The organism is Sphingomonas sp. Sphisp66 (assembly GCF_047324325.1).
Taxonomy (GTDB): Bacteria; Pseudomonadota; Alphaproteobacteria; order Sphingomonadales; family Sphingomonadaceae; genus Sphingomonas.
This window is the reverse complement of record NZ_CP168508.1, coordinates 668453-721185: the sequence shown is the minus strand read 5'-3', so window position 1 is coordinate 721185 and position 52733 is coordinate 668453. Positions and strand designations below refer to the sequence as shown.

Genomic DNA, 52733 nt, shown 5'->3' with positions numbered 1-52733 from the left:
ACGGCGGGCACCAGTTCATCCACTGTTCAAACCTCGGTCGTACATAACCAACGCGAAATGCCGAATCCGTTTGCCGTCACCTCCAGCCTGCTGCTCCTCGCCGCCGCGCCAGCCGCGGCGCCTGTCGGCGCGCCCGACTGGACTGGGGCGAGCTTCACGCTGCAGCAGGGACAGCAGCAGCGCGTGACGATCCAGGTGCCGCGCGTCACCATCACCAGCAGCGCCACCATCGTGGTGCGCCGCGCGCCGCGCGTGGTCGAGAAGAAGGCCAAGGACTGCGTGAAGGTCCAGGACATTTCCGGCTTCGCGGGCGTCAACACCCAGGACAGCGTCGATCTGGTGCTGCGCGACGGCTCGCTGCTGCGCGCCAAGCTGGGCCGCAAATGCCAGGCGCTGGGCTTCTACAACGGCTTCTACGTGAAGACGAACAAGGACCAGAAGATCTGCGCCGGACGCGATTCGATCCGCACGCGCGCAGGGCGCTCCTGCGACGTCGAGAACTTCAGGACGCTCTCGCTGGAGCGCTGACGCATTCACTGAAATGCGCGAAACGCGTATTTCGAGGCGGTGCGGACCCGCTCCGCCATATCCAGAAACGCCTCTGTGCTTGACTTTGGCGGATAAATCCGCAAGCGCGTGCAGACTTCGCGTGTGGGTTTTGCCACGCCGATTTTCCGGAAAATTGCATGAGCTTTGCCGATCTCGGCCTTTCTGACGAACTTCTGCGCGCAGTGACCGATGCGGGCTATACCGAGCCCACGCCGATCCAGCAGCAGTCGATCCCCCCGGTCCTCATGGGTAAGGACCTTATCGGCATCGCACAGACGGGCACGGGCAAGACCGCTGCCTTCGTGCTCCCGATGATCGACATCCTCGGCGAAGGGCGCACCCGCGCGCTGATGCCGCGCTCGCTCATCCTCGAGCCGACGCGCGAGCTGGCCGCCCAGGTCGCGGAGAATTTCGAGAAGTACGGCACCCACCACAAGCTCTCCATGGCGCTGCTGATCGGCGGCGTGCAGATGGGCGACCAGGTGAAGGCGCTGGAAAAGGGCGTCGACGTGCTGATCGCCACGCCGGGCCGGCTGATGGACCTGTTCGGCCGCGGCAAGATCCTGCTCAACGGCTGCAGCCTGCTCGTCATCGACGAGGCGGACCGGATGCTCGACATGGGGTTCATCCCCGACATCGAGGAAATCTGCACCAAGCTGCCCAAGGAGCGGCAGACGCTGCTCTTCTCGGCGACGATGCCGCCGGTGATCAAGAAGCTGGCGGACAAGTTCCTCAATGATCCCAAGCGCGTGGAAGTCGCCCGCCCGGCGACGACCAACACCAACATCAAGCAGTTCCTCGTCGAGACCACGACGATGAAGAAGCGCGAGACGCTGCGCGGGCTGCTCGAGGCCGAGAACGTCCAGACCGGCATCATCTTCTGCAACCGCAAGACCACGGTGCGCGAGCTCAACAAGAGCCTGCAGCGCCACGGCTTCCGCTCGGCCGAGATCCATGGTGACATGGATCAGCCGGCGCGCCTCGCCGAGCTGGAGCGGTTCAAGAAGGGCGACGTCAACATCCTCGTCGCCTCGGACGTTGCCGCACGCGGGCTCGACATCAAGGGCGTCAGCCACGTCTATAATTTCGACGCCCCCTGGCATCCGGACGACTATGTCCACCGGATCGGCCGCACCGGCCGCGCCGGGGCGAAGGGCACCGCCTATACGCTGGTGACCAAGGAAGACGCCGAGAATATCGAGAATATCGAGAAGCTCACCGGCCAGAAGATCAACCGCGTGAAGCTGAAGACGTCGGCCTCCGCCCCGTCCGAGGACGAGCGCGAGGAAGCGCCGCGCAGCCGCCGGCGCAAGGCCGACGAGGACAAGGGCACCGAGCGCGGTGCTCGCGGCAAGGCGAAGAAGGCCGAGCCGAAGCCGCGTGACGAGGATCGCCGCGAGGAGCCGCTGTTCCGCGAGACCCGCAGCCGCGACGAGCAGCCGCGCCGCGAGCGTGGCGGTCGCCGCCGCGACGAGCGCGACGATGGTCCGGACGTGGGCTGGAACGGCCCGATCCCGGACTTCCTGAACTACACGCTCGCCGCCGAATGATCCGGCGCGCCGGGTTGGCGGTTGCGCTGGCGGCATCGATGCTGCCCGGCGCGGCGCTGGCCCAGCAGTCCGCACCGCGGCTCAAGGCGCGCACGCTCGCCCAGCTGCCGCTCCCCCTGCCCGCGCCCTATGACGCGACCCGCGACGCCCGCAAGGATATCGACGCGGCGCTTGCCCGGGCGAAGAAGTCGGGCAAGCTGCTGCTGATCGATCTCGGCGCCAATTGGTGCGTCGATTGCCGGGTGCTGGCGGGCGTGCTCGAGCTGCCCGAGATGCGCGGCTGGCTGGCGCGCAACTTCGAGCTGGTCCAGGTCGATATCGGCATTTTCGACCGCAATCTCGACCTGCCCCGCCGCTTCGGCGGTGCCCCGCTCGAAGCGGTGCCGGCGATCCTGGTGGTCGACCCGCGCACCGGCAGGCTGTGCAACCGCGACGACATTCTCGGCCTGGGCGATGCCCGGCTGCTGCAGCCCCAGCAAATGGCCGACTGGCTCGCGCGCTGGACGCGATGATCGAATATGTCCCCATCGTCGAGAGCCCCTGCGTCAGCATCTGCGTGATGGACGAGGCGACCGGCTGGTGCATCGGCTGCGGCCGCACCCTCGACGAGATCGCCCGCTGGTGCAGCACCGACCAGGCCGACCGCGATGCGGTGATGGCGGAGCTGCCGGCACGGATGGAGATGCTCGCTTCGTAAGCGCGCAATTGTGACGAACGCGCCGCCGGCGGGACCAGCGACATGGACAGCGACCCGCCCGGATTGCGATCCCGAAGGCGGCTCCGGCGCATACGGAGCGCTCAGGGAGGATCCGTCATGCGTATCGGCCGCAGGGAATTCATCAAGCTCGGCGGGGCCAGCGCTGCCTATGCGCTGGCGGGTGGCGCCATCGCCGCACCGACCGGGCGGGCGATCATCGATGTCCATATGCACGCCTATCCGGCGACGATGCAGCTCCCCAACCCGGTCACCAATCCGATCACGGGCGCGGTGAGCCCGATCCGCACCGGCGCGGACCATCTCGCCGCCTGCATCGCCGAAATGAAGAAGCGCAACGTCGTGAAGGGCGTGGTCAGCGGCGGCGACGGCGACCGGATCCAGGCTGCGATCGACTGGCACGACCGCGATCCCGGCCGGTTCGTCGCAGGCGCCGGCATTCGCGGCTCGGCGGACACGCCGCTGCCGCCGCTCGACCAGCTCCGCAAGGCATTCGCCGACGGCAAGCTCAAGGTGCTCGGCGAAGTGACTTCGCAATATGCCGGCTTCTCGCTCAGCGATCCTCGATACGATCCCTATCTGGCGCTGGCCGAGGAGTTCGGCGTGCCGGTCGCGCTCCACACCGGCACGATGCCTGCCGGAACGAGCTTCGATCCCTGCTGCACCACCGCGCGGGCACGGCTCGGCAATCCCGAGCTGATCGAGGAGGCGCTGAACCGCCACCCCAAGCTGCGGCTCAACATCATGCATGGCGGCTGGCCGTATCTCGACGACACGATCGCGATGCTGATGCTCTATCCCAACGTGAACATCGATACCGGCGCGGTCGACTGGCTGCTGCCGCGCCCCGCCTTCCATGCCTGGCTGCGTACCCTGGTCGAGTCAGGCTTCTCGAAGCGCATCATGTTCGGATCGGACCATATGTACTGGCCCGATGCGATCGGCCTTGCCATCGACGGGATCGAGAGCGCCGACTTCCTGACCGAAGCGCAGAAGCAGGACATCCTGCACGACAATGCCATGCGCTTCTACAAGCTGGCACCCGCCAGGTAGAAGCGATCAGGCTGGCGCCTTGGCCGCTTCCAGCTCCGCCGCCAGCGTATCGTCCTTCGCGCCCGCGCGCTGGAACGCTTCGCGGCTGCTCAGCCGGGCGAAATAGTCGAGGAACGGCTGCCGCTTCGGCAGCGTGCCGAACATCGTGCCCCAGCCGATCGCCGAGCCGACATAGATGTCCGCCGCGGTGAAGCGGTCGCCGGCGATATAGGGACGCACCGAGACGGCCTTTTCCAGCACGTCGACGGCCAGCTCGTAATTGCCATAGCCGAACATCCGCCCCTGATCGGCCGAGGGTTCGAACTTGGCGAAATTGTTGGTCACCGCCTGCTCGACCGGGCCGGCGGCGAAGAACAGCCAGCGATAATAGTCGGCGCGCTCCTCCGCGGTGGGCGCGAGATCGGCCTCGGGGAACGCCTCGGCGAGATAGGCGCAGATCGCCGCGCATTCGGTGACGACCCGGCCGTCATGGACGATTGCCGGCACCTTTCCCATCGGGTTGATGCCGAGATAGTCCTCGCCCTTCATCGTCGTGCCGTACTCGACGACCCGCGTTTCATAGGATGCACCCACCTCTTCCAGCGCCCAGCGGGCGATCCGCCCGCGCGACTGGGGATGGGTGTAGAAGATCAGTTCGTTTGCCATGGCCTGCCTCCGAATCGATGGAACATAAGGTGAACTCAATGACTCGCACGGTCAAGCTCCCGCCAATCGTCATCCCGACGAAAGCCGGGATCTCGCGCGGCTCTTTTCCCGCCATCGCCTGAGATCCCGCCCCGGATCGGGTCCGGGGCGGGATGACGGCCATGGGTCAGAGCGTCTTGAACGTCTCCAGCAACCGGTCCCACGCCTTGTTCGCCTGGTCGGCGTTGTAGACCTGGCTGTCCGGCGGGCACCAGCCGTGCATCGTGCCCTTGTAGACTTCGATCTCGGCGGGGAGCTTGGCGGCATCGAACGCCGCGCGCAGCTTGTCCTTGTCGGCCGGCGCGCGGCCATCGTCATTCTCGGCGATGGCGATCAGGAAGCGCGCCTTCATCGTCGGCACCAGCGCCAGCAGGCCCTCCGCGGCGAGCCCGCCGCCATGGAAGGTCGCCGCGCCGCGCACCCGTGCGGGCGATGTCGCGGCAGTGAGCATAACCAGCGGCCCGCCCATGCAATAGCCGGTGGTGCCGATGCCGCGTTTGGTATCCACCTCCGGCTGCTTGTCGACGAAGCCGATAAAGGCCGCGGCGTCGCGCCGGGTCGCCTCTGGCGTGAGCAGTGCGCGCCACGGCGTGACCTTCGCCCGCAGTGCATCGTCGAAGCCCTGGCCGGGCGTCACGAAGGGCGACCTGGTCGAGCGGTAGAAGGGATTGACGGTGAGTACCGCATAGCCCGACTGGGCGAGCCGGTCGGCCATCTGGCGGAAGGCGGGGCGCAGGCCGAAAATGTCCGGCCAGACGATGACGGCGGGATGCCTGCCCTTGGCCGGCGCGACGAAATAGGCGTCGCAGCTGCCATCGGGCGTGGTGATGGTGACGTCGCGCCCCTTGATCTCGGCGGCATTGGCCGGGACCGGGAGCAGCGCCAGCGCACCCGCCGCGGCGGCGCCCGCCCCGAACTCGCGCCGGGTGATCAGGAAGCGTTCGTTGTCGGCGGCGGTCAGCTCGTCACACATGGGATCCCTCCTTTGTCCGGATGGCGCCCGGTGCCCCGAGTCGCGCCGGGCGAGGCTACACGCCCCGCCCCGTCCTGCCGAGGCTCGACATCCGCTCCCCGCCCCCGCATGCGTCGCCCCGGACAAGGGGGAGCGGCGCATGGATCTCGAAGCCTATTTCGCACGGACCGGCCAGGCGCAGCCCGGCACCACCGATCGCGTAACGCTGACCATGCTGATCCGCGCGCATCTGGCGACCTTCCCCTTCGAGAATCTCGACGTGCAGCTCGGCCGGCCGGTCTCGCTCGATCCCGAGGCGATCTTCGACAAGCTGGTGACCCGGCGCCGCGGCGGCTGGTGCTATGAGCAGAACGGGCTGTTCGGCCGGGTGCTCACCACGCTCGGCTATGACGTGCGACGCCTCTCCTGCGGGGTGATGCGGCACGTGCACGGCGACGTATCGATGGGCAACCACCTTGCGCTCATGGTGACGCTGGAGGACCGGCCCTGGCTGGTCGATGTCGGCTTTGGCGGCATCCTGACCGGGCCGCTGCCGATCGCGCCGGGCGAAGAAAGCCACCCGCCCTACCGCGTCGGCCTGCGCGAGGTCGATGGCCATTGGCGCTTCGAGGAGCGCTATGCCGAGGCCGATCCGTTCAGCTACGACTTCACCGCCGCGCCCGCCGACGAGGCGCTGTTCGCCCGGCGCTGCAGCGATCTGCAGATCAGCCCCGAATCGCCTTTCGTCCAGAATCTCGTCGTCCAGCAGCGCCGCGGCGACCGCCATCTCAACCTGCGCGGCCGCGTGTTCATCGAGCGCGGGCCCGAAGGCGAGACGCGCGAGCGGCTCCAGAACGCAGAAGCGCTGGTCGAGCGGCTCGACCAGCGCTTCGGATTGCAGGTGCCGGAGGCGGCAGGGCTATGGGACGCGATCTGCGCCCGCCACGCCGCCCTGTTCCCCGACGACGCTTAGTTGTTGCTGCTGCTGCGGAACAGCGTCTCGGCAGTGTGCTCGATCGGGGCTGCCGGCGCGTCCTCGCCTGCGCCCTCGGCCTCACGGGCCGCCGCGGTGCGTTCGGCGCGGAGCTGCTCGATCAGCGCCTCGCGGTCACCTTCCAGGCGCGTGTCGGTCGGCGCCTCGATGCCGGCGGCCTTGGCGGCCTTGGCGACGAGCGCATCGAGCTCGCGCTGCGAAGTGAGGCCCAGCGTGACCGGGTCCTTCGGCACGATGTTGGCGATGTTCCAGTGGCTGCGGTCGCGGATCGCGGCGATCGTGGTGCGGGTGGTGCCGATCAGCTTGCCGATCGCGCCGTCCGAGATCTCCGGATGGTTACGCAGGATCCAGGCGATGCCGTCCGGCTTGTCCTGGCGCTTCGAGACCGGCGTGTAGCGCGGGCCCTTGGTGCGGCGGACCTGCTCCGGCCCCTTCAGCATCTTGAGGACGTAGTTCGGGTCCTTCTGGCCCTTCTCGATCTCGTCCATCGTCAGCTCGTGCGCACGGACCGGATCGCGGCCGGTGAGCTTGGTCGCGGCGGTATCGTCGGCGATCGCCTGGACCTCGAGGATGTGCAGGCCGCAGAACTCGGCGATCTGGTCGAACGAGAGCGACGTGTTGTCGACCAGCCAGGAAGCGGTCGCGTGCGGCATCAGCGGCTGGGCCACTTGGAGTCTCCAGAAATAGAAAGGGCCGCCCTTCACGGGCGGCCTGTAACGGGCCTGACTTAATGCGGGAACGCGCCGGGGGCAAGAAAGAAGCGCGCCCATGATCTGGTCGTGCCGATCAGGATCCGATAGGTTGAGGTGAATATCGCGGGAACATGATGCTGGGCCTTGTCACCGCGACCGCGCTTTTTCTCGGCTCGATCCAGAACCAGCCGGCGCCATTGCCGGCAAATGCCGCCCAACTCGATGCCATGTTGGCCGCCGGCGACCTTTCGGGAGTCAGCAAGGCGCTTTCGGCGCCCAAAGATCTCGATGCGCTATATCGCAATATGAACTGGGAACGGGACTGGACGATCCGCGGCGCGCCACTCGCCATCACCTTCCTCTACATCCGCGACCTTCGCACCATGGCATCACAAATGCCCGAGCAGGGGCGGACGCAGATGCTGGAAAGCGCGAGCATGATGGCACTCATTGCCTATGCCGTGATCACCGTCGACGGCGCCTATTGCGCCGATGCCAGCGCCCCCGCGCACCAGATGGATCAATTGGGGCAGATCGCGGGAGACACCCTTGTCGGCGCCGACAAGTTCCCGATCGAGACGCGCAAGATCCTGTTCGAGATCGTAACCGAGATGGAAGTGCGTACAGCCACCAGTCGGCTCCGCGATGGCTACAACCCCACCGTCTGTCGCGGCGGCATGGCCGAGATGACCGCCGGCCTTCAGGCCGGCGTGCCGCGAGAGGTGCCAACGCCCAAGGGCCAGTTCGGCCGCACCTTCAACGTCGAACCGGCTCCCGGCTACAAGCCCGGACTTACCGACCCCGCGGTCGCAGCGAAAACCGTAGCGGAGCGACGGGCGCAGATACCCGAGATGATCAGGAAAATACTAAAGCTGTAACCCGGCTCAGGCCGCAGCCCGGTCCCCGTACAGCGGATAGAGCGCATTGAGGAACTGGCGCGCGCTCGCTTCCCAGGTGAAGGTGCGGCCATAGGCGGCGCAGGCCGCGCGGTCCCTGGTCAGCGCCGCGCCGATCGCCTTGGTCAGGTCCTCGTCGGTGGCGCCGGTCTCGGGCGTCAGCACGTCGATCGGGCCGGTAACCGGATAGCCGGCGACGGGCACGCCGCAGGCCAGCGCCTCGATCATCACCAGCCCGAACGTGTCGGTCTTGCTCGGGAAGACGAAGACATCCGCCGCGGCATAGGCGGAGGCGAGTTCGGGTCCGAACATCGGGCCGAGGAACTTCGCCTCGGGGAAGCGTGCCTGGAGCGAGGCGCGGGCCGGGCCGTCGCCCACCACCACCTTGGTGCCCGGATGCGACGACTTCAGGAACGCCTCGATGTTCTTCTCGATCGCGACGCGTCCGACATAGAGCTGCACCGGCCCTTCCAGGCCCTGCATCGCCGGATGCGGCGCGATGCCGGGGTGGAAATTGGCCAGGTCCACGCCGCGGCCCCAATGCTTAACATGGGCAAGCCCATGCTCGATCAGCGACTGGCGGATCGACGGGGTCGAGGCGAGGATCGCCTGGCTCGGTGCGTGGAACCACTTGATGTAACGCCAGATCCACTCGGCCGGCACGCCCGAGCGCGCCGAGACATAGTCCGGGAACTGGGTGTGATAGGCGGTGGTGAAGGGCATCTCGTTGCGGATGCACCAGCGCCGTGCAGCGACGCAGAGCGGTCCCTCGGTGGCAAGGTGGATCGCGGTCGGCCCGAACTCCTCGAGCATCGCGCCGACGCTGGCGACCCGGGCGAGCGCCAGCCGGATCTCCGGATAGGTCGGGCATGGCAGCGAATAGAAGAGGTCGGGCGAGATCACCTTGACCAGGTGGCCCTGTTTCTCGAGCACGCTGCGCACCGATTGCAGCGTGCGCACGACTCCATTCACCTGGGGCTCCCAGGCGTCCGTCACGATAGCTATCCGCACCGGTCCGACCTCCGTTGCTGTCACGCAGCCGCCAGTCTGACCCCGGACGCTGCTTCGCTTTCGCGCTTCGCCATCTCTTCGGCCCAATGGAGTATTTCCATGGTACCGTCGTAATGCTCCACGAGCGCGGTGCAACCCTCCACCCAATCGCCGTCATTGTAATAGGCGATGCCTTCGATGCTGCGCATCTCGGCGGTGTGGATGTGTCCGGCGATCACGCCGTCGACTCCCCGCGCACCGGCTTCGTGCGCGACGATCTCTTCGAATTTCGAGATGAACTCGACGGCGTTCTTCACCTTGGCCTTGGCGTATTTGCTCAGCGACCAATAGGGCAGGTCCATCCAGCGGCGGACGCGGTTCACCAGCCGGTTGAGGCCCATCATCATCTCGTAGGCGGCGTCGCCCAGATGGGCGAGCCAGCGGTGCGACATGGTGATCGCGTCGAACTCGTCGCCGTGCAGCACCAGCAGGCGGCGGCCATCGGCGGTGGTGTGGATCGCCTGGCGGCGGATGTGCACGCCACCGAAGTTCAGGCCGGAGAACTGGCGGAACATCTCGTCATGGTTGCCCGGGATATAGATGATCTCGGTGCCGCGCTTGGCGCGCTTGAGGAAGCGCCAGACGATGTCGTTGTGCGAATCGGGCCAGTAGAAGCGCTTCTTGAGCGCCCAGCCGTCGAGGATGTCGCCGACCAGGTACATCAGGTCGCAATCGACATGGTCGAGGAAGTCGATCAGCATCTCGGCATTGCAGCCGCGCGTGCCGAGATGGATGTCGGAGATCCACACCGTGCGATAGCGCTTGCGCTCCGTGACCGCCTTTTCGGGGATCGACGGGGTCGATGCGTGAAAGTCCGCGACGTGCTGCGCGTCGAACGGAAGCCTCGTGATCGTGGCCATGTAACCAGCCCTGCAACTGCCCTTGCCTGGCTCGGCTAAATGGCCGCGTAATGTGACATTTCGAATCGTTTCCGCTTCACGCGGATGTCACAGAAATATGCATAATGGAGCGCTTCCCCCTGACGAATCAGGGGGTTAGAGTTCATGCAGTGATCGGAATATGTCCAGGCTGGGCCGCCACCCGGTCGATCCAGGCGCGAACCGCCGGATAGGGCTGGAGGCTGAACCCGCCATCCTCGGCGACATGGGTATAGGCGTAGAGCGCGATGTCGGCGAGCGTCAGCCGGTCGATCACGAACCAGTCGCGCTTGCTCAGATGCTCGTCCATCAGCGCCAGCGCCGCCTCGCCCGCCGCCTGCTTGGCCGGCAGGTTGGCGCGCTGGACGTCGCTCAGATGATCGAAGCCGATCCACTTCGCCCAGAAGCGCAGCGTCGCGACATTGGGCTCGTGGTTATACTGTTCCCAGAACAGCCAGCGCAGCATGTCCGCCCGCTCGAACCTGTCGTGCGGGATCAGATCGCTGCCATCGGCCAGGTAGAAGCAGGCCGCGTTGCTCTCGGGCAGGAAGTCGTCGCTGCCGACCTGCAGCGTCGGGATCCGGCCATTGGCATTGACCTGCGAGAGGAACGCCGGCGTGCGCGTCTCGCCCTTCATGATGTCGTACTCGCGCCGCTCGATCGGAAGCCCGAGATGCGCGGCGGTCAGCCGGATCTTGTAGCAATTGCCCGAGGCGGCATATTCGTGAAGCACCAGCGCGGCCATCAGTCCCTCCCTTGTCCGGACGCCCCCTTCAGGCGCAGGCCCACACGACGTCCAACAAAACGGGCCGGGCAAATCATAAGCCGAGCTTATGCTCAGAGATAGCCATTCTCCGCCCGCCAGCGCACCGTGCGGCGATGCCAGAGCCAGATCGCGAACGCCAGGCCGGCGAGGAACAGCCAGCCCCAGAGATGCTTCCACCAGGGGATAATGCCGGCGCGCAGGTCGCGGCCATTGGCCTTGTCGAGCGCGGCCTGGCCGACAGCGTTGAGCGGCGCGGCGACCACGCCCCAGTCCGAGCTGAAGAACAGCACATGGCCATATTCGGTGCTGTACCAGAAGGGCATGCCGAGAAAGGTCGTCTCGCGCACCGAATAACCGAACTTGGGCGCGCTCATATTGGCATAGGAGGGCGCCGCTTCCCCCAGCCCGTATTGCGCGCGCTTGATCGCGACATATTGCTCGGCCTTGCTGTGCACGCGCTGGATGTGGACGCCATAGGCATCGATCGCCGCGATCATGTCGCCCAGCTCGGGCGGCACCTTGACCTCGGCCAGCTCGTCCACGGTCGGCCGGCTCGCGGCCACCCAGTAGCGATCCGAGAACCCCAAAGCGCCGAGCAGCACCAGCGCGAGCACGCCGCACACCAGGCTGAGCGCCCATTCCTTCCGCAGAACTTCCATTTGCCCCCCTTCGCGCCTGCCCCAGCCCGCCGCGCGGACGGGGAAACAGCACTCGAATCCCCCGATTCGAAGGGGCGATGCTAGATGCGCGGCAGGCCCTCCACTAGCGAAATCGGAACCGTTGGAGGGGCTCGCTCACTCGATCGCCAGCACGATCTTCCCGACATGCTCGCCCGATTCCATCCGGGCATGCGCACTGGCCGCATCGGCGAGCGGGAAGACCGCGTCGATCACCGGCTTGAGCCTGCCCTCGGCCACGAACGGCCAGACGATGCGGTGCAGCTCGTCGGCGAGGAGGCTCTTGAACTCCACCGAGCGCGGGCGGAGCGTCGAGCCGGTCAGGACCAGCCGCTTGCGCATGATCTCGAAGATCGGGATCGTCGCCTGCATGCCGCGCTGCACGGCGATCGAGACATGCCGCCCCTCCTCGGCCAGGCACTGGAGATTTCGCGGCACATAGTCGCCGCCGACCATGTCGAGCACGATGTTGACGCCCTTGCCGGCGGTGATCTCCATCACCCGCGCGGCGAAATCCTCGGTCTTGTAGTTGATCGCGTGATCCGCACCGATCCGCTTTGCAGCTTCGCACTTCTCGTCCGACCCCGCGGTCACGATGACCGTCAGGCCGAACAGATTGGCGAGATGGATCGCCATCGTGCCGATGCCGCTGGTGCCGCCATGGACGAGGATCCACTCCCCTTCGGTCGCATAGGCACGCTCGAACACGTTGCTCCACACGGTGAACAAAGTCTCGGGGATCGCCGCCGCCTCGATCATCGTGATCGCCGGCGGCACCGGCAGGCACTGGCCCTGGGGCGCCACCGCATATTCGGCATAGGCCCCGCCCGCGATCAGCGCGCAGACCGGCGTGCCCAGCATCTCGCGCGGCACGTCCTCACCCACCGCGACGACCTTGCCGGCGATCTCCATGCCGAGGATCGAGGGCGCGCCGGGGGGCGGCGGATACTGGCCCTTGCGCTGCATCACCTCGGGCCGGTTCACGCCGGCGGCGGCGACCTTGACCAGCACCTCGCCGCGCCCCGGCTTCGGCACCGGGCGCGACACCGGCACCAGCACCTCGGGCCCGCCGGGCGCCTCGGGATCGATTGCCAGCATCGTTTCCGGGAGAGCCATCACCATGTCGCTTTCGAACGCAGGAGAAACCGGGCGTCTTATTGACATCGGCCCTGCCAGGGTCAACGCTGCCCCGATGGACGCCGACGAAAATCTTCCGCGTCGCAAGGACGACCTTGTCGCCCAGCTGGCGAAGCAGGACCTCGATCCCCTTTCGGTTGAGGAACTTACCGAGCGAATCGCATTGCTCGAGGCCGAGATAGATCGGACTCGAAGCAAAATTTCACGGTCCATTAATCACCGCGCAAGCGCAGACGCTCTATTTAAGAAATGAGCGTTACGGCACCGGAGATGGAGCGAAACGCCATTCAACTCCGGTGCGGGGCCGCGGCGCTTGATGCGGGGCCCATGCCTCCCGACATAAGGGGAGACAGGGGCCGTGTATCCTTTCCGGCCCACAGGAGTTGTACCTGAATGCCTAGTTTCGCCTCCGCCCTGGAATCGACGCTGCACAAGGCTCTCGAAGCAGCAAGCTCGCGTCGCCACGAATATGCCACCCTCGAGCATCTGCTGCTCGCACTCGTCGATGACGAGCATGCCAGCAAGGTGATGAGCGCGTGCGGCGTGGATCTGGGCGAACTCAAGAATACCGTGGCCCATTATCTCGACACCGAGCTCGAGGCGCTGAAGGTCGAGCAGGCCACTGATCCCTCGCCGACCAGCGGCTTCCAGCGCGTCGTCCAGCGCGCCATCCTCCACGTCCAGTCCTCGGGCCGCGACGAAGTGACCGGCGCGAACGTGCTCGTCGCCCTGTTCAGCGAGCGCGAGAGCTATGCCGTCTATTTCCTGCAGCAGCAGGACATGAGCCGCCTCGACGCGGTGAGCTACATCTCGCACGGCGTCGGCAAGGGGAGCACCGGCAGCACCGAATCGACCACGCCCAAGGGCGCGGCCGACGAGGACAAGGCCGCCAAGCAGGAGCCCAAGTCCGGCAAGGGCGAAAGCGCGCTCAAGCAGTTCACCGTCGACCTCAACGAGAAGGCCAAGGCTGGCAAGGTCGATCCGCTGATCGGCCGCGCCGCCGAAGTCGATCGCACGATCCAGATCCTGTGCCGCCGCTCGAAGAACAACCCGCTCTATGTGGGCGATCCGGGCGTGGGCAAGACCGCCATCGCCGAGGGCCTGGCGCGCAAGATAGTCGAGGGCGAAGTGCCCGACGTGCTCAAGGAAGCGGTGATCTATTCGCTCGACATGGGCGCGCTGCTCGCCGGTACGCGTTACCGGGGTGACTTCGAGGAGCGCCTCAAGCAGGTCGTCACCGAGCTCGAGAAGCTGCCCCACGCGGTCCTCTTCATCGACGAGATCCACACCGTGATCGGTGCCGGTGCCACCAGCGGCGGCGCGATGGACGCGTCGAACCTGCTCAAGCCGGCGCTGTCGGGCGGCTCGATCCGCTGCATCGGCTCGACCACCTACAAGGAGTTCCGCAACCACTTCGAGAAGGACCGGGCGCTGCTCCGTCGCTTCCAGAAGATCGACGTGAACGAGCCGACGGTCGAGGACACGATCAAGATCATCACCGGCCTGCGCACCGCGTTCGAGGAGCACCACCACCTCAAATACACCCCCGACGCGATCAAGTCGGCGGTGGAGCTGAGCGCGCGCTACATCAACGACCGCAAGCTGCCGGACAAGGCGATCGACGTGATCGACGAGGCCGGTGCGATGCAGATGCTGGTGCCGCCGTCGAAGCGGAAGAAGACGATCACGGTCAAGGAGATCGAGGCGGTCATCGCGACGATGGCGCGCATCCCGCCGAAGAGCGTGTCGACCGACGACACCAAGACGCTTGCCAACCTGGAAACCGATCTCAAGCGGGTCGTGTTCGGCCAGGACAAGGCGATCGAGGTGCTCAGCTCGGCGATCAAGCTCAGCCGTGCGGGCCTGCGCGATCCGGACAAGCCGATCGGCAATTACCTGTTCTCGGGCCCGACCGGCGTCGGCAAAACCGAGGTGGCGAAGCAGCTTTCCGAGCTGCTCGGCATCCCGCTCCAGCGCTTCGACATGTCCGAATACATGGAGCGTCACTCGGTCAGCCGCCTGATCGGTGCCCCTCCGGGCTATGTCGGCTATGATCAGGGCGGGCTCCTGACGGACGCGGTCGACCAGCAGCCGCACTCGGTGCTCCTGCTCGACGAGATCGAGAAGGCGCATCCGGACCTGTTCAACATCCTCCTGCAGGTGATGGACAACGGCAAGCTGACCGACCACCACGGCAAGACGGTCGATTTCAGGAACGTGATCCTGATCATGACCACCAATGCCGGCGCGTCGGACATGACCCGCGAGTCGATCGGCTTTGGCGAGATCAGCCGCGACGACGTCCAGGAAGAGGCGGTGAAGAAGCTCTTCACCCCCGAATTCCGCAACCGTCTCGATGCGATCGTGCCGTTCGATTACCTGCCGACCGCGGTGGTCAGCCGGGTGGTGGACAAGTTCATCCTCCAGCTCGAGCTGCAGCTGGCGGATCGCGGCGTCCATATCCAGCTCGACGAGGCGGCCAAGGCGTGGCTCACCGAGAAGGGCTATGACAAGCTCTATGGCGCGCGTCCGATGGGCCGCCTGATCCAGGAGAAGGTCAAGCAGCCGCTCGCCGAGGAGCTGCTGTTCGGCAAGCTCGTCCATGGCGGCGAAGTGAATGTGAAGCTCAAGGACAACGCCCTGAACTTCCAGATCACGCCCGCGGCGCCCAAGCCCAAAAAGGGCAAGAAGACCGAGGCCGCCAAGGCGACCAAGTAAGGCTTCTGACCTTTGAGAACCGATCGGGCCGGGAGGAAACTCCCGGCCCGTTTCGTTTGCGTCCGGCCCCTCCCGTCGCCGCGGGATTCGGCTTGGTCGCCGCCGCGGCGGGCTTCGTCGAGCCGTGGATGACCGCGCTTCGCCACCCGCATAGCGCGTCCCTGCCGCTATGCCGGCCGGTCGGGCCAGCCGAGCGGAGGCATAGCCGGCGGCCATGGTTTAAGTGTTATATACAAATAACACACCCTTGCAATTTCGTTCCGATGTCGTAAGGGAGCGCTCGCTTCGGGTCGCAACCATGGTTTTCCAGGGAGAATCCGAATGCGACCGATGAAGAAGATACTGGGTGCGGGAACGGCGCTGGCGGGCATGCTCGCAGCCGGCCTGGTCGTCGCGCAGACCAGCAACGATACTGCGCCCGAGGCGCGCTATGTGATGGACGTCGGCACCCATGCCGGCATGATGGGCCAGGGCGACCGGCGCGAGGTGATGCTGCGGCTCGGCTCGCGGCTGCCGGCGACCGGCGGCGCCCCCAAGGCCGATCACTTCCTGCCCGAGGGCATGCGCATGGGCGCTTCGGTGCCGCTGATCACGCCCGAGGCGAGCAAGGGCGTCACCGACACCCAACCGTTCGAGCGGCCCAAGGGCCGGCTGCTGATCTTCTGGGGCTGCGGCGCGCATGCCGGCCCGGGCCAGCCGGTGATCATCGACTTCGCCAAGGTCGCCAAGGGCCAGGTGCCGCCCGACCTGTTCTCGGCGAGCATCGCGTCCGAGGTCGGCCCGCGCCAGGCCAACAGCCGCACCTATGGCGACTGGCCGAACGGCAAGTCGAACGCGCAGGTCCGCGGCAATTCCTCGCTGATCGGCCAGCACCGGATCGCCGGCAACTACAGCCCGGAGATCAGCTTCGCGGTCAACCAGGACTTCATGGCCGCGCCGCGGGTGAAGTCGGGCAGCGCCGGCGACGGCTCGATCCCGCTCAACTGGGGCGCAGTGCCGGCGGCGACCGGCTATTATGCCTGGGCGATGGGCACCGGCGACCGCGCGAAGAATGGCGACATCGTATGGTGGGCCTCCTCCGCCTCGCGCCAGTTCGGCGGCGACCTGTGGAACTGGCTCTCGCCGGGCACGGTCAACCGGCTGATCGGGCAGAAGGTGGTGATGCCGCCGAGCCAGACCAGCTGCACCATCCCGGCCGAGGCGAAGGCCGCCGCGGGCGAGATGATGATGGGCTTCCTCACCGCCTATGGCCCCGAGGCGAACTATGCCTTCCCCGAGCGGCCCAAGGATCCGAAGGTCGCCTGGCACCCGAAATGGACCGCGAAGGTCCGCTACCGGGCGCAGGGCACCTTCATGCCCGGCATGCCCGACATGGGCGATGCGATGCTCGGCCGGACCGATAACGACGAGGATGGCCGCCCCGAGCAGCCCAAGCCCAAGCCCTGCAAGCCCAAGCTGGGCGGCTTGCTGAAGCGCGCCGCAGGCCTGGGCAGCGGCTGCTGAACCTGGACACGTGCCGAGGGGGCGGCGGCGTTCTTGCCGCCCCTTCATTTCGCGCGGCAAGCCGCTGGCGCGCTTCATAAACATGGCCCGGGACCGGTTATCTTTACGGGTTGTTTGTCATGTTGGGCGTAGGCGTTCGGGATGCTGGCGTTGCGTCTCCTGCGGCTGTCCGTCCTTGTCGGCGCGTTGATCGCGCTGCTGGGCATCGCCGTGCCCGCAAATGCCCAGGGCAATGTCGGCCGGGCGCTCGACATCTGCGTGCTGCGCGACACCGGTGGGATGAACCCCGCCGAGCTGATCCAGCATCCCGAGCGCTTCGATTGCACCACCCGGCAGTACAAGCTCGGCCCCGGCAGTTTCTGGGTGATCTCGGGCGATATCGACCAGAGCTCGCGCCCCGGCGCCCGGCTGTTCGCGCGCTTCGCCAGCCTGTGGCAGCAGGGCATGGCGATGCACACCCTTTATGCAGATGGGCGGATGTTCAGCCAGCGCACCGATGCGCGCGGCATCACGCCCTGGATCCAGCTCGGTGCGGTCGGCGAGATCCAGATCGAGCGGCGCGAGGCCAAGGTCGTCCGCCTGCTCTGGCATGTCGAAGGTTCGGCGAACATGCGCGGCATCATGCTCGGTACCCGCCTGGTGACCGGCACCGAGAGCCAGCGCGCCACCATCGCCCTCACCGCGCTCTATGCCGGGTTCGGCGGCCTCTGCCTCGGGCTGCTCGTCTACAATCTCGCGCTGTGGGGCGCGCTCAGGCACCGGTTCCAGCTCTATTACTGCGTGATGGCGCTGGGGCTGCTCGGCTATGTCTTCTCGTCCTCGGGCGCGCTTGCCTGGGCCTTTCCGGACATCGTCAACAACGACCGGCTGCGGCTCAACTACCTCCTGCTCGGCTTCACCGGCGCCAGCGCGCTGATCTTCGCGCGCAGCTTCTTCGAGGAGGCGGTGTTCACCGGCTGGCTCGGCCGCTTCGTCTATGTCGTGGCGGGCGCGCTGCTGGGCGTCGGGCTGCTGGTCTTCTGCTTCGCCCCGCTCAACGTACAGATCGTCGACGCCGCCTTCACCACCACCTTCCTGCTGCTCGGCGCGGTGGTCGGGCCGACCCTGTGGCGCGCCTGGCGGGTGCGCTCCAACTATCTCTGGCTGTTCGCGATCGGCTGGGGCGCGCCGATCCTCACCTCGCTGCTGCGCACGCTCGCCAATTTCCACCTCATCGAGTGGAACTTCTGGCTCGACAACTCGACCCTGCTGTCGATGGCGCTCGAGGCGCTGATGTCGAGCCTAGCGATCGCCTATCGCATCAAGCTGCTGCGCGACGAGCGCGACGACGCCATCGCCAGCGAGGTGATGGCCCGCCGCCTGGCCGATACCGATCCGCTCACCGGCCTGCTCAACCGCCGCGCCTTCCTTGCCCAGGCGATCGGCCGGCCGGGCGAGCAGCAGCTGCTCATCGCCGACATCGATCATTTCAAGCGCGTCAACGAGACGCTCGGCCATGACGGCGGCGACGAGGTGCTGCGCCTGTTCGCCCGCACGCTGCGCCACGCCGCCCCCGCCGGCACGCTGGTCGCCCGGATGGGCGGCGAGGAATTCGCCATCCTGTCTTCGGTCGATGCGCGAATCGAGCCCGAGCAGCTGCTCGCCCGGCTGCGCGCCACCCGCATGCCCTTCGACCTCAAGGTCACCGCCAGCATCGGCGGCTGCACCGGCCCGCTGACCGGCGAGATCGACTGGAAGACGCTCTATCGCGGCGCCGACATCGCGCTGTTCGAAGCCAAGTCCGCCGGCCGCGACCGCGCACGCTCGGCGCATCGCGAAGCCGCCTGATCCGCTTGCCCGGCGCCGCTGCCCGGCGTATGGGATTCACCATGTCGGGACGAGCCAGGAAGATCGCCTTCGGGGCGCTTGCCGCGCTTGCGCTGCTTGCCTTCGCGTCCCCCGATCGCCGCGCCGACATCGCCATCCACATGCACCGCGTGGACGACCTCGCGCCGCAACGGGTCGAGGCGGTCGTCGACATCGGCATCTTCGCGATTTCCGTGCTCGTCACTTGGAGCAAGCGGCTTACGACTTGACCCCCGAAAAGGCTTGCTTACACCAGTGTCAATGACTGACCCCGAACAGATCTGGCGTACCGCGTACAACCATCCCGGTGCCTGGGACACGCCCTTCCCGCCCCAGTCCATGGTCGATCTGTTCGAGGCGAGCGCCCGCGCCCACCCCCAGGCCCCGCTGCTCGATTTCATGGGCCGCCACTACAGCTATGGCGAGACGCTGGACGGCGCCAACCGCGTCGCCTGCGGCCTCAAGGCCTTGGGCTATGGCCCGGGCGACCGGATCGGGCTCTTCCTGCCCAACGTGCCGCACTATGTCGCCGCCTATTACGGCATCCTCAAGCTCGGCGCGACCGTGGTCAATTTCTCGCCGCTCTACACGGTCGAGGAGCTGAGCCACCAGGTCGCCGATTCGGGCACCCGGCTGCTCTTCACCATCTCCGCCTCGGCGCTGCTGCCGACCGCGCTCAAGGTGCTCGAGCAGAGCGATCTCGAGCGGCTGGTGGTCGGATCGGTCGCCGGCGCGCTGCCCGCGGCCAAGTCGCTCTTCTACCGGCTGTTCCGCGGTGCCGAAGTGGCGCAGCGCCCGCATGACGAACGCATCCTCGCCTTCTCCAAGCTGATCGCCAACAACGGCATCTGCGACGCGCCGAAGATCGATCCCGAGAAGGACGTCGCGCTGATTCAATATACCGGCGGCACCACCGGCACCCCCAAGGGCGCGGTGCTGACCCACCAGAACCTCTCGGCCAATGCCCGCCAGGTCGCCCGGCTCGATCCCGAGATGGGCACGGCCAAGGACAAGGTGCTCGGTGTCCTCCCCTTCTTCCACGTCTTCGCCAATACCTGCGTGCTCAACCGCACCGTGGTGACCGGCGGCGAGATCGCGATGCTGCCGCGCTTCAACGCCAAGCAGGCACTGGCCGAGCTCCGCCGCACCCAGCCGCGCGCGCTGCCCGGCGTGCCGACCATGTACCAGGCGCTGCTCGACGCGCCGGGCATGAAGCCGTCCGACTTCGCCTCGCTGCGCTACTGCATCTCGGGCGGCGCGCCGCTTCCCGCGCAGCTCAAGGAGGAATGGGAGAAGGTCACCGGCGCCCGCGTGATCGAAGGCTATGGCCTGTCGGAAAGCTCGGGCGTGGTCTGCACCAATCCCTATGTCGGCCTCAACAAGCCCGGCACGATCGGCCAGCCACTCCAGGGCACCCGCGTCCGCCTCGTCGACAAGGAAGACCCGACTCGCCCGCCGCCCGAGGGCGAGCCCGGCGAGATCGTCGTCCATGGCCCGCAGATCATGCAGGGCTATTGGAACCGCCCCGACGCCGATGCCGAGGTGTTCGTCACCGTCGATGGCGAGCCGCACTGGCTGCGCACCGGCGATGTCGGGCTGATCGACGAGGACGGCTATATCAAGATCGTCGATCGGCTGAAGGACATGATCGCGGTCGGCGGCTTCAAGGTCTTCCCCAGCCAGATCGAGGCGGTGCTCTACCAGCATCCGGCAGTGAAGGAGGCCCTCGTGATCGGCCTGCCCGACGCCTATCATGGCGAGCTGCCCCACGCCTATGTCACGCTCGACGAAGGCTCGGACGTGAGCGGACCCGAGATCTGCGCCTGGCTCAACGGCAAGCTCGGCAAGCACGAGCGCGTGTCCGAGGTGGTGGTCCGCCTCAACCTGCCCAAGACGATGATCGGCAAGCTCAGCCGCAAGGACCTGCTGAAGGAAGTGCAGGGAGAGCAGGCATGAAGACGCTGCTAGCCGTGCTGGCATTGACCCTCGCGGCCCCGGCCCCCGAGCAGCGGATCGACGTCGCGCTGTCCAACTTCAAGTTCACGCCCGCGACGATCGCGCTGGTCCATGGCCAGAGCTATGTCCTGCACCTGACCAGCAGCGGCGGCCACAGCTTCGCGGCAAGGGACTTCTTCGCCGCCGCGACGATGCCCGCCGCGGACCGCGCCAAGCTGAAGGACGGCAAGATCGAGCTGGACAGCGACCGCGCCGTCGATCTCCACTTCACCGCGCCGAAAGCGGGCAGCTACCCGATCAAATGCACCCACCTGCTCCATGCGAGCTTCGGCATGACGGGGAAGTTCGTGGTGAGCTAATTCCTAAGCCCCTCCCCTTCAGGGGAGGGGCTATTGCTACTCAATCCCCCGCCTGCACGTCCTTGCCGAACATCACCGCCTTCAGGTTCATGAACTCGTGCATCCCCCACGGCCCCAGCTCGCGGCCATGGCCCGACAGCTTCACCCCGCCGAACGGCGCCTCCGGCGTCGAGGCGAGCAGCGAATTGACCGCGGTCATGCCCGACTGGATGTCGCGGGCGAACCGCTCGATCTCCGCCTCGTCCGTCGTCCACACCGCCGAGCCGAGCCCGTACGGCACGTCATTGGCCAGCGCGATCGCCGCATCGATGTCGGCGACCTTGTAGACCGCCGCTACGGGTCCGAAGACTTCCTCCTTCGCCACGTCGCTCTCCGGATCCATGTCGGTCAGCACGCCCGGCGTCATCCAGGCGCCTTCCTTCTCGATCTTCTCTGCGCCGAAGCGCAGCGTCGCGCCTTCGCTGACGGCGCGCGCCACCTGCTCCAGCACCGTATCGCGCTGGGCGACGCTGGAGAGCGGGCCCATGCCGGTATCCTTCTCCATCGGGTCGCCGATCTTCACGGCCTTCATCCCCGCCTCGAACTTGTCGAGGAACGCGTCATGGACATCGGCGTGGACGATCATCCGCTTAGCGCAGATGCAGCTCTGCCCGGCATTCTGCACGCGCGCCGTGACGGCAGTCTTCGCCGCCAGGTCGAGATCGGCCGAGGGCATCACGATCAGCGGGTCCGATCCGCCCAGCTCCAGCACCACCTTCTTCAGCGCCCGGCCCGCCGCCTGGGCGACCTGCGCGCCAGCGCCTTCGCTGCCGGTCAGCGTCACCGCCACCACCCGCTTGTCGGCGATGATCGCGGCGACCTTGTCCGACTTGATGGCGAGGTTCTGGAACAGCCCGTCCGGCGCGCCCGCCGCACCCATCATCTGCTGGATCAGCGCGGCGCAGCCCTGCACGTTCGAGGCATGCTTCAGCAGCGCGACATTGCCCGCCATGATCGTCGGCGCGAGGAAGCGGATCACCTGCCAATAAGGGAAGTTCCACGGCATCACCGCCAGCACCGGCCCCATCGGCAGCCAGCGCGCCACGGCATGGCCGCTCGCGGTCTGCACGGTCGTCGGCTCCAGATAGGATGGGCCGGTCTTGGCATAGTGGCGGAAGCCGCTGATGCACTTCTCCACCTCGGCGATCGCGCTCGCCAGCGTCTTGCCCATCTCCTTGGTCGCGGTCTCGGCGAGGTGCTGCTTGTTGGCCTCCCAGGCGTCGGCGATCTTGGTCAGCAGCTCGGTGCGGCGTTCCAGCGGCGAATCGCGCCACGAGCGGAAACAGGCATCGGCACGGGCCAGCGCCATCTCGATCCCGTCCGCATCGAGCGCCTCATGGGTATCGACCGTCTCTCCGGTGGCGGGATTGATGCTGGTGAACATGCGCGCGTCTCCTTCAGCCGAGGTAACGTGGAGCTAGGGCGGCGGATGCATGGTTGCAATCATACCATGGCAGGTTGCCTTCCGGCCCAAGCCCGGCGCATAGCGTCGCCATGGCAGAAGAAGCGGACGTCACCGCGCTTTCGTTCGAGGAAGCGCTGAAGGAACTGGAGCGCATCGTCGCGCGGCTGGAGAGCGGCGAGGCCCAGCTCCAGGAAGCGATCGACCTGTACGAGCGCGGCGACCGGCTGCGCCGGCAATGCGCCGCGCGGCTCGATGCGGCGCAGGCGCGGATCGAGGCGATCCGCACCGATGCCGAGGGCCGCGCCGCCGGCACCGCCCCCTTCGCCGCCGGCTGATCCCGGACATGGCGCAGGCATCCCTCGCGCTGCAGGCGGCGCTCAAGCAGGTCTCGGCGGAGATGGACCGCCAGTTCGACCTGTTGCTCGCCGTGCCCGGCGATCCGCGCAAGGGACTGTACGAGGCGATGCGCCATGCCGCGATCGGCGGGGGCAAGCGCCTGCGGCCGCTGCTCGTCTCGGCCACGGCGCAGCTGTTCGGGGTCGATCGCAATTGCATCGCCCGCACCGCGCTCGCGCTCGAATGCATCCATGTCTATTCGCTGATCCACGACGACCTGCCGGCGATGGACGATGACGACATCCGCCGCGGCAAGCCGACGGTGCACAGGGCATTCGACGAGGCGACCGCAATCCTGGCCGGCGACTGCCTGCACGCGCTCGCCTTCGAAGTGATCGCCGACGAGCGGACCCATCCGGATCCGTTCGTGCGGATCGAGCTGTCGGGCACGCTCGCCCAGGCCGCCGGCCCCGCCGGCATGGCGGGCGGACAGATGATGGACCTAGAGGCCGAGAAGGCCAGCTTCGACCTCGCCACCGTCACGCGGCTCCAGGCGATGAAGACCGGCGCGCTGATCAGCTGCGCGGTGGAGAGCGGCGCGATCCTCGGCCGCATCCCCATCGAGGGCCGCACCGGCCTGCGCGGCTATGCCCGCGACGTCGGCCTCGCCTTCCAGATCGCCGACGACATCCTCGATGCCGAGGGCGACGAGGCGCTGGTCGGCAAGAAGCTCCACAAGGACGGCGAAGCGGGCAAGGAGACCTTCCTCTCGCTGCTCGGGCTCGACCGGGCGAAGGAACAGGCCCGGATGCTCGTCGAGCAGGCGATCACCCACCTCAAGCCCTATGGTGTAGAAGCCGACCTGCTGCGCGACATCGCGCGCTACACGCTGGAACGCGATCGCTGAGTCTCCGGGCGGCGCGCGGACAGCGAGCGCCAACCGTCATCCCGCCCCGTATCGTCATCCCGACGAAAGTCGGGATCTCATGCGGCTCCTTCCCCGCGCCTTCGCCTGAGATCCCGGCTTTCGCCGGGATGACGGTGGGTGTGAAGAGGACGAGGGAGTTGCAAAATAGGATTCCCCCTGCTTGCCTCCCCCGGCCGGGCACCACCCGGCCGCTCCTTGACACCGTAGGAAAATAGGACCCCGCCCACGCAAGGATATTGCGCGGCTGCCCGTAGCCAACCCGTCACTAGTGCGAACTTAGTGAACTTCCGCGCGCAAAAACCCGCTCTGGGCGTGAACTTCGTGGACTTTGCCGAGTCGGCGCAGCAACGGAAATAGGGAGCGGCGGCACCCGCACGAGGTAACCATCCCCTCCCCTGGCCCCTCCCGCAAGCGGAAGGGGAACGAGGAAGGAAAGCGCCTGCCCCAATCGCTCACCCTCCGCTTGCGGGAGGGGTCGGGGAGGGGCTGACACAAGCTACCCCCTCACCGCTCCACCCGCCGCACCCGGAACGCCGTCGGATTGCCACCCTCGCGCACGATCACGCCCGAGGCCATGTAGCTCCCCGCCTCCGCCAGCTTCTCCATCGCCACGCCGCCCTCGGCGACCGGCAGCATCACGCCCTGGAACCCGGCCGGGCGCGCATACCAGGCGCCGGCGATGTTGAGCAGGGTCGCGCTGGTCTCCTCCGGCGCGGGCAGGCTCGCCTTGGCCTCCGCAGCCTGCTCCACCTGGGTGACGAACCCGCCCCCGCCCCGCACCCGCCGCGGCGCGTCGAACAGCTGGTCGATCCGCTCGGCATGCAGGTTCTCGATATAGATGATCATGTTGTTGTCGCCCTGCACCGACAGCTTGGCGTGCGAGGCCTGTTTCCGCACGATCGGCCCGGCGAGCGAGACGAGGAAGCTGCGTACCGAGGCGGAGATCTGCCCGACATTGCCGCCGCTGGCGTTCATCACCGTCTCCAGCGCCACCGCCACGGTCTGCAGGAACCCGCTCAGCAGCGCGCGCTGCTCGTACAGGTCGAGCATCGTCTTGCCGAGGTCGAACCAGGCATGGAGGCTGGCGATCTCGACCCGGACCAGCTCCAGCCCATAGCGGCTCTGCCCCGCCCGGGTCTCCTGGGCAAAGGCATTGGCCAGCCGCTCGATCGCGGTGCCGGAGGTCCGCGCATCGGCTGCGTCGTAATAGCCGATCTCGAGCACCAGCACCGCGTTGTTACGCACATCGTCGATCATGGCCGCAGGCTGGCGGAAAGCCGGTCGCGCCGCAAGCGCGTACCGCCCGCCCTTGACTCGGCTTCGCACCCGCAGCACGTCCGGGAGGTTCCTGAGACGAGGTACAGCATGACCACTCGCACCGGCGTCTATCCCGGCACCTTCGATCCCATCACGCTTGGCCATATGGACATCATCCGCCGCGGCGCGAAGCTGGTCGACCGGCTGGTGATCGGCGTGACCACCAATCCGTCCAAGAACCCGATGTTCACCGTCGAGGAGCGGATGGAGATGGTGAAGCGCGAGGTCGAGGGGATCGCCGGCGAGATCCATGTCGTCAGCTTCGATTCGCTGCTGATGGACTTTGCCGAGCGCGAGGGCGCCAGCATGATCGTCCGCGGCCTGCGCGCCGTCGCCGACTTCGAGTACGAATATCAGATGGCAGGGATGAACCAGCAGCTGAACGACCGGATCGAGACGGTCTTCCTGATGGCCGATGTCTCGCTCCAGCCGATCGCCAGCCGGCTGGTAAAGGAGATCGCGCTCTATGGCGGCGACATCCGCAAGTTCGTCTCCCCGGCGGTCAACGACGAGATGGTTACCCGGATCGCGGCGATCGGTCGCAAAGGGAGTGGTTGAGCCCACGCTATTGGGCTAGACGGTCCGATCGAGGGTGTATTCCGAGTGGGGAATTTGATGCGTTTGCTTGCCGCTTTGGCCGCTTCGGCCTTGATGATGATTGCCACGCCCGCGCTCGCCCAGGGCGGCGGTGGAAAGGCGCCCAAGCCGGTCGCCGAGCCGCTGAAGGGCGTGAGCGCCGAGGATGTGAACAGCATCTATCCCGCCGTGGTCCCCGCCGATCCGGCCGAGACCTGGGTGCTCGACCTGTCGACCGGCGGCCGCGTGCTGATTCGCCTGCGCCCCGATGCCGCGCCCAAGATGGTCGAGCGCATCAAGACGCTCACCCGCCGCCATTTCTATGACGGCCTGACCTTCCACCGCGTGGTCGACGATCCCTATTACATGGCGCAGGGCGGCGATCCCAAGGGCGACGGCACCGGCGATTCGGACCTGCCCAACGTGCCGGCCGAGTTCAACAACCTGCCGCACACCCGCGGCACCGTCGCCGCCGCCCGCCGCGGCGCGCCGGAGAACGCCACCGCCGCGCAGAAGACCGATGCCGAGAACAGCGCGAACAGCCAGTTCTACATCATGATGATGCCGAAGCTGGCCTTCGACCACGACTATACCGTGTTCGGCCGCGTCGTCTCGGGCATGGAATGGGTCGACAAGATCCAGCGCGGCGAGCCGCCGGCGAACCCGACCAAGATCGTCCACGCCTATATCCAGTCCGACAACCCGCCGCCCTATGCGAACCTGCCGGCCGACGCCCCCAAGGCGCTGCCGCCGGGCGAGGTGAAGGCCACGCTGCCGCAATAATCCGGTGAACGTCGACCTTTTCGATTTCGAGCTGCCGAACGACCGGATCGCGCTGCGCCCTGCGGCACCGCGCGATTCGGCCCGTCTGCTCGTGCTCGACGGCCCCGAGGCGACCCGCGACCTCCATGTCCGCGACCTGCCCGGCCAGCTGCGCGCCGGCGACTGCCTGGTGTTCAACGACACCCGCGTGATCCCCGCGCAGCTCGAAGGCGCAAGGGGTGAGGCGAAGATCGGCGCCACCCTCCACAAGCGCGAGGGACCGCGCCGCTGGCGCGCCTTCATCCGCAACGCCAAGCGGCTGCGCGACGGCGACACGGTCGATTTCGGCGCGGGCGTCACCGCCACCGCCGGCGCCCGTGCCGAGGATGGCAGCTTCGCGCTCGACTTCCACGGCGACGAGCCGGTCGAGTTGCTGCTCGAGCGCTGCGGCCGCATGCCGCTGCCGCCGTACATCGCCTCCAAGCGCCCGACCGACGCACGCGACGCCGACGATTACCAGACGATGTTCGCCAACCAGCCCGGCGCCGTCGCCGCGCCCACCGCTGCGCTGCACTTCACGCCGGAGCTGCTCGCGGCGCTCGACGCGGCGGGCGTCGGCCACACCACGCTGACGCTCCATGTCGGCGCGGGCACCTTCCTGCCGGTCAAGGCCGAGGACACGGCGGACCACAGGATGCACGCCGAATGGGGCCGCATCGACCAGGCCACCGCCGACCGCCTCAACGCCGTCCGTGCCGCCGGCGGCCGGGTGATCGCGGTCGGCACGACGAGCCTCCGCCTGATCGAGAGCGCCGCGGGCGAGGACAGGATCATCCGCCCCTTCGAAGGCGACACCGCGATCTTCATCACCCCCGGCTATCGCTTCAAGGGCGTGGACGGGCTGGTCACCAACTTCCACCTGCCCCGCTCGACGCTGTTCATGCTGGTTTCTGCCCTGATGGGGCTCGACCGGATGCAGGGCGCCTATGCCCATGCGATCGCCAACGGCTACCGCTTCTACTCCTATGGCGATGCCTCGCTCCTCCTGCCCTGAGCACCCGCCCCACCTTCGCCACAGATTGCGGCTTGGGTGGCTGCGTGCCGGCGGTTCTCGCCGCCGCGATTCGAGAAGGACCCCGATGCGCCTGCTGCTTGTTCTCGCGACGCTGATCGCGACTCCCGCCTTTGCGCAGGGCCAGCTCTCGATACCGACGCCGCAGCAGGATGGCACGGCGATCGGCGTCAGCACCCGCCAGCAACCGGCCTTCACCGTGATCGTCGAGCCCGCCGCGATGATGATCGCCGCCTTTGACTCGGACGGCGACGGCAAGGTGACCCGCGCCGAGTTCGATGCCGGGCTCCGGCGCAGCTTCGACGCGGTCGACACGCGGCGCCAGGGCTGGCTCGGCTATATCGCCTATTCGGACTGGCAGGAGCGCTGGATGGGCGACCGCAACACCGTGCCCAGCCCGTTCGAGGTGGACCGCGACGGCGATAACAAGATCACCTATGCCGAGATCGCCGAGCGCTTCGACCTGCTCTTCGCCCGCTTCGATGCCGACAAGAACGGCGTGCTGGAGCGCAAGGAGCTCGTCACCATCCGCCCGCAGACGACGAACGGCCCGGGCCGGGGCAAGAAGGACCGCCGAGCGAATTGATGTCCTAGCATCACATGCCGCGAGCCGGCTAAGAGCGGAAACGATGGCCGCGCATCACGAGCATAATCACAGCCACCATGGCCACGGCCATCACGGCCACAGCCACGCGCCCGCGGACTTCGGGCGCGCCTTTGCCATTGGCACCGCGCTGAACCTGGCGTTCGTCGCGGTGGAGGGCACGGCGGGCTTCCTCACCCATTCGATGGCGCTGCTGGCGGACGCGGGGCACAATCTGTCCGACGTACTCGGGCTGCTGATCGCCTGGGGCGGTGCCGAGCTGGCCAAGCGCCCTGCCTCGCCGCGCTTCACCTATGGCCTGCGCGGCTCCTCGATCCTCGCCGCTCTGGCCAATGCCGTGCTGTTGTTCGTCGCGGTCGGCGCGATCCTGCTCGAGACGATCCAGCGCCTGTCCGAACCGCGCGACGTGCCGGGCATGACCGTTATGCTGGTCGCCGGCGCCGGCATCGTCATCAACTTGTCGACCGCCCTGCTCTTCGCCCGCGGGCGCAAGGGCGACGTCAACATCCGCGGCGCCTATCTCCACATGGCGGCCGACGCCGCGGTCTCCGCCGGGGTCGTGATCGGCGGCGCACTGATCCTGTTCACCGGTGCCGACTGGATCGATCCGGTGATCAGCCTGGTCATCGTCGGCGTGATCCTGTGGAGCAGCTGGGGCCTGTTCACCGAATCGCTCACCATGGCGCTGCAGGCCGTGCCGAAGGGAATCGATTCGCAGGCGGTGGAAGCCGCGCTCGCAGCACTACCCGGCGTGACCCGCGTGCACGATCTCCACATCTGGCCGATGAGCACGACCGAGGCCGCGCTTACCGCGCACCTGATCATGCCGGACGGGCATCCCGGCGATGCTTTCCTCATCGCGCTGCAACATCGGCTAGCGCACGACTTCAGGATCGATCATACGACCGTTCAGATCGAATTGGGGGACGGGGCCGAATGTCGGATGCATGGGAATGGACACGCGCATGACTGACGCGGCGCCCATCCGCCTGGTCATCTTCGATTTCGACGGCACGCTCAGCGACAGCGGCGACTGGTTCCTGTCGGTCGTTGACGAGCTGGCGCGCAAGTTCCGATTCCGCACCGTCCAGCCGGGCGAGGTGGACATGCTGCGCAACAAGAGCTCGCGCGACGTGATCGAGTTCCTCGGCATCTCCAAGTGGAAGCTGCCGCTGATCGCCCGCCATGTGCGCCGGCTGGTCGGCCGCAACGCGCACCAGATCGAGCTGTTTCCCGGCACGCCCGACCTGCTCGAGCAGATCGCCGCGACCGGCGTGAAGATCGCGCTGGTCACCTCCAACGCGGAGGACAATGCCCGCAAGATCCTCGGCCCGGTGCACGCCGCACGGATCGACTGCTTCGCCTGCGGCTCCTCGCTGTTCGGCAAGGCGCCCAAGTTCCGCCGCGTGCTCCGGAAGATGGGCGTGAAGCCGCATGAGGTGCTGGCGATCGGCGACGAGACCCGCGACGTCGATGCGGCGCGCGAGGTGGGCATGCGCGCCGGCTCGGTGCTCTGGGGCTATGCCGCCGAGGAACTGCTTGCCACGATGCAGCCCGATGTGATGTTCCGCACCCCACAGGACATCATCGAATATGTCGCCGCGCATCGCTGAGGCCCGAACCGGTCCAGCTGGTCGTTGAACTCGCCTGCCCGACCTGTAGAGTGACGGGCATGGAGCGATTGCGTTGGACCTGGATCTGGCTTCCCCCCTTTGCGGGCGCGGCCAGCCTGTTGCTCGGGGGCACGGCCTCCATCCCGGCGCTGCTGCTCGGCATCGTGCTGATCGTCACCGTGCTGGCCGCGGTCCATCATGCCGAGCTGATCGCGCACAAGGTAGGCGAGCCCTTCGGCACCTTCCTGCTCGCGCTCGCCGTCACGGTGATCGAGGTCGGGCTGATCCTCACCCTGATGCTGCAGGGCAAGGCCGGCGCCGAGACGCTGGCGCGCGACACGGTCTTCTCGGCGGTGATGATCATCCTCAACGGGCTGCTCGGCGCCTTCATCCTGCTCGGTGCGCTGCGCCACCGCGAGCAGAGCTTCCAGCAGGTCGGCGTCAGCGCCTCGCTCGCCACCCTCTGCACGCTGACCGTGCTGACGCTGGTCCTGCCCAATTTCGCCGCCGCCGAGCGCGGCCCCTATTACGCGCCCTCGCAGCTCGCCTTCGTCGCGATCGTGTCGCTGCTGCTCTACCTCACCTTCGTGATGGTCCAGACGGTGCGGCACCGCGGCTATTTCCTTCCGCCGGGCGGAGAGGCCGCGGAGGAGGAGCATGCCCCGCCACCGACCAACCGCCAAACGCTGATCTCCGGCGTGCTGCTTGTTGCCTGCCTGATCGAAGTGGTGCTGCTCGCCAAGGCGCTGGCGCCGTCGATCGAGGACGGCGTCGCCGCGGCGGGCGCGCCGCATGCGGTGGTCGGCGTGGTGATCGCAGCGCTGGTGCTGCTGCCCGAGAGCGTCGCGGCGGTGCGCGCGGCGATGGCCAACCGGCTGCAGACCAGCCTCAACCTTGCGCTCGGCTCGGCGCTGGCGACGATCGGCCTGACCATCCCGGCGGTGGCGATGCTGTCGCTGAGCCAGGGCCTGCCGCTCGCACTCGGCCTCGATTCGAAGGGCATCGTGCTGCTCTCGCTGACCCTGCTGGTCACCACCCAGTCGCTCGCCACGGCGCGGACGACGGTGCTGCAGGGCGTGGTCCACCTCGTCATCTTCGGGGTGTTCGTCTTCACCACTCTGGTCCCCTAAGTTCGCCAAGGTGGCGCCGGCCGATGCCTTTTCGCACCGATATACTTGACTCAATCAACTATATCGGTGCACCTTCCTGCCCATGGAACATGCCGTCGATCAATTCCGCGCGTTCAACCGGGCCCATACCCGCTTCGCCGCGGTGCTCGCTCCGCACTATATGGACACGGAAATGGGCGTCGCCGAAGCGCGGCTGCTCTACGAGATCGCCCGGCGCCAGCCCGTGCTGGCGAGCGAACTTCAGGAGATACTGGGACTGGACGCCGGCTATGTCAGCCGGGCGGTCAAGCGCTTCGAGGAGCGCGGCTGGGTCGCACGAGAACGCAGCGCCGAGGACGCCCGCCAGCGCCCGATCGCGCTGCTGCCCGCCGGACAGACGGTATTCGACGCACTCGACGAGGCAACGCGGTCGCACAGCCGTCGCCAGCTCGAATCGCTGGGCCCGGGCGGTGGCGCGCTGCTCGGCCATCATCTCGCGGTGGCGCGCGCGCTGATCGAAGGCGGCGCCGGTGCCTGGACGATCCGAACGCTCCGCCCTGGCGACATGGGTGCGATCGCGAGCCGCCAGGCAGTCCTCTATGCCGAGCATTATGGCTGGGAGCGGCCGATGGAGCTGCTGCTCAACGACGTCACCACCGGCTTCCTCCGCGACTTCCAGCCGGGGCGCGAGCAATGCTGGGTCGCCGAGCGCGGCGGCGAGATGCTCGGATCGGTGATGCTCGCCGATGGCGGCGAGGGCGTCGCCAAGCTGCGCCTGCTCTATGTCGAGTCCTGGGCCCGCGGCCTCGGCATCGGCGAGGCACTGGTCCAGCGCTGCATCGCGTTCGCGCGGGAGGCGGGCTATCATCGACTGGACTTGTGGACGCACACGATCCTGACGAGTGCACGGCGGATCTACGCCGCCCATGGCTTCAAACTGGTCGGCACCGAGGAACATGACCGGTTCGGCGAGCCAATCATGGGCGAGACCTGGTCGCTCGATCTCAGCCGAGATGCACAGCCAGCCACACCGTAGCGCGATCCTTCGCCGTCCAGGTCACCCAGTGCTTCTGGCCCCTCTCGACCAGCAGATGATCGCCCGGCGCCAGCTCGATCACGGCCGAATCCTCGATCCGGATGCCGGCGGCGCCTTCCAGGAGCAGCACCCACTCGTCCCAGTCCTGCACCATCGGTTCGTCCTCGGGCGTCGACTGGCCCCGCGAGACGATGCGCTCGATGCGGATGCCCGGGCGCTTGAGCAGCTCGGTGAACGCCTCGGCGCGCTTCGCTGCGGGCAGCTTGTCGAGCAGGTTGGCGACCCTGGGCTTGAAGCGCGGTTTCGGCCTGGGCTTCGGCGCGGGAGCCGGCTTCGGCCTGGACCGCGGTTTTGCCGAGCCGGCGGACTTGCTCCAGGCATTGCTGGTGGCACCGCGCAGATAGTCCTCGATCTCGTCCGGGCCGGCGGCGAGTTCGTCCCTGTCGATCCCGAACACCGGCTCCCCGCCCGCATCCTTCAGGCCGTATCTGCCGAAGTCCCCGCCCGGCTTGCGACGGCGCGAGGCGACGAGCTTGAGGCCGCGATTGGCGGCCATTTCGCGCAGCTTGTCAGTGGTGTCGTTCGGCATGCCGTATCCTGATTGCCGTCTCCCAATGGGAGGGGGAGAGTGGACTTCGCGCCTCTCTCGCGCCAAGGCAACTCCCATGCCCCGTTTCGAGTTCACCATCCACGCCACCGACGCCAAGGCGCGCCTTGGCACCATCGCCATGCAGCGTGGCGAGATCCGCACGCCCGCCTTCATGCCGGTGGGCACCGCTGCCACCGTCAAGGCGATGAAGCCGCAGGACGTCCGCGCCGCGGGCGCCGACATCATCCTCGGCAACACCTATCACCTGATGCTGCGCCCCGGCGCCGAACGCGTCGCGCGGCTCGGCGGGCTGCACAAGTTCATGGGCTGGGACCGGCCGATCCTCACCGATTCGGGCGGCTATCAGGTGATGAGCCTGTCCGACCTGACGACGCGCAGCGAAGAGGGCGTCGCCTTCAAGTCGCATCTCGACGGCTCGCGCCACATGCTGAGCCCCGAGCGCTCGATCGAGATCCAGCGGCTGCTCGGCAGCTCGATCACCATGGCGTTCGACGAACTGGTCCCGACCACCTCGACCCGCGAGGTGCAGGCCGCAGCGATGGAACGATCGATGCGCTGGGCGAAGCGCAGCCGCGACGCCTTCTTCGCCGCCGAAGAACATGCCGCGCACAATGCGATCTTCGGCATCCAGCAGGGTGCGCTCGACGAGGGACTGCGCAAGGCCTCGGCCGACGCGCTGCTTGATGTCGGGTTCGACGGCTATGCGGTGGGCGGCCTCGCGGTCGGCGAAGGCCAGGAAGCGATGTTCGGCGTGCTCGACTTCGCCCCCGGTCAGCTCGACGCTGCCAAGCCGCGCTACCTGATGGGCGTGGGCAAGCCCGACGACATCGTCGGCGCAGTCGAGCGCGGGATCGACATGTTCGATTGCGTGCTGCCCACCCGCAGCGGCCGCACCGGCCAGGCCTTCACGCGGACCGGCCCGATCAACATCCGCAACGCCAAGTTCGCCGAGGACCAGGGCCCGCTCGATCCCGCATGCCCCTGCCCGACCTGCGCCAACTGGAGCCGCGCCTATCTCCACCATCTCGTCCGCGCCGGCGAGATCCTGGGCGCGATGCTGATGACCGAGCATAATATCTGGTTCTACCAGGTGCTGATGCAGGACCTGCGCGACGCGATCGCGGCGGGCCGGCTGACCGAATTCGCCAATGGCTTCCGCGCCGCCTATCACGGCGCGCGGGACTGATCCGGGACAAGAGGGGAATCCGATGCTGCTGGCGCTTCGCCTGCTTTCGCTGATCGTCGGCGGCTTCACCGCCTGGCGCGTGCTCGACGGGCACATGGTCAGCACGCTGTTCAAGGTGCCCGACCTCGCCGTCGGCGCGGCGATGGTGCTTGCCGCGCTGATCCCGAACAAGGGCGCGACGGCAGCCCTAGTCGCCGCCAATGCCTATGCGTTCGGCGTCTTCTCGGTCGCGCTCGCCTCCTATCTGGTGCCGAGCCGGCCGGTCGAGCCGCTGCTGATCGCCGGCATGGCGGTGAACCTGGTGGTGATCCTGCTGCTCTTCCCGAAAATGGCGGGCGGCGGGCATTAGGGCGCGCCCTACTCGGGAGCGCCGCCTTCGCTCTTAATCCTCCCCCGCCAGGGGGAGGTGTCAGCCAGGCTGACGGAGGGGAGGTAAGCACCCAACTATCGACTAGCTTACCTCCCCCTCCGTCGCGCTACGCGCGCCACCTCCCCCTGGCGGGGGAGGATTGGTGAACAGGCCCCGGCACGCCCAGATCTAAAAATTACCTTAACCATCAAGTGTTTCGCCGTGGGACGCGGTGGAATCCGGGGGCGCGGGGGCTCCTGAAATCGGCTATGCCGCGCCCGGGCAAGAAGCTCGAGCGGGGTAAGCGTAACTTTGTTCTGGCGGCGTTTCTCGAAGATGCAGGCGCGCGGGTTCGCGGCGGCGATCGTCGCGTCGCTGGTCGGCGCCGGCTTCTCCGCCCAGGCGCTCGCCCCTGCCCAGCCGCGCAAGGCCGAGCCGAAACCCGTCGCGGTCGGCTATGAGGCCGAGGACCATTTCCCCGGCGCCGCGCTTTACTATGCAGTGGACGACGATGCTGCGGTGGGCGCGGGCACGACCGGCACGACTGCGCTGCCCGACATGCCGATCCCGGCCGACGCGGTGGACAATGCCGTGGACGGATCGATCCAGCCGGCGCTGCCCTTCCACCTGGCGGGGAGCGGGCTCGACAAGACGCGGGCGCTCCAGTGCCTGACCACCGCCATCTATTACGAAGCGGCGAACGAGCCGAGCGACGGCCAGCGCGCGGTGGCGCAGGTGATCCTCAACCGCGTGCGCCATCCCGCCTTCCCCGCCACCGTGTGCGGCGTGGTGTTCCAGGGATCGGAGAAGCGCGGCTGCCAGTTCAGCTTCGCCTGTGACGGCGCGATGGCGCGCCAGCCGGCCCGTTCGGCCTGGGACCGCGCCGGCCGCGTCGCCGCCGCCGCGCTGGCCGGCCAGGTGTTCGCGCCGGTGGGGATGGCGACGCACTACCACACCTATGCCGTCACCCCGACCTGGAACCGCAGCCTGGTGATGACCGGCGTGTTCGGCGCGCATTTCTTCCATCGCTGGAAGGGCTGGTGGGGCACCGCCAATGCCTTCCGCCAGGCCTATCGCGGCGGCGAGCCGCTGCCCGAGCCGCACGCCCGGGTGGACCTGGTGCCGGTGGTGGCGGCGGCGGCGGTGCCGACGGTGGCCATGCCGGGCAAGGCCGTCCCCGCCGTCGCCACGCCGCGCGAGAACATCCAGCCGGCCTATGTCCAGAGCGGCACGCCGATCGGCGGCTATGTCGCACCGAAGCCGGCGGCGAGCGCCTCGCCGATGGACCAGGGCGAATCGCAGATTCTCGACAAGTGGAAGGACAGCGGCAAGCCGCTGCGGTGAGAGGCTAGCCTCTCACCCTTTTTCCCCGGCGAAGGCCGAGGCCCAGTTCTTGAAAGTCGCGTGCCTTGGCGCGCCTGCGGCGCGCACGCTTAGTCTGGGCCTCGGCCTTCGCCGGGGAAAAAGAAGGAAAAGCCCCCAAAAACAGCGACGGGCCCCGCCTTGCGGCGGAGCCCGTCCTGGTCAGGTTCCCCAAGGGGGCAAAAGGGAACCCGTCAGCCTTTACCAGCGGCCGGGACGGCCGGGGCGATCGTTGCGGTCGTGCTTCTCGATGCGGACGCGTGCCGACAGCGCATCGAAGCGACGATCGAGGTCACGGCGCTCGGCGAGCGTCAGGCCCGGACGCGAGCGGCGATACTGGGCCTCGAGCCGCGCCAGGCCGTTGAGGTCGGCGCGGAGCCGGGCGGCCTCGCCCCGGGTCAGCGCGCCCGAGCGGACGCCCTGATCGATCCGGCGATCGAGATTGGCCTGGCGGGCGTTGATCGACTGCCATGCCTGGAAGGTAGGCGCCGGGTGCGGCGCGGCCATCGCGGCTGTCATCGGAACGGCCGAGACGGCGATGCCAAGGCCGGCGAGCATCAGGGTGAACTTCTTCATGTCTACGCTCCTCTTCGAAATCCTGGCCGTCCCTGCGGCCTGACACCGTTATGGGGATGGCCTGTCGCAGCCTTGTCCCCGGACCCGTGCTTTTGTGTCGCAGGCTGTCGCGGGGCGCGGAGTTCCGTTCATCTTCGAGAGAAGGAGTCAGCGGCGCGACGGACCGAAGCGGTGCGGATTGGCCGGCCGTGCCGCGGCAAGGCGATTGACGCGCCGGTGGCCGCCTCTAGATTCCGACGCGAAACCAAGAGGAACCAGATGGCGCTCTCTATTGCCGAAATGACGCTGGTCGAACAGCGCGTGACTAATGACGGGCCGAGCATCGCGGTGGCCTATCTGTTCTGGTTCTTCCTCTGGTTCGTCAGCGCGCACCGTTTCTACCTCGGCAAGCCGGTGTCGGCGATCCTGCAGATCCTGTCCTATTTCGTCCTGATCGGCTTCGTCTGGCTGCTGATCGACGCCGTGCTGATCCCCGGCATGATCCGCGACAGGCAGGACGAGATCCGCAACGACCTGATGCGCGCGCTCGCCCGGGGCTGACGCCACCGCATTGACTGCCTCCATACCTGCGATATTCTGCAGGTGAATGCGGGGGATCAGTCGCATGCCATATCGTCACGCCCATTGGTTCCTGCTCGCGATCTTCCCGCTGGCCGCGCTGGCCTTCTGGCCCGGCTATCTCGCCACGATCGGCACCGCACCACTGCAGATGCACGCGCATGGCGTGACCGCGACCTTGTGGCTGCTGCTCCTCATTGCGCAGAACTGGACGATCCATGCCGGCAACAATGGCCTGCACCGGACGCTCGGCACGTCGAGCCTGGTGCTGTTCCCGCTGTTCCTGGCCGGCGGATCGATGATCTTCCTCGGCATGGCCCAGCGCTTCGTCGAGGCGCCGTCGCCCTTCTATCCGCTGTTCGCCCCGGGCCTGGCCTGGATCGACGTCGTCTCGGTCGCGGCCTTTGCCTGGTGCTATTATTCGGCGTTGCGCACGCGGCGGCAGGTCCAGCTCCATGCCCGCTACATGCTGGCGACGGTGATCTTCCTGCTGCCCCCTATCCTGGGCCGGCTCATGCCGATCCTGCCGCCGCTCGCGATCAATGGGCCCGAGGATTTCTGGAAGCTCGGCATCGGTTTCCAGCTTGCCAATGCGCTCACCGCGGCGATCGCCTTCGTCCTCGCCCTGCACAGCGGACGCCATGGCCGCCCCTTCTTCCTCGCCGGCGCGGTGGTCGTGTTGGGGGCGCTGCTGTTCCAGTTCCTCGGCCCGCTTCCGGCCTGGCGGCAGATATTCGCCCAGTTCGCGCAACTGCCCGTGATGCCGTTCGCCTTCGCCGCCGGGCTGATCGGCGCGGGAATCGGCTATGCCGGCTGGATCGCCGGACGCCGCGCCACACCGCCCGGTGGCGCCGTCACCGCCTGAGCGCCGCCCTTCCAGTCCGCTGATCTTCCACCGTTTCCGTGAAGGCATGTCCTCCCGCACAAATCGAGATCATGCCAACAAGTTTACATTACAAACTAGTTCACGTATCCAGCGATTCGCGGGCGGACGTCGCCCGAGGAGATTCGCCATGACCACAGACCAGGTTCAGGCCCCCGAGCGGCTCCATGCGCTCGATGCCGTCCGCGCCGGCGCGCTGCTGCTCGGCGTCGCCTTTCACGCCTCGCTCTCCTTTCTTCCCGGTCCCCAGATCTGGGTGGTGCGCGACGTCGAGAGCGGCGGCGTGCTCGACTTCTTCTTCGTCGCCCATATCTTCCGCATGGCCGCCTTCTTCCTGATCGCGGGCTTTTTCGGGCGGATGCTGCTCGAGCGGCGCGGCACCGGCGGCTTCGTCCGCAACCGGCTGGCGCGGATCGGCCTGCCGCTGCTCGCCTTCTGGCCGATCGCGATGTTCGGGATCGTCGCCTGCTTCATCTGGGGTGCGGTGGTGATGAACGGCGGCACCCCGCCGGCCAACCAGGCGCCGCCCCCGCCGATGACGGCGCAGACCTTCCCGCTGACCCATTTGTGGTTCCTGTACCTGCTGCTGCTGTTCTACGCGGGCGCGCTGGCGCTGCGGGCGCTGGGCCGGCTGGTCGACCGCGTCGGCGAGCCCGCCGACGGGGCGATGCGGCTGCTGACCGCCACGCCGTTCGCCGCGGTGGCGCTCGCCGCCCCGCTCGCCATCGCGTTGTCGATGCAGCCCCTGTGGTTCCCCTGGGGCGGCATCCCGACACCGGACAAGGGCTTCCTGCCCAACAGCGCGGCGCTGATCGGCTTCGGCACCGCGTTCGCGTTCGGCTGGCTGCTCCATCGCCAGCAGGACCTGCTCGGCGACATCCGCCGCTGGTTCCCGGTGCACCTGGTCGCCGCGCTGGCGCTCACCGTTGCGTGCCTGTGGCAGCTCGGCGGGATCAGCTTCGTCGTTCCGATCGCCGAGGGCGGCGCCAAGACCGCGCTTGCCTGCACCTATGCGCTGGCGGTGTGGAGCTGGACATTGGGCCTGACCGGCGCCGCGCTGCGCTTCCTCACCCGTGAGCGCCCCGCCATCCGCTATGTCGCCGATGCCAGCTACTGGATCTATCTCGTCCACCTGCCGGTGGTGATGGCGCTGCAGGTGCTGGTCTATCCGGTCCAGGCGCCCGCCTTCGTGAAACTGACCCTCGTCACCGGCGGCGCTTTCCTTATCCTCCTCGCCAGCTATCACCTGCTTGTGCGGCACAGCTGGATCGGCAAGTGGCTGAACGGGCGCAAGCTTCCCTGGCGCGCGGCCAGGGGCGGAATGGAGATGCAGGCGGCATGAAGGACCCGACCGAGAGCGCGCGCGACGACCTGGCATTCGTCCGCGCGCTCATGAGCGAGAGCGGGCAGGTCCAGGATTCGCTGGGACAGGCGCTGCTCTGGGCCGGCGCCTGTTACGGCGTGCAGTGCCTGATCCAGTCCTGGCTCTCCACCGGCGTGCCGGTGCCCGTCGCGGTGCACCTGGTGGTGGGGATCCTGCCGACGGTGATCTTCCTCGTCGCGATCATCCGCATCACGGTGCGCGACAAGGGGATGAGCAAGCACAGCGTCGGCACCCGTGCGATCAACGCGGCGTTCGGCGGCGGCGGGCTGGCGGCGCTGAGCACCGCGCTGATCTTCGGCTTCCTCGCCTTCCGCACCCAGAACATGGGGACCTGGCTGCTCCACCCGATCATGATCTGCGTGGTGCAGGGCACGATCTGGTACATCGCCCATGCGGTGCGGCGGCGCGGCTGGTACGGGCTGGTCTCGGCGGGCTGGTTCCTCTGCTCGCTGGCGCTGGCCGGACTGCTCGGCATGGGCGGGCCGATCCCGCTGTTCCTGCTGATCCTGGGCGCGGCGATGCTGGGGCTGCTCGCCCTGCCCGGCTATTTCCTCATGCGCGCCGGCCAGCGCGAGACCGCCTGACTTCCATGAGCCAGTTCGACATCGGCAAGATCGACGACGTGATCCACGGGCGCATGCGCCTGGGGATCATGGCCTATCTGGTCGATGCCGAGGCGGCGGAGTTCAACGAGCTCAAGGCGCTGCTCCAGGCGACACAGGGCAACCTCTCGGTTCACCTCCGCAAGCTGGAGGACGCCGGCTATGTCGAGATCGAGAAGAGCTTCATGGGCCGCAAGCCGCTGACCCGCGCGCGGATCACCGCGAAGGGGCGCAAGGCGTTCGCGGAATATCTGGAGGCGCTGGGAAAGCTGATCGGGTGACTTCTCCCCTTCAGGGGAGAGGGGCATATAACACCCCGCACTCCCCCTCTCCCCTGCCCTCCTCTCCCCGCAAGCGGTGAGAGGGAGAAGATTACGCCGCGATCAGCCGTTCCGCCTGGGCACGCGCCTCGTCGGTGATCTCGGCGCCCGAGAGCATGCGCGCGATCTCCTCGCGGCGCTGGGCGGCGTCGAGCGGGGTGACGCCGGTGCGGGTGACCGTCCCGTCATGGCTCTTGGCGATCAGCAGATGCTGGGCGCCGCGCGCCGCGACCTGCGGGCTGTGCGTCACCACCAGCAGCTGGGCGGTGTCGGCCAGCCGGGCGAGCCGCTCGCCGATCGCACTCGCCACCGCGCCGCCGACGCCGCGATCGATCTCGTCGAAGATCAAGGTCCGCGCCCCGCCCTCTTCGGCCAGCGCCACCTTCATCGCCAGGATGAAGCGCGACAGCTCACCGCCCGAGGCGATCTTGACCAAAGGCGCGAACGGCGCGCCGGGGTTGGTCGAGACTTCGAACTCGACCCGGTCCATGCCGAAGCTCGACCAGTTCGCCTCTTGCTGTGGCTCGACTACGGTACGGAAACGCGCCGCATCGAGCTTCAAGGGCTTCAATTCGGTCGCCACGGCGGCATCGAGCCGTGCCGCCGCCAGCGTGCGATTGGCGGAAAGCGTCTTCGCGGCATCGGCATAGGCGGCATGCGTCTCGCGCACCACCGTCTCAAGCCTGGCGATCCCGGCGCCGCCGCTCTCGACGCGTTCCAATCGGCCGGCCAGTTCCTCGAGCAGCGCCGGCAGCTCGTCGGGCTGGACCCGGTGCTTGCGGGCGATGCCGCGCAGCTCGAACAGCCGTGCCTCGTCCGCCTCCAGCGCGGCGGGATCGAAGGCGAGCGCCTCGGCGGCGCTGTCGACCTTGTCCTGTGCCTCCGCCGCCTCGGTGATCGCGCGGTCGATCGCGGCGAGCGCTTCGCCCAGCGCCGCATGATCCTCGGCGATCCGCTCGAGCACCCGCGCGGCCTGGCGGAGCTGGCTCAGCCCGCCCTCCGATCCGTCGAGCAGCTCGGCGATGCCCTGCAGCTCGCCGGCGATCTTCTCGCCGCGCTGCATGCTCGCCCGCCGCTCGGCCAGCGCCTCTTCCTCTCCGGTCTCGGGCGCGAGCGCACGCAACTCGGCCACGGCATGTTCGAGCCATTCGCGGTCGCGCTCGGCGACGTCCTGCTCGGCCCGCGCCACCGCCAGTGCCGCCTCGGCATCGCGCCAGGCCTTGTGCGCGATCGCCACCGGCCCCGGATCGCACCGCCCGAACGCGTCGAGCAGCGCCCGGTGCCCCCGCGCGTTGAGCATGCCGCGATCGTCATGCTGGCCATGGATCTCGACGAGATGTGGCGCCAGCTCGCGCAGCAGCCCGGCAGAGGCAGGCTGGTCGTTGAGGAAGGCGCGGCTGCCGCCATCGGCCTTGACGATGCGCCGCACGATCAGCGGTTCGCCCGGCTCCAGCTCCAGCCCGTTCTGGTGGAAGATGTTGGCGATCTCGCCGCCCCGCGCCGGCGGCTCGAAGCTGGCGGTCACCACCGCCTGCGCCGCGCCGTTCCGCACGAGCCCGGTCTCGCCGCGCGCGCCGAGCGCCAGGCCCAGCGCGTCGAGCAGGATCGACTTGCCCGCCCCGGTCTCGCCGGTGAGCACGCCCAGGCCGGCGCCGAACTCCAGGTCCAGCGCCTCGATCAGGACGACGTCGCGTATGGCCAGCGCGGTCAGCATGCGCCGCCTCTATCGCAGGAACTTAACGGGAACGAAAGCCCCGAGCATCATCCCGCAGGCTTGGTCGTCGCCCGGGCCTCCTGCAGCTTGCCCTGGTTTTCCTGCATCAGCTTGTAGGCGTGGCTGTACCAGTCGGTGCCCGGATAGTTGGTGCCGAGCACGGCCGCGGCCTTGTTCGCTTCCTCGGGCACGCCGAGCGCGAGATAGGCCTCGGTCAGGCGCATCAGCGCCTCGGGCACGTGCGTGGTGGTCTGATACTGGTCGACCACGGTGCGGAAGCGCAGCGTGGCGGCGAGCCACTGGCCGCGCGTCTCGTAGAAACGGCCGATCTCCATTTCCTTGCCGGCGAGGTGGTCGCGGACAAGGTCGATCTTCAGGCGCGCATCGGCGGCGTACTTGGTGTTCGGATAGCGGCGGGTCAGCTCGCCCAGCGAATCGAGTGCCTGCTGGGTGATCTTCTGGTCGCGCTGCACGTCGCTGATCTGCTCGTAATAGCTCAGGCCGATCAGATAGTAAGCGTAGGGCGCGTCGCGGTTGCCCGGGTGCACCGCCAGGAAGCGCTGCGCCGACGAGATGGATTCGGTGTAGTCGCGGTTCAGATAATAGCTGAACGCGCCCATCAGCTGCGCGCGGCGCGCCCAGACCGAATAGGGGTGCTGGCGCTCGACTTCGTCGAACAGCGCCGCAGCCAGCTTGTACTGGTGCTGGTCGAGCTTCTGCTTGGCGGTGGAATAGAGCGTGCCGACGTCGCGCGCGACATAGGGAAGGTCCTTGCCGCCACTCTTCTTGGCGCAACCGGCCATCGAGAGCGCGAGAACCGGAAGCAGGGAGAGCGCAAGCGCGCGAGTGGTGGAAGTACGCATGGGCGGGGGTCTTAGCGCGGTCCCGTGGCTTCAAACAATCCTTTTCGCGGCGTGATTGTGTCAGAGCCGCAAGCACCCCCAATCAGCAATTGCGGCGGGAGCCCCGAGGGGGCATGCGCGTTTCACCCCCGAACAGTTTTCACGAGGTATTTTGTGACCGCTACCCTGCTTGCTACCCACCGCGTCGAGAAGCCCTGGGGCCGCCACACCCTGTGGCCCGGCTTTGCCGATCCCGCCGCGGATGGCGAGCCGGTGGGCGAGATCTGGTTCCAGACGCCGGGCAACGCCGCGCCCGACCTCCTCATCAAATACCTGTTCACCAGCGAGAAGCTGTCGGTACAGGTCCACCCGACCGACGAGCAGGCCCATGCCGCCGGCCTGCCGCGCGGCAAGGACGAATGCTGGGTGATCCTGGCGGCCGAGCCCGATTCGACGATCGCGCTGGGCACCAAGGAACCCACCGACCGCGAGACGCTCAAGCAGGCCGCGCTCGACGGCTCGATCGAGCATCTGCTCGACTGGAAGCCGGTCAAGGCCGGCGACTTCTTCTATTCGGGCTCGGGCACGATCCACGCGATCGGCGCGGGCATCACGCTGGTCGAAGTGCAGCAGAACAGCGAGACCACCTATCGCCTCTATGACTATGGCCGCCCGCGCGAGCTGCACCTCGATGCCGGCATCGCCGTGTCCGAGCCGGTGCCGTACCAGCCGCACCCGATGCCCGGCCGCGTCGCCGAGGACCGGGTGATCCTGGTCGAAGGCCCGAAGTTCGTGCTCGAGCGCTGGGAAGGCGGCAAGCGCAACCTGACCCTGCCCGAGGGCGTCACCGGCTGGCTGATCCCGCTGCGCGGCGAAGGCGTGGTCGACGGCGTCCCCTTCCAGGCCGGCGAGTGCCTGACGCTCGAAGGCAACGCCGAGCTGCATGCAGAGACGGGCAGCGACCTGCTCTTCGCCTATCCCGGCGAAACCCGCATCTGACGCATGGCTCCTGCGTGAACGGGACGTAGTTTCCCGTTCACGCAACCCCTCTCCGCCTAACACGTTGGTTGTTCGGGAAAACAAGGAGAGACTCCATGCGTATCCTTTTCGCCGCCGCCGGGGCGGCCGCCGCCCTTGCGACGCCGGCCGCCGCCCAGGGCTGGAACGAACGCGAGGCGCGCGCCGATTGCCGCCACGATCTGCGCAATTCGGACAGCCGGGGCGAGTATCGCCGCGAGCTGCGCGATTGCCGCCGCGACATCAACCAGGCGCAGCGCCGCGACGACCGCCAGTGGCGCCGCGATTATCGCCGCTATCGCAACTATGATTACAACCGCCTGCCCCCGGGCGAGCGCTACTACAACCCGAGCGACTATTATCGCGACGGCCGCTATTATCGCGAGCGCCGCCTGAGCCGGAACGACCGCATCTATCGCGGCAATGACGGCCGCTATTATTGCCGCCGCTCGGACGGCACGACCGGCCTGATCGTGGGCGGCGTCGCCGGCGGCCTGCTCGGCAATTCGCTGTCGAACGGCCGCAACGCCACGCTCGGCACGCTGCTCGGCGCGGCCGCGGGTGCGGCGCTCGGCTCGTCGATCGACCGCGGCGACGTGCGCTGCCGCTAACGGAGCTTGCCACGCAGGCAGAGAGGGGCCCGGCGGAAACGTCGGGCCCTTTTTGCATGCCCCATATTATCGTCACCCCGGCCATTTGCCGGGGTCCACCGGGAGGCGAGCATTGAACAAGAAGCGGAAGGATATAGCGAGAGGCACCGTGGACCCCGGCACAAGGCCGGGGTGACGGAGGAGGGAAACCGCCGCGCGTCTACCCGAAAATCAGAAGATGAACCCGCCCAGCCAAAGGCGGACGAAGCCGACGCCGGCCACGACGATGTTGAGGTTGCGCCCGCTGTTCGAGTCCGAAAGCGCGCCGAGCGCCAGGCCGACCACCGCGATCGGGATCACCAGATAGTTGAGCCAGCCGAGCAGCGGGATCAGCGCGATCAGCATGAGCGGCAGGGCGATGATCCCGACAAGGATCGAGAGCAGATTCAGCATGGCTGTCGCTATATCCCAACGAGAGTGTGTTATCAACATATAACAGTCAGGCCGCCAGCGGGATCATCACCTCGGTGCGGCGCAGGCGGGCTGGCGTGAAGGGCGAGTTGTAGAAGGCATGCTCCACCGGGCCGGCGGCGCTGAGGCCGTTTCGGCCGATCCAGGCGCGCAGCTCAGCCTCATAGGCGTCGAGCGCGCCCTCGCTGTCCGCGCCGGCGAAGCGCAGCGCCGCAATCCGGCGCGCCGGCAAGGTGCGCAGGCGGACGCCGCCGCGCGGATCGGGCAGCGTGTCGATGCTGGCATGGGGCGGCATCACGAAGCGGGTGCGCCAGCCGCGCCCGTCCTCGTCGCCGTCGGAGAGCACCGGCACGGTCATCGGCAGGCGGCCGCCAGACCGGTCCTTGCCGAAGACATAGTCGGCGAGCCGGGTGAAGCCGACCGAGAGCGCCGCCTGGCGCAGCCCGGGCACCACGGCTTCAGCGACGAGCAGGCGCGGATAATCGCGCACGCTGAACGCGCCGTCGCGCGTCACCATGTCGAATTCCGCTTCGTCCTCGGGCTTGAAGAGCAGGGCGTATCCGATGCCCGCGGCAATGGCGACAGCGACGCCGGCACCGACCAACTTCCCGTTCAGATGCATGCCCTACCCCTTCGATCTCGAGGCAATACGCACATGATCCGTCCGGGGTTCCGCTTATGGTTAACGCGTGCCGCGGCGGGAATCCACCCCGTCCCCAAGGCTTCCTTAACCTTCCTCGGGCATGAAAAAGCGCCAAAGGAGCGCGTTAACATGGTCCGCAACTACGTCCTGATGCTTGCCCTGCCCCTCGCGCTCGCGGGATGCGGCAGCCGTGGCAGCCTGGGCGACGTCGCCGATACGGAGAGCGGCAACGCCGCCGATCCGGCACTGGCCAGCGCGCTGCAGGACCAGATCATGGTCGATCCCCAGCTCGGCCGCCAGGCCAATGGCGATGCGATCCGCCCGCCGGGCCAGCCCTATTCGGGCGGCGTGCCCAACGACAATGTCGCGGCGAACGGCGGCAAGGTCGACAACGGCCAGCTGCTCAAGACCCCGGCGCCGACCCAGGCGACCAAGGACTGCACCCAGTGCGCCGCGGCGCGCGAGGCCGTCACCCTGGGCGGCCTCGCCGCGCGCCAGAAGGATCCGAAAAGCAACCAGTGCGCCGCCTCGCTGCAATATGCGGCGGGCTGGGCGCAGCGCCTGCCGCGCGACCTGCCGCTCTATCCCCAGGCGCGCGTGACCGAGGCCGCGGGCAGCACCGCCGGCGCCTGCCAGCTGCGCGTGGTCAGCTTCTCCTCGCCCCAGCCGATGCAGGTGATGCTCGACTGGTACTACACCAGGGCGGTTCGCGCCGGGTACACCGGCGAGCATCAGGTCGACGGCCAGGAGCATATCTTGGGCGGCACCCGCGACAAGGACGGCGGCGCCTACGTCCTGTTCCTCACCGCCCGCCCGGACGGCGGCACCGACATAGACATGGTCGCGAACAACGGGATCTGAGAATCCTCCCTCGCGAAGCGGGGGAGGATTTTGCTCTGGGTTCCCCTCTCCCCGATTCCGCGCTAACCGCTCGGGATGCCAGCCCTGTTCCTCGTCATGCTCGGCGGCGCCTTCGGCTCCGCGGCGCGCTATCTGACCGGCAAGCTCACGCTCGCCTGGTTCGGGCCCGATTATCCCTGGGGAACGCTTGCCGTGAACCTGATCGGCGGCTTCCTGATGGGACTGCTCGCCGGCACGCTCGCCAGGATCGGCCAGGGCGGCGAGCAGTGGCGCCTGCTGATCGGCGTCGGCGTGCTCGGCGGCTACACGACTTTCTCCGCCTTCACCCTCGACCTGATGAACATGGTCGAGCGGGGCGACTGGGGCCTCGGCCTCGGCTATATCTTCGCTTCGGTCCTCGGCTCGGCGCTCGCGCTGTTCGCGGGCCTCAGCCTATTGCGAGCAATTCCATGACCTCCCCGAAAGCCCAGGACGCCGTCCGCCAGTTCACCGTGAAGCCCGATGACGACGGCATCCGGCTCGATCGCTGGTTCAAGCGGCATTTGCCGGACACCAGCTTCAACATCGTGTCGCGCTGGGCGCGCACCGGGCAGCTGCGCGTCGACGGCGCGCGCGCCAAGCCGGGCGACCATGTCGCGATGGGCCAGGTGATCCGCGTGCCCCCGGCCGAGGCGCCCCAGCCCGACAAGCCGGGCCGTCCCCGGCCGAAGAAGCGCATCGACCTGAGCCCGGAGCAGATCGACTTCGCCCGCAGCCTGGTGATCCACCAGGACGACGCCGCGTTCGTGCTCAACAAGCCGCCGGGCCTGGCGACGCAGGGCGGCACCAAGACCACCGAGCATGTCGACCAGCTGCTCGACGCGCTCCAGTACGACCTGGAGGGCCGGCCCAAGCTGGTTCACCGGCTCGACAAGGACACGAGCGGAGCCCTGCTCGTCGCCCGCACCGCCCGCGCCGCGGCGGCCTTCTCGAAGAACTTCTCCAGCCGCACCGCGCGCAAGGTCTATTGGGCGCTCGTCGTCGGCGTGCCGAGCATCGAGGACGGCATGATCGAGCTGCCGATCGGCAAGCAGCCGGGCACCGGCGGCGAGAAGATGCAGGTCGACGAGAAGGAAGGCCAGCCGAGCCGCTCGCGCTACCGGGTGATCGGCCGCGCCGGCAACCGCGCCGCCTGGGTCGAGCTCCAGCCCTTCACCGGCCGCACCCACCAGCTGCGCGTCCACATGGCGGCGATCGGCTTCCCGATCGTCGGCGACGGGAAGTACGGTGGTCCCGAAGCATTCCTGACCGGCGGGATCAGCCGCAAGATGCACCTCCACGCCCGCCGCATCCGCGTCGATCATCCCGATGGCGACAAGATCGACGTGCGCGCGGCGCTGCCCCACCATTTCGCCGAATCGCTCCACACGCTCGGCTTCGAGGAGGCCGAGGGCGACGCGCTGCAGCTCGACGACGGGCCGCCGCCGATGACCAAGGAGCAGCTCAAGGCCAATGCCCGGGCGCATGCCAAGACGGTGCGCAAGGAGCGCCGCGGCCGCGCCGCTCGCCGCGGCGAAGGCCCGAGCGGCGACAAGCCCGCTCCCCGCAGTGGCGGCAAGCCGAGCACGCGCAAGGCGCCGGCCGCCAAGCCTGGCGGCAAGCCCGCAGCCCGCAAGCCCGGTGGCACGAAGCCGGGCGGCAAGCCGGCACCTCGCGGTGCTGCCCGCCCCGCCCCGCGCACCGGTGGGGACAAGCCCCGCGCGCCGCGGAACCGCTGATGCACCCGCACCCGGCCTTCCGCTGGGAGGACCGCCCGGCGATCCGCGATCTCGTGCGTGACATCGGCTTCGGCGCGCTGTTCGCCGCGACGCCCGACGGGCCGCGCGTCGCGCATGTCCCGCTGGTCTGGCTGGACGAGGAAACGCTCGGCTTCCACCTCGCGCGCGGCAACGGCATCGCCCGGCACCTCGACGGCGCCACCGGCCTGTTCAGCCTGCAGGGGCCGGACGCCTATGTCAGCCCCGACTGGTACGGCGCCGGCCCGAACGAAGTGCCGACCTGGAACTATGTCGCGGTCGAGCTCGAAGGCCAGGTCACCCGCACCGATAACGCGGGACTTGTCGCGATCCTCGATGCGATCAGCCACGAGCAGGAGCGCCGCCTCGCTCCCAAGCCGGCATGGACGCGCGGCAAGATGGACCCGGCGCTCTTCGCGAAGATGACCGGCGCGATCATCGGCTATCGGCTCGAGGTCCAGGCCTGGCGCGGCACGCTCAAGCTCGGCCAGAACAAGCCCGACGCCGCCCGCCTCTCGGCCGCCGACGCGCTCGACTCCCAGGGCCGCCGCGCCATGGCCGCGCTGATGCGGGGGACGAAATGAGGGCGCTCCTCCTCAATCCTCCCTCGCGCAGCGGGGGAGGTGGCGCGCGCAGCGCGACGGAGGGGGCGTCTCCGCGCGCGCATCGCCTGCGGCCAGCCCCCCTCCATCACCGCCTTCGGCGGCGGTCCCCCTCCCCCGCTTCGCGAGGGAGGATTGGATGACCAACCGCCTCGCCGTGTTCGATTGCGACGGCACGCTCGTCGATTCGCAGGTCAATATCTGCCGCGCGATGGAGGCGACCTTCGATGCGCACCGCCTCGCCCCGCCCGGCCGCGGCGACATCCGCCGCATCGTCGGCCTCAGCCTCGTCCCCGCCATCGCGCAGTTGCTTCCCGAGGCCGAGCCCGCGCTGCACGAAGCGATGGCCGAGGAGTACAAGCGCGCCTTCCACGCGATGCGCGCCAGCGCGGCGCTCGATCCCGAGCCGCTCTATGACGGCATAATCGAGACGATCGAGGCGCTCGACGCTGCCGGCTGGCTGCTCGGCGTCGCCACCGGCAAGTCCGATCGCGGGCTGCGCCTGATCCTCGAGCATCACGGCCTGCACGCCCGCTTCGTCACGCTGCAGACCGCCGATCGCCACCCCTCCAAGCCGCATCCCGCGATGCTCGAGCTCGCCATTGCCGAGGCCGGCGCCGCGCCCGAGACCACTGCGATGATCGGCGACACCAGCTTCGACATGGCAATGGCGCGCGCCGCTGGCACCCACGCCGTTGGTGTGCTATGGGGATACCACACGTCCGGGGAGCTGCTCGGCGCCGGCGCGCACAGGCTCGCCGACCATGCCAGCCAGCTCCCCGCGCATCTGGAGGCTCTATGACCGACGCCGATCGCCTTGCGATGAAGCGCTATTACATCATCGTCGCGGTCAACATGCTGGGTACCGCGGGCGCGGTGGTCGGCCTGCTGGTCGCCGGCCGCGCGCAGCATTACGGCATGACCGTCTTCGGCGGCGCGATCCTGCTGTCGTCGCTCTATTTCATGGCGGTGGTGCCGCGCTTCCTGGCGCGGCGCTGGAAGACGCCGGCGGAGGTCGTGCCCGAGGCATGAAGCGTTTCTGGAAGGAAGTCAGCGTCGAGAACGGCCAGGTGGCGCTCGACGGCAAGCCGGTGCGCACTCCGGATCGGGCGCCGCTTACCCTGCCCACCCCGGCGCTGGCCGAGGCGGTGGCCGAGGAATGGCGCGCCGTGGGCGACACGCTCGATCCGCGCGCGATGAGGCTCACCGGGCTCGCCAATGCGGCGATCGACAAGATCTCCGCCGATCCCGCCCCCTTCGCCCAGGGCCTGGCCGCCTATGGGGAGAGCGACCTGCTCTATTACCGCGCCGGGGATCCCGAGCCGCTGGTGCTGCGCCAGGCCGAGGCCTGGGACCCGCTGCTCGACTGGGCGCGCAGCCGCTACGACGTGCATTTCGAGACCGCGACCGGCGTGATCCACAAGGCCCAGCCCGAAGCGACAATCTCCCGGCTCGCCGAGGCGGTGCACGCGCTCGATCCCTTCCGCATCGCCGGCCTCTCGCCGGTGGTGACGATCAGCGGCTCGCTGGTCGGCGCGCTGGCGCTGCTCGAAGGCGCGATTCCCGCCGAGACGCTGTGGCAGGCCGCGCATGTCGACGAGCTGTGGCAGGCCGAGCAATGGGGCGAGGACGAGCTGGCCCTGGCCGCGCGGGAGAACCGCCGGACGGACTTCCTGGCCGGGGTAAGGTTCCTGGAGTTGCTCGCCTAGACCGTCATCCCGGCGAAAGCCGGGATCTCAGGCGAAGGCGCGGGGAAGGAGCCGCGCGAGATCCCGGCTTTCGCCGGGATGACGGATGCTTTTTCAAAGCGCCCCGAAACACCCCAATATCAGCCGCTTCGCATCGAAGGGCACTTCCCCCTCCACTTCCAGGCTGCCGTCGGCGTGCATCGCCGCCTCCGCCGCGTCGAGCGTCGCCTTGTCGGGCCAGACCTGCCAGGAGAGGACGATCTTCTCCCCCGCCTGCGCCGCCACTGCCTTGCGGAAGTCGGTCACCGATCCGTCGGGGACGAAATCCTCCCAGGCCTCGGTGATCTCCAGGCAGCCATGCGCCTTGAAGATCGCCGCGCCGCGCGTGGCCCATGCGCGATAGGCCTCGCGCTTCGCCTCCGGCACCGGGATCACCAGCGCGCAGATGTACATGGTCAGATGCGCGTCACGATCGGCCGCGGCAGCGCCCAGGCGAGCACCGCCCCCGCCGCTATCCAGCTCGCCACGTCGCTCACCCACAGGTAGAAGAAATAGCCCCAGGGCGCGTGGTTGAAGATCGGCTGGCCGAGATCGGAATAGGCGGTCACCGCCACCGCAGTGATCGCCACCAGCTTCAGCCGGTCGGCAAAGCCCAGGGTCGCCGCGACCATCCGCAGCGCGAAGCCGGCAAGCAGCGCGCAGACGATTGCCAGCACCAGCCCGCCGATCAGCGCGGCGCTGTCCGGATTGGCAAAGCCGCCGGTGTTGAACAACACCATCGCCGTCGGCCCCTGGCCGTAGAGCTGGGTGCCCTGCGGCGTGCCCGGCCAGGGAATCGGATAGGCGCCGCTGCCGAGCGGCCCGAGATGCTGGGCGAGTGCCGCCTGCACCGCCGCCGTGGTCGCAGCATCGGTCTTGGAAAGCGCGAGCAGGCTGAGGGGCGTGCCCCAGAAGATGAAGCCTACCAGCCACATGGCGAGCCCACCGAGCGCGCCGCCGAGGAACAGTCTAGCCATCATAACCCTCCCCTTTGGGAAGGTTACTTCATCAACCCGCGGATGAATCCGATCAAGCCCGTCTGGCGCGAGCGCTTGAGCCGCTCGGCATTCAGGATCGTGTGGACCGAGCGATAGCATTGATCGACATCGTCGTTGACCAGCACATAGTCATAGCCGTCCCAGTGGCTCACTTCGGCGGCCGCGCGCGCCATGCGAGCGTCGATCACTTCGATCGAGTCGGTCGCGCGATTGACCAGCCGCTGGCGCAGCTCGACAAAGGACGGCGGCAGGATGAACACGCGGACCACGTCGCCGCCAGCCAGCTGGAACAGCTGCTGCGCGCCCTGCCAGTCGATGTCGAACAGCACGTCGCGGCCCGAATCGAGGATCTCCTCCACGGTCGTGCGCAGCGTGCCATAGCGATGGTTGAACACGTGCGCCCATTCGAGGAACTCGTGGTTGTTCGCGATTTCGCGGAACCGCTCGAGATCGACGAAGTGATAGTCGACGCCGTCCACCTCGCCCGGGCGCATCGGCCGGGTCGTGACGGAAACGGACATCTGGAGATGCTCGTCGGCGGCGAGCAGCTTGCGCGCGATCGTCGACTTGCCGGCGCCGGAGGGCGAGGACAGCACGAACAATACGCCGCGTCGCTTGAATCCGTGCGGGTCGGTCTCGGTGGAATGGGGCATGGGTGCCTTTGGCGTGGGAGTCCCCTCCCCGTCAAGCTAGGACCGGACGTATCGCACGCGCCGTTTCGGGAACACCAGCCGCCAGAAGAAGCGCAACACCAGGAAAAGCGCCGCCAGCACCCAGCCGACCGGCCCCATCCGGGCGAGCAACCGCTCGACGCCCAGGCCGATCAGCGCACCCTTCACGCCGCCCTTGCCGTCGGCGCGGTCGATCCGGTTGCCCAGGTAGGCGCCGAGCAGCTTGCCGATCATGCCGCGGGCTCGCGGCCACGGGTGAAGTGGTGGTACGCATAGGCCGCGCCACCGATCACGATGGCCGCGGGCACGATCTTCTTCACCGCCTTCCAGGTCAGCACGCCGGCGAGCGCGCCCAGCGCCCCGCCCTCACCGTCCGCCCGGTCGATGCGGTTGCCGATCCAGCCTGCGATTGCGTCCCCGATCATGGTTGCTCCGTCGTAAGTGGTTACGAAGGAAGAAAGATCGGAGACCGTAGGAGTTCCCTCGCCCCCACCGTCATCCCGGCGAAAGCCGGGATCTCAGGCGGAGGCGCAGGAGAAAGAGCCGCACGAGATCCCGGCTTTCGCCGGGATGACGTCCTTTTTCTTACCTCCCGATCATCGTCTCGGGTCGCACATACTGGTCGAACGTCGCCTCATCGACCAACCCAAGCGCCAGCCCGCTCTCCTTGAGCGTCAGGCCCTTCTCATGCGCGTTCTTGGCGATCTTGGCGGCATTGTCATAGCCGATCGCCGGTGCCAGCGCGGTCACCAGCATCAGCGAGCGATCCACCAGCGCCTTGATCTGCGACTCGTTCGCCTCGATCCCATCGACGCAGCGCTCGGCGAAGCTGGTCATGCCGGTCGAGAGGAGCGAGATCGAGCGCAGCACGTTCGCGCCGATCAGCGGCATGAACACGTTGAGTTCGAAATGGCCCTGCATGCCGCCGACGGTGACCGCCTGGTTGTTGCCGATCACCTGCGCCGCGACCATCGTCAGCGATTCGCACTGGGTCGGGTTGACCTTGCCCGGCATGATCGAGCTGCCCGGCTCGTTCGCCGGCAGCGACAGCTCGCCCAGGCCCGAGCGCGGACCCGAGCCGAGGAAGCGGATGTCGTTGGCGATCTTGTTGAGCGCCACCGCCAGCGTGTTCAGCGCGCCCGAGAAGAAGACCAGCCCGTCCTTGGCCGCCAGCTGCTCGAACTTGTTCGGCGCCGGCTCGAACTGCGTGCCCGCAATGTC

At 67.9% G+C, this 52733-nt stretch carries 63 protein-coding genes (1 of these 63 cut by a window edge); 41 read left to right on the top strand and 22 right to left on the bottom strand.

Going from position 1 to position 52733, the window contains the following annotated elements; genetic code table 11:
- Window positions 1–57: 57 nt before the first annotated feature.
- From ACEN8G_RS03505 to ACEN8G_RS03485, 5 genes are all read left to right on the top strand, one after another.
- Window positions 58–528, top strand: coding sequence for a hypothetical protein (locus ACEN8G_RS03505; protein ID WP_413414834.1), 471 nt, complete (start codon window positions 58–60; stop codon window positions 526–528).
- Between the two features lie 158 nt (window positions 529–686).
- The gene (locus ACEN8G_RS03500; RefSeq protein WP_413414833.1) at window positions 687–2099 is read left to right on the top strand and encodes a DEAD/DEAH box helicase; all 1413 of its coding nucleotides are present in this window, start codon (window positions 687–689) and stop codon (window positions 2097–2099) included.
- Window positions 2096–2611: a thioredoxin family protein gene (locus ACEN8G_RS03495; protein WP_413414832.1), complete on the top strand. Its 516-nt coding sequence runs from the start codon at window positions 2096–2098 to the stop codon at window positions 2609–2611. Before ACEN8G_RS03500 ends, ACEN8G_RS03495 begins: the two co-directional genes overlap by 4 nt.
- Complete coding sequence (locus ACEN8G_RS03490) at window positions 2608–2796, top strand: DUF1289 domain-containing protein (protein ID WP_413414831.1); 189 nt, start codon at window positions 2608–2610, stop codon at window positions 2794–2796. Before ACEN8G_RS03495 ends, ACEN8G_RS03490 begins: the two co-directional genes overlap by 4 nt.
- A gap of 117 nt (window positions 2797–2913) precedes the next feature.
- Window positions 2914–3867, top strand: a complete 954-nt coding sequence (locus tag ACEN8G_RS03485; protein ID WP_413414830.1) for an amidohydrolase family protein — start codon at window positions 2914–2916, stop codon at window positions 3865–3867.
- 6 nt (window positions 3868–3873) lie between these two features.
- On the opposite strand, the gene ACEN8G_RS03480 is transcribed toward ACEN8G_RS03485, so the two are convergent.
- Together ACEN8G_RS03480 and ACEN8G_RS03475 are read right to left on the bottom strand one after the other, a co-directional pair.
- The gene (locus ACEN8G_RS03480) at window positions 3874–4512 is read right to left on the bottom strand and encodes a glutathione S-transferase family protein (RefSeq protein ID WP_413414829.1); all 639 of its coding nucleotides are present in this window, start codon (window positions 4510–4512) and stop codon (window positions 3874–3876) included.
- Window positions 4513–4678: 166 nt separating this feature from the next.
- Complete coding sequence (locus tag ACEN8G_RS03475; protein WP_413414828.1) at window positions 4679–5524, bottom strand: dienelactone hydrolase family protein; 846 nt, start codon at window positions 5522–5524, stop codon at window positions 4679–4681.
- 139 nt (window positions 5525–5663) lie between these two features.
- Here ACEN8G_RS03475 and ACEN8G_RS03470 point away from each other — a divergent pair, with 139 nt between their 5' ends.
- Window positions 5664–6476 (top strand): arylamine N-acetyltransferase family protein, encoded by an 813-nt coding sequence (locus tag ACEN8G_RS03470; RefSeq protein ID WP_413414827.1) that lies wholly within the window; start codon window positions 5664–5666, stop codon window positions 6474–6476.
- Here the strand turns inward: ACEN8G_RS03470 and ACEN8G_RS03465 are convergent.
- Window positions 6473–7165 carry a DUF1013 domain-containing protein gene (locus ACEN8G_RS03465; protein ID WP_307118053.1) on the bottom strand — a complete coding sequence of 231 codons (693 nt, stop codon included), beginning with the start codon at window positions 7163–7165 and terminating at the stop codon, window positions 6473–6475. The genes ACEN8G_RS03470 and ACEN8G_RS03465 overlap by 4 nt on opposite strands.
- Window positions 7166–7320: 155 nt before the next feature.
- On the opposite strand from ACEN8G_RS03465, the gene ACEN8G_RS03460 reads away from it, so the two are divergent.
- A complete protein-coding gene (locus ACEN8G_RS03460; protein ID WP_413414826.1) occupies window positions 7321–8067 on the top strand; it encodes a hypothetical protein in 747 nt (248 codons plus the stop codon).
- Window positions 8068–8073: 6 nt separating this feature from the next.
- Here the strand turns inward: ACEN8G_RS03460 and ACEN8G_RS03455 are convergent, their stop codons facing one another.
- The 5 genes from ACEN8G_RS03455 to ACEN8G_RS03435 all read right to left on the bottom strand — a co-directional run bounded on the left by ACEN8G_RS03455 (window position 8074) and on the right by ACEN8G_RS03435 (window position 12572).
- On the bottom strand, window positions 8074–9096 hold the full coding sequence (locus ACEN8G_RS03455) for a glycosyltransferase family 4 protein (RefSeq protein WP_413414825.1): 1023 nt from the start codon (window positions 9094–9096) through the stop codon (window positions 8074–8076).
- Between the two features lie 20 nt (window positions 9097–9116).
- Complete coding sequence (locus tag ACEN8G_RS03450; RefSeq protein ID WP_413414824.1) at window positions 9117–9995, bottom strand: UDP-2,3-diacylglucosamine diphosphatase; 879 nt, start codon at window positions 9993–9995, stop codon at window positions 9117–9119.
- Between the two features lie 142 nt (window positions 9996–10137).
- Window positions 10138–10758, bottom strand: a complete 621-nt coding sequence (locus ACEN8G_RS03445) for a glutathione S-transferase family protein (RefSeq protein ID WP_413414823.1) — start codon at window positions 10756–10758, stop codon at window positions 10138–10140.
- Window positions 10759–10850: 92 nt separating this feature from the next.
- Window positions 10851–11438, bottom strand: a complete 588-nt coding sequence (locus tag ACEN8G_RS03440; protein WP_413414822.1) for a hypothetical protein — start codon at window positions 11436–11438, stop codon at window positions 10851–10853.
- A gap of 135 nt (window positions 11439–11573) precedes the next feature.
- The gene (locus ACEN8G_RS03435) at window positions 11574–12572 is read right to left on the bottom strand and encodes an NAD(P)H-quinone oxidoreductase (protein ID WP_413414821.1); all 999 of its coding nucleotides are present in this window, start codon (window positions 12570–12572) and stop codon (window positions 11574–11576) included.
- Window positions 12573–12648: 76 nt separating this feature from the next.
- Between ACEN8G_RS03435 and ACEN8G_RS03430 the strand changes: the two genes are divergently transcribed.
- The 7 genes from ACEN8G_RS03430 to ACEN8G_RS03400 all read left to right on the top strand — a co-directional run bounded on the left by ACEN8G_RS03430 (window position 12649) and on the right by ACEN8G_RS03400 (window position 20974).
- Window positions 12649–12846, top strand: a complete 198-nt coding sequence (locus ACEN8G_RS03430) for a DUF1192 domain-containing protein (RefSeq protein ID WP_183996599.1) — start codon at window positions 12649–12651, stop codon at window positions 12844–12846.
- Between the two features lie 140 nt (window positions 12847–12986).
- Complete coding sequence (clpA, locus tag ACEN8G_RS03425) at window positions 12987–15311, top strand: ATP-dependent Clp protease ATP-binding subunit ClpA (protein WP_413414820.1); 2325 nt, start codon at window positions 12987–12989, stop codon at window positions 15309–15311.
- 321 nt (window positions 15312–15632) lie between these two features.
- The gene (locus ACEN8G_RS03420; RefSeq protein WP_413414819.1) at window positions 15633–16814 is read left to right on the top strand and encodes a hypothetical protein; all 1182 of its coding nucleotides are present in this window, start codon (window positions 15633–15635) and stop codon (window positions 16812–16814) included.
- Between the two features lie 141 nt (window positions 16815–16955).
- Window positions 16956–18641, top strand: coding sequence for a diguanylate cyclase domain-containing protein (locus ACEN8G_RS03415; protein WP_413414818.1), 1686 nt, complete (start codon window positions 16956–16958; stop codon window positions 18639–18641).
- Between the two features lie 41 nt (window positions 18642–18682).
- Window positions 18683–18889: a hypothetical protein gene (locus tag ACEN8G_RS03410; RefSeq protein ID WP_413414817.1), complete on the top strand. Its 207-nt coding sequence runs from the start codon at window positions 18683–18685 to the stop codon at window positions 18887–18889.
- Window positions 18890–18920: 31 nt separating this feature from the next.
- On the top strand, window positions 18921–20615 hold the full coding sequence (locus ACEN8G_RS03405) for a long-chain-fatty-acid--CoA ligase (protein ID WP_413414816.1): 1695 nt from the start codon (window positions 18921–18923) through the stop codon (window positions 20613–20615).
- Complete coding sequence (locus ACEN8G_RS03400) at window positions 20612–20974, top strand: copper-binding protein (protein ID WP_413414815.1); 363 nt, start codon at window positions 20612–20614, stop codon at window positions 20972–20974. The genes ACEN8G_RS03405 and ACEN8G_RS03400 overlap by 4 nt, the downstream gene beginning before the upstream one ends.
- A 40-nt stretch (window positions 20975–21014) precedes the next feature.
- Here the strand turns inward: ACEN8G_RS03400 and ACEN8G_RS03395 are convergent, their stop codons facing one another.
- Window positions 21015–22397, bottom strand: a complete 1383-nt coding sequence (locus tag ACEN8G_RS03395) for an NAD-dependent succinate-semialdehyde dehydrogenase (RefSeq protein ID WP_413414814.1) — start codon at window positions 22395–22397, stop codon at window positions 21015–21017.
- Between the two features lie 110 nt (window positions 22398–22507).
- Between ACEN8G_RS03395 and ACEN8G_RS03390 the strand changes: the two genes are divergently transcribed.
- Together ACEN8G_RS03390 and ACEN8G_RS03385 are read left to right on the top strand one after the other, a co-directional pair.
- Entirely contained in the window at window positions 22508–22753 is a 246-nt protein-coding gene (locus tag ACEN8G_RS03390; RefSeq protein ID WP_086128559.1) for an exodeoxyribonuclease VII small subunit, read from the top strand.
- A gap of 8 nt (window positions 22754–22761) precedes the next feature.
- Window positions 22762–23661, top strand: coding sequence for a polyprenyl synthetase family protein (locus ACEN8G_RS03385; protein ID WP_413414812.1), 900 nt, complete (start codon window positions 22762–22764; stop codon window positions 23659–23661).
- Between the two features lie 525 nt (window positions 23662–24186).
- Here the strand turns inward: ACEN8G_RS03385 and ACEN8G_RS03380 are convergent.
- Complete coding sequence (locus ACEN8G_RS03380) at window positions 24187–24939, bottom strand: hypothetical protein (protein ID WP_413417919.1); 753 nt, start codon at window positions 24937–24939, stop codon at window positions 24187–24189.
- A gap of 108 nt (window positions 24940–25047) precedes the next feature.
- On the opposite strand from ACEN8G_RS03380, the gene coaD reads away from it, so the two are divergent.
- The 8 genes from coaD (at window position 25048) to ACEN8G_RS03340 (ending at window position 31771) form a co-directional block, all read left to right on the top strand.
- A complete protein-coding gene (gene coaD, locus ACEN8G_RS03375; RefSeq protein ID WP_413417917.1) occupies window positions 25048–25557 on the top strand; it encodes a pantetheine-phosphate adenylyltransferase in 510 nt (169 codons plus the stop codon).
- A gap of 93 nt (window positions 25558–25650) precedes the next feature.
- Window positions 25651–26358, top strand: coding sequence for a peptidylprolyl isomerase (locus ACEN8G_RS03370; RefSeq protein ID WP_413417915.1), 708 nt, complete (start codon window positions 25651–25653; stop codon window positions 26356–26358).
- A 4-nt stretch (window positions 26359–26362) separates the two neighbouring features.
- Entirely contained in the window at window positions 26363–27391 is a 1029-nt protein-coding gene (gene queA, locus ACEN8G_RS03365; protein ID WP_413417913.1) for a tRNA preQ1(34) S-adenosylmethionine ribosyltransferase-isomerase QueA, read from the top strand.
- Between the two features lie 85 nt (window positions 27392–27476).
- Window positions 27477–27995 (top strand): EF-hand domain-containing protein, encoded by a 519-nt coding sequence (locus tag ACEN8G_RS03360; RefSeq protein WP_413417911.1) that lies wholly within the window; start codon window positions 27477–27479, stop codon window positions 27993–27995.
- Between the two features lie 43 nt (window positions 27996–28038).
- Window positions 28039–28986: a cation diffusion facilitator family transporter gene (locus ACEN8G_RS03355; protein WP_413417909.1), complete on the top strand. Its 948-nt coding sequence runs from the start codon at window positions 28039–28041 to the stop codon at window positions 28984–28986.
- Window positions 28979–29626 (top strand): HAD hydrolase-like protein, encoded by a 648-nt coding sequence (locus ACEN8G_RS03350; protein ID WP_413417907.1) that lies wholly within the window; start codon window positions 28979–28981, stop codon window positions 29624–29626. Before ACEN8G_RS03355 ends, ACEN8G_RS03350 begins: the two co-directional genes overlap by 8 nt.
- Window positions 29627–29685: 59 nt before the next feature.
- A complete protein-coding gene (locus ACEN8G_RS03345) occupies window positions 29686–30756 on the top strand; it encodes a calcium:proton antiporter (protein ID WP_413417905.1) in 1071 nt (356 codons plus the stop codon).
- 82 nt (window positions 30757–30838) lie between these two features.
- Window positions 30839–31771, top strand: a complete 933-nt coding sequence (locus tag ACEN8G_RS03340; RefSeq protein WP_413417903.1) for a GNAT family N-acetyltransferase — start codon at window positions 30839–30841, stop codon at window positions 31769–31771.
- Here ACEN8G_RS03340 and ACEN8G_RS03335 read toward each other — a convergent pair.
- Complete coding sequence (locus tag ACEN8G_RS03335; RefSeq protein ID WP_413417901.1) at window positions 31740–32360, bottom strand: hypothetical protein; 621 nt, start codon at window positions 32358–32360, stop codon at window positions 31740–31742. The genes ACEN8G_RS03340 and ACEN8G_RS03335 overlap by 32 nt on opposite strands.
- A gap of 76 nt (window positions 32361–32436) precedes the next feature.
- On the opposite strand from ACEN8G_RS03335, the gene tgt reads away from it, so the two are divergent.
- The 3 genes from tgt to ACEN8G_RS03320 all read left to right on the top strand — a co-directional run bounded on the left by tgt (window position 32437) and on the right by ACEN8G_RS03320 (window position 35260).
- Window positions 32437–33567, top strand: a complete 1131-nt coding sequence (gene tgt, locus ACEN8G_RS03330; protein ID WP_413417899.1) for a tRNA guanosine(34) transglycosylase Tgt — start codon at window positions 32437–32439, stop codon at window positions 33565–33567.
- Between the two features lie 22 nt (window positions 33568–33589).
- Window positions 33590–33916: a hypothetical protein gene (locus tag ACEN8G_RS03325; protein ID WP_413417897.1), complete on the top strand. Its 327-nt coding sequence runs from the start codon at window positions 33590–33592 to the stop codon at window positions 33914–33916.
- A gap of 312 nt (window positions 33917–34228) precedes the next feature.
- Complete coding sequence (locus ACEN8G_RS03320; protein ID WP_413417895.1) at window positions 34229–35260, top strand: cell wall hydrolase; 1032 nt, start codon at window positions 34229–34231, stop codon at window positions 35258–35260.
- A gap of 219 nt (window positions 35261–35479) precedes the next feature.
- Here the strand turns inward: ACEN8G_RS03320 and ACEN8G_RS03315 are convergent, their stop codons facing one another.
- A complete protein-coding gene (locus ACEN8G_RS03315; RefSeq protein WP_413418560.1) occupies window positions 35480–35854 on the bottom strand; it encodes a hypothetical protein in 375 nt (124 codons plus the stop codon).
- 258 nt (window positions 35855–36112) lie between these two features.
- On the opposite strand from ACEN8G_RS03315, the gene ACEN8G_RS03310 reads away from it, so the two are divergent.
- From ACEN8G_RS03310 to ACEN8G_RS03290, 5 genes are all read left to right on the top strand, one after another.
- A complete protein-coding gene (locus ACEN8G_RS03310) occupies window positions 36113–36394 on the top strand; it encodes a TM2 domain-containing protein (protein ID WP_413418558.1) in 282 nt (93 codons plus the stop codon).
- 64 nt (window positions 36395–36458) lie between these two features.
- On the top strand, window positions 36459–37277 hold the full coding sequence (locus ACEN8G_RS03305; protein ID WP_413418556.1) for a hypothetical protein: 819 nt from the start codon (window positions 36459–36461) through the stop codon (window positions 37275–37277).
- A 148-nt stretch (window positions 37278–37425) separates the two neighbouring features.
- Window positions 37426–38637, top strand: a complete 1212-nt coding sequence (locus ACEN8G_RS03300) for an acyltransferase family protein (protein WP_413740732.1) — start codon at window positions 37426–37428, stop codon at window positions 38635–38637.
- Window positions 38634–39263: a hypothetical protein gene (locus ACEN8G_RS03295; RefSeq protein ID WP_413418552.1), complete on the top strand. Its 630-nt coding sequence runs from the start codon at window positions 38634–38636 to the stop codon at window positions 39261–39263. The genes ACEN8G_RS03300 and ACEN8G_RS03295 overlap by 4 nt, the downstream gene beginning before the upstream one ends.
- Window positions 39264–39268: 5 nt before the next feature.
- The gene (locus ACEN8G_RS03290; protein WP_307118018.1) at window positions 39269–39562 is read left to right on the top strand and encodes a winged helix-turn-helix domain-containing protein; all 294 of its coding nucleotides are present in this window, start codon (window positions 39269–39271) and stop codon (window positions 39560–39562) included.
- Window positions 39563–39653: 91 nt separating this feature from the next.
- Here the strand turns inward: ACEN8G_RS03290 and recN are convergent, their stop codons facing one another.
- Complete coding sequence (recN, locus tag ACEN8G_RS03285) at window positions 39654–41315, bottom strand: DNA repair protein RecN (protein ID WP_413418550.1); 1662 nt, start codon at window positions 41313–41315, stop codon at window positions 39654–39656.
- Between the two features lie 47 nt (window positions 41316–41362).
- Complete coding sequence (locus tag ACEN8G_RS03280) at window positions 41363–42178, bottom strand: outer membrane protein assembly factor BamD (protein ID WP_307117956.1); 816 nt, start codon at window positions 42176–42178, stop codon at window positions 41363–41365.
- A 153-nt stretch (window positions 42179–42331) separates the two neighbouring features.
- Between ACEN8G_RS03280 and ACEN8G_RS03275 the strand changes: the two genes are divergently transcribed.
- Both ACEN8G_RS03275 and ACEN8G_RS03270 read left to right on the top strand, forming a co-directional pair.
- The gene (locus tag ACEN8G_RS03275) at window positions 42332–43156 is read left to right on the top strand and encodes a phosphoheptose isomerase (RefSeq protein WP_413418548.1); all 825 of its coding nucleotides are present in this window, start codon (window positions 42332–42334) and stop codon (window positions 43154–43156) included.
- 95 nt (window positions 43157–43251) lie between these two features.
- Window positions 43252–43785 (top strand): glycine zipper 2TM domain-containing protein, encoded by a 534-nt coding sequence (locus ACEN8G_RS03270; RefSeq protein ID WP_413740731.1) that lies wholly within the window; start codon window positions 43252–43254, stop codon window positions 43783–43785.
- A 210-nt stretch (window positions 43786–43995) separates the two neighbouring features.
- Here ACEN8G_RS03270 and ACEN8G_RS03265 read toward each other — a convergent pair whose 3' ends face one another.
- Together ACEN8G_RS03265 and ACEN8G_RS03260 are read right to left on the bottom strand one after the other, a co-directional pair.
- A complete protein-coding gene (locus ACEN8G_RS03265; protein WP_307117953.1) occupies window positions 43996–44217 on the bottom strand; it encodes a hypothetical protein in 222 nt (73 codons plus the stop codon).
- Between the two features lie 46 nt (window positions 44218–44263).
- Window positions 44264–44857: an SOUL family heme-binding protein gene (locus ACEN8G_RS03260; RefSeq protein ID WP_413418919.1), complete on the bottom strand. Its 594-nt coding sequence runs from the start codon at window positions 44855–44857 to the stop codon at window positions 44264–44266.
- Between the two features lie 150 nt (window positions 44858–45007).
- On the opposite strand from ACEN8G_RS03260, the gene ACEN8G_RS03255 reads away from it, so the two are divergent.
- The 7 genes from ACEN8G_RS03255 to ACEN8G_RS03225 all read left to right on the top strand — a co-directional run bounded on the left by ACEN8G_RS03255 (window position 45008) and on the right by ACEN8G_RS03225 (window position 49825).
- Window positions 45008–45739 carry a hypothetical protein gene (locus tag ACEN8G_RS03255; RefSeq protein WP_413418917.1) on the top strand — a complete coding sequence of 244 codons (732 nt, stop codon included), beginning with the start codon at window positions 45008–45010 and terminating at the stop codon, window positions 45737–45739.
- A 75-nt stretch (window positions 45740–45814) separates the two neighbouring features.
- Window positions 45815–46192 carry a fluoride efflux transporter CrcB gene (crcB, locus tag ACEN8G_RS03250; RefSeq protein ID WP_413418915.1) on the top strand — a complete coding sequence of 126 codons (378 nt, stop codon included), beginning with the start codon at window positions 45815–45817 and terminating at the stop codon, window positions 46190–46192.
- The gene (locus ACEN8G_RS03245; protein WP_413740730.1) at window positions 46189–47496 is read left to right on the top strand and encodes an RluA family pseudouridine synthase; all 1308 of its coding nucleotides are present in this window, start codon (window positions 46189–46191) and stop codon (window positions 47494–47496) included. Before crcB ends, ACEN8G_RS03245 begins: the two co-directional genes overlap by 4 nt.
- Window positions 47496–48098, top strand: a complete 603-nt coding sequence (locus ACEN8G_RS03240; RefSeq protein WP_413418911.1) for an FMN-binding negative transcriptional regulator — start codon at window positions 47496–47498, stop codon at window positions 48096–48098. The genes ACEN8G_RS03245 and ACEN8G_RS03240 overlap by 1 nt, the downstream gene beginning before the upstream one ends.
- A gap of 157 nt (window positions 48099–48255) precedes the next feature.
- Window positions 48256–48918: an HAD-IA family hydrolase gene (locus ACEN8G_RS03235; RefSeq protein ID WP_413418909.1), complete on the top strand. Its 663-nt coding sequence runs from the start codon at window positions 48256–48258 to the stop codon at window positions 48916–48918.
- Window positions 48915–49148 carry a hypothetical protein gene (locus tag ACEN8G_RS03230; protein WP_307117946.1) on the top strand — a complete coding sequence of 78 codons (234 nt, stop codon included), beginning with the start codon at window positions 48915–48917 and terminating at the stop codon, window positions 49146–49148. Before ACEN8G_RS03235 ends, ACEN8G_RS03230 begins: the two co-directional genes overlap by 4 nt.
- On the top strand, window positions 49145–49825 hold the full coding sequence (locus tag ACEN8G_RS03225; protein WP_413418907.1) for an ATP12 family chaperone protein: 681 nt from the start codon (window positions 49145–49147) through the stop codon (window positions 49823–49825). The genes ACEN8G_RS03230 and ACEN8G_RS03225 overlap by 4 nt, the downstream gene beginning before the upstream one ends.
- A 93-nt stretch (window positions 49826–49918) precedes the next feature.
- On the opposite strand, the gene ACEN8G_RS03220 is transcribed toward ACEN8G_RS03225, so the two are convergent.
- The 6 genes from ACEN8G_RS03220 to fumC form a co-directional block, all read right to left on the bottom strand.
- Window positions 49919–50257, bottom strand: coding sequence for a DUF1428 domain-containing protein (locus ACEN8G_RS03220; protein WP_413419053.1), 339 nt, complete (start codon window positions 50255–50257; stop codon window positions 49919–49921).
- Window positions 50258–50259: 2 nt separating this feature from the next.
- A complete protein-coding gene (locus tag ACEN8G_RS03215; RefSeq protein ID WP_413419051.1) occupies window positions 50260–50820 on the bottom strand; it encodes a hypothetical protein in 561 nt (186 codons plus the stop codon).
- Window positions 50821–50843: 23 nt separating this feature from the next.
- A complete protein-coding gene (gene gmk / locus ACEN8G_RS03210; protein WP_413419049.1) occupies window positions 50844–51494 on the bottom strand; it encodes a guanylate kinase in 651 nt (216 codons plus the stop codon).
- Window positions 51495–51530: 36 nt separating this feature from the next.
- Window positions 51531–51746, bottom strand: coding sequence for a hypothetical protein (locus tag ACEN8G_RS03205; protein ID WP_413419047.1), 216 nt, complete (start codon window positions 51744–51746; stop codon window positions 51531–51533).
- On the bottom strand, window positions 51743–51937 hold the full coding sequence (locus tag ACEN8G_RS03200; protein WP_413419045.1) for a hypothetical protein: 195 nt from the start codon (window positions 51935–51937) through the stop codon (window positions 51743–51745). Before ACEN8G_RS03200 ends, ACEN8G_RS03205 begins: the two co-directional genes overlap by 4 nt.
- 160 nt (window positions 51938–52097) lie before the next feature.
- On the bottom strand, window positions 52098–52733 hold the 3' portion of the coding sequence (gene fumC, locus ACEN8G_RS03195) for a class II fumarate hydratase (RefSeq protein ID WP_413419043.1). The gene runs 753 nt beyond the window's last position; the window shows 636 of its 1389 coding nt (coding positions 754–1389); its start codon lies beyond the right edge, outside the window; its stop codon occupies window positions 52098–52100.

Coding starts and splice junctions, on each gene's coding strand:
- crcB (WP_413418915.1), top strand. CDS start 45,815: ATGCCAGCCCTGTTCCTCGTCATGCTCGGCGGCGCCTTCGGCTCCGCG.
- ACEN8G_RS03295 (WP_413418552.1), top strand. CDS start 38,634: ATGAAGGACCCGACCGAGAGCGCGCGCGACGACCTGGCATTCGTCCGC.
- ACEN8G_RS03370 (WP_413417915.1), top strand. CDS start 25,651: ATGATGATTGCCACGCCCGCGCTCGCCCAGGGCGGCGGTGGAAAGGCG.
- ACEN8G_RS03310 (WP_413418558.1), top strand. CDS start 36,113: ATGGCGCTCTCTATTGCCGAAATGACGCTGGTCGAACAGCGCGTGACT.
- ACEN8G_RS03325 (WP_413417897.1), top strand. CDS start 33,590: ATGCTGCTGGCGCTTCGCCTGCTTTCGCTGATCGTCGGCGGCTTCACC.
- ACEN8G_RS03315 (WP_413418560.1), bottom strand. CDS start 35,854: ATGAAGAAGTTCACCCTGATGCTCGCCGGCCTTGGCATCGCCGTCTCG.
- ACEN8G_RS03200 (WP_413419045.1), bottom strand. CDS start 51,937: ATGATCGGGGACGCAATCGCAGGCTGGATCGGCAACCGCATCGACCGG.
- ACEN8G_RS03235 (WP_413418909.1), top strand. CDS start 48,256: ATGACCAACCGCCTCGCCGTGTTCGATTGCGACGGCACGCTCGTCGAT.
- ACEN8G_RS03345 (WP_413417905.1), top strand. CDS start 29,686: ATGGAGCGATTGCGTTGGACCTGGATCTGGCTTCCCCCCTTTGCGGGC.
- ACEN8G_RS03410 (WP_413414817.1), top strand. CDS start 18,683: ATGTCGGGACGAGCCAGGAAGATCGCCTTCGGGGCGCTTGCCGCGCTT.
- gmk (WP_413419049.1), bottom strand. CDS start 51,494: ATGCCCCATTCCACCGAGACCGACCCGCACGGATTCAAGCGACGCGGC.
- ACEN8G_RS03240 (WP_413418911.1), top strand. CDS start 47,496: ATGCACCCGCACCCGGCCTTCCGCTGGGAGGACCGCCCGGCGATCCGC.
- ACEN8G_RS03475 (WP_413414828.1), bottom strand. CDS start 5,524: ATGTGTGACGAGCTGACCGCCGCCGACAACGAACGCTTCCTGATCACC.
- ACEN8G_RS03280 (WP_307117956.1), bottom strand. CDS start 42,178: ATGCGTACTTCCACCACTCGCGCGCTTGCGCTCTCCCTGCTTCCGGTT.
- ACEN8G_RS03265 (WP_307117953.1), bottom strand. CDS start 44,217: ATGCTGAATCTGCTCTCGATCCTTGTCGGGATCATCGCCCTGCCGCTC.
- ACEN8G_RS03430 (WP_183996599.1), top strand. CDS start 12,649: ATGGACGCCGACGAAAATCTTCCGCGTCGCAAGGACGACCTTGTCGCC.
- ACEN8G_RS03220 (WP_413419053.1), bottom strand. CDS start 50,257: ATGTACATCTGCGCGCTGGTGATCCCGGTGCCGGAGGCGAAGCGCGAG.
- ACEN8G_RS03225 (WP_413418907.1), top strand. CDS start 49,145: ATGAAGCGTTTCTGGAAGGAAGTCAGCGTCGAGAACGGCCAGGTGGCG.
- tgt (WP_413417899.1), top strand. CDS start 32,437: ATGCCCCGTTTCGAGTTCACCATCCACGCCACCGACGCCAAGGCGCGC.
- coaD (WP_413417917.1), top strand. CDS start 25,048: ATGACCACTCGCACCGGCGTCTATCCCGGCACCTTCGATCCCATCACG.
- ACEN8G_RS03215 (WP_413419051.1), bottom strand. CDS start 50,820: ATGGCTAGACTGTTCCTCGGCGGCGCGCTCGGTGGGCTCGCCATGTGG.
- ACEN8G_RS03205 (WP_413419047.1), bottom strand. CDS start 51,746: ATGATCGGCAAGCTGCTCGGCGCCTACCTGGGCAACCGGATCGACCGC.
- ACEN8G_RS03340 (WP_413417903.1), top strand. CDS start 30,839: ATGGAACATGCCGTCGATCAATTCCGCGCGTTCAACCGGGCCCATACC.
- ACEN8G_RS03460 (WP_413414826.1), top strand. CDS start 7,321: ATGATGCTGGGCCTTGTCACCGCGACCGCGCTTTTTCTCGGCTCGATC.
- ACEN8G_RS03450 (WP_413414824.1), bottom strand. CDS start 9,995: ATGGCCACGATCACGAGGCTTCCGTTCGACGCGCAGCACGTCGCGGAC.
- ACEN8G_RS03390 (WP_086128559.1), top strand. CDS start 22,508: ATGGCAGAAGAAGCGGACGTCACCGCGCTTTCGTTCGAGGAAGCGCTG.
- ACEN8G_RS03380 (WP_413417919.1), bottom strand. CDS start 24,939: ATGATCGACGATGTGCGTAACAACGCGGTGCTGGTGCTCGAGATCGGC.
- ACEN8G_RS03360 (WP_413417911.1), top strand. CDS start 27,477: ATGCGCCTGCTGCTTGTTCTCGCGACGCTGATCGCGACTCCCGCCTTT.
- ACEN8G_RS03505 (WP_413414834.1), top strand. CDS start 58: ATGCCGAATCCGTTTGCCGTCACCTCCAGCCTGCTGCTCCTCGCCGCC.
- ACEN8G_RS03420 (WP_413414819.1), top strand. CDS start 15,633: ATGCGACCGATGAAGAAGATACTGGGTGCGGGAACGGCGCTGGCGGGC.
- clpA (WP_413414820.1), top strand. CDS start 12,987: ATGCCTAGTTTCGCCTCCGCCCTGGAATCGACGCTGCACAAGGCTCTC.
- ACEN8G_RS03305 (WP_413418556.1), top strand. CDS start 36,459: ATGCCATATCGTCACGCCCATTGGTTCCTGCTCGCGATCTTCCCGCTG.
- ACEN8G_RS03500 (WP_413414833.1), top strand. CDS start 687: ATGAGCTTTGCCGATCTCGGCCTTTCTGACGAACTTCTGCGCGCAGTG.
- ACEN8G_RS03335 (WP_413417901.1), bottom strand. CDS start 32,360: ATGCCGAACGACACCACTGACAAGCTGCGCGAAATGGCCGCCAATCGC.
- ACEN8G_RS03405 (WP_413414816.1), top strand. CDS start 18,921: ATGACTGACCCCGAACAGATCTGGCGTACCGCGTACAACCATCCCGGT.
- ACEN8G_RS03300 (WP_413740732.1), top strand. CDS start 37,426: ATGACCACAGACCAGGTTCAGGCCCCCGAGCGGCTCCATGCGCTCGAT.
- ACEN8G_RS03355 (WP_413417909.1), top strand. CDS start 28,039: ATGGCCGCGCATCACGAGCATAATCACAGCCACCATGGCCACGGCCAT.
- ACEN8G_RS03435 (WP_413414821.1), bottom strand. CDS start 12,572: ATGGCTCTCCCGGAAACGATGCTGGCAATCGATCCCGAGGCGCCCGGC.
- ACEN8G_RS03400 (WP_413414815.1), top strand. CDS start 20,612: ATGAAGACGCTGCTAGCCGTGCTGGCATTGACCCTCGCGGCCCCGGCC.
- ACEN8G_RS03270 (WP_413740731.1), top strand. CDS start 43,252: ATGCGTATCCTTTTCGCCGCCGCCGGGGCGGCCGCCGCCCTTGCGACG.
- ACEN8G_RS03440 (WP_413414822.1), bottom strand. CDS start 11,438: ATGGAAGTTCTGCGGAAGGAATGGGCGCTCAGCCTGGTGTGCGGCGTG.
- ACEN8G_RS03470 (WP_413414827.1), top strand. CDS start 5,664: ATGGATCTCGAAGCCTATTTCGCACGGACCGGCCAGGCGCAGCCCGGC.
- ACEN8G_RS03445 (WP_413414823.1), bottom strand. CDS start 10,758: ATGGCCGCGCTGGTGCTTCACGAATATGCCGCCTCGGGCAATTGCTAC.
- ACEN8G_RS03290 (WP_307118018.1), top strand. CDS start 39,269: ATGAGCCAGTTCGACATCGGCAAGATCGACGACGTGATCCACGGGCGC.
- ACEN8G_RS03260 (WP_413418919.1), bottom strand. CDS start 44,857: ATGCATCTGAACGGGAAGTTGGTCGGTGCCGGCGTCGCTGTCGCCATT.
- ACEN8G_RS03395 (WP_413414814.1), bottom strand. CDS start 22,397: ATGTTCACCAGCATCAATCCCGCCACCGGAGAGACGGTCGATACCCAT.
- ACEN8G_RS03490 (WP_413414831.1), top strand. CDS start 2,608: ATGATCGAATATGTCCCCATCGTCGAGAGCCCCTGCGTCAGCATCTGC.
- ACEN8G_RS03415 (WP_413414818.1), top strand. CDS start 16,956: ATGCTGGCGTTGCGTCTCCTGCGGCTGTCCGTCCTTGTCGGCGCGTTG.
- ACEN8G_RS03245 (WP_413740730.1), top strand. CDS start 46,189: ATGACCTCCCCGAAAGCCCAGGACGCCGTCCGCCAGTTCACCGTGAAG.
- ACEN8G_RS03255 (WP_413418917.1), top strand. CDS start 45,008: ATGGTCCGCAACTACGTCCTGATGCTTGCCCTGCCCCTCGCGCTCGCG.
- ACEN8G_RS03485 (WP_413414830.1), top strand. CDS start 2,914: ATGCGTATCGGCCGCAGGGAATTCATCAAGCTCGGCGGGGCCAGCGCT.
- ACEN8G_RS03230 (WP_307117946.1), top strand. CDS start 48,915: ATGACCGACGCCGATCGCCTTGCGATGAAGCGCTATTACATCATCGTC.
- ACEN8G_RS03480 (WP_413414829.1), bottom strand. CDS start 4,512: ATGGCAAACGAACTGATCTTCTACACCCATCCCCAGTCGCGCGGGCGG.
- ACEN8G_RS03350 (WP_413417907.1), top strand. CDS start 28,979: ATGACTGACGCGGCGCCCATCCGCCTGGTCATCTTCGATTTCGACGGC.
- ACEN8G_RS03385 (WP_413414812.1), top strand. CDS start 22,762: ATGGCGCAGGCATCCCTCGCGCTGCAGGCGGCGCTCAAGCAGGTCTCG.
- ACEN8G_RS03495 (WP_413414832.1), top strand. CDS start 2,096: ATGATCCGGCGCGCCGGGTTGGCGGTTGCGCTGGCGGCATCGATGCTG.
- recN (WP_413418550.1), bottom strand. CDS start 41,315: ATGCTGACCGCGCTGGCCATACGCGACGTCGTCCTGATCGAGGCGCTG.